The organism is Ercella succinigenes (assembly GCF_900002895.1).
The window spans coordinates 1-57,671 of record NZ_CDHP01000059.1 but is presented as its reverse complement, the minus strand read 5'-3'; the positions used below and the strand labels follow the sequence as shown (position 1 = coordinate 57,671).

The 57,671-nt window shown below is 37.7% G+C and carries 51 protein-coding genes (1 of these 51 running past the window's edge); 16 read left to right on the top strand and 35 right to left on the bottom strand.

What is annotated here, in order from left to right:
• Positions 1 to 337: the beginning of a glycoside hydrolase family 2 protein gene (locus AC0KSB_RS12600; RefSeq protein WP_472309811.1), read on the bottom strand. Its footprint begins 2,111 nt before the window's first position; 337 of the gene's 2,448 nt are visible here — the first part of the coding sequence; the start codon lies at positions 335 to 337; its stop codon lies off the left edge, out of view.
• 191 nt (positions 338 to 528) lie between these two features.
• Here AC0KSB_RS12600 and trkA point away from each other — a divergent pair, with 191 nt between their 5' ends.
• Together trkA and AC0KSB_RS12590 are read left to right on the top strand one after the other, a co-directional pair.
• Positions 529 to 1,887 (top strand): Trk system potassium transporter TrkA, encoded by a 1,359-nt coding sequence (gene trkA, locus AC0KSB_RS12595; protein WP_472309809.1) that lies wholly within the window; start codon positions 529 to 531, stop codon positions 1,885 to 1,887.
• A gap of 16 nt (positions 1,888 to 1,903) precedes the next feature.
• Entirely contained in the window at positions 1,904 to 3,352 is a 1,449-nt protein-coding gene (locus AC0KSB_RS12590) for a TrkH family potassium uptake protein (protein ID WP_472309807.1), read from the top strand.
• A gap of 35 nt (positions 3,353 to 3,387) precedes the next feature.
• On the opposite strand, the gene AC0KSB_RS12585 is transcribed toward AC0KSB_RS12590, so the two are convergent.
• Both AC0KSB_RS12585 and mnmA read right to left on the bottom strand, forming a co-directional pair.
• Positions 3,388 to 4,305, bottom strand: coding sequence for a tocopherol cyclase family protein (locus AC0KSB_RS12585; protein WP_472309805.1), 918 nt, complete (start codon positions 4,303 to 4,305; stop codon positions 3,388 to 3,390).
• A 73-nt stretch (positions 4,306 to 4,378) separates the two neighbouring features.
• On the bottom strand, positions 4,379 to 5,491 hold the full coding sequence (mnmA, locus tag AC0KSB_RS12580) for a tRNA 2-thiouridine(34) synthase MnmA (protein WP_472309803.1): 1,113 nt from the start codon (positions 5,489 to 5,491) through the stop codon (positions 4,379 to 4,381).
• A 946-nt stretch (positions 5,492 to 6,437) separates the two neighbouring features.
• On the opposite strand from mnmA, the gene AC0KSB_RS12575 reads away from it, so the two are divergent.
• Positions 6,438 to 6,746: a hypothetical protein gene (locus AC0KSB_RS12575; protein WP_472309801.1), complete on the top strand. Its 309-nt coding sequence runs from the start codon at positions 6,438 to 6,440 to the stop codon at positions 6,744 to 6,746.
• On the opposite strand, the gene AC0KSB_RS12570 is transcribed toward AC0KSB_RS12575, so the two are convergent.
• Positions 6,729 to 8,102, bottom strand: a complete 1,374-nt coding sequence (locus AC0KSB_RS12570; protein WP_472309799.1) for an urease accessory protein UreH domain-containing protein — start codon at positions 8,100 to 8,102, stop codon at positions 6,729 to 6,731. The genes AC0KSB_RS12575 and AC0KSB_RS12570 overlap by 18 nt on opposite strands.
• Before the next feature lie 196 nt (positions 8,103 to 8,298).
• On the opposite strand from AC0KSB_RS12570, the gene AC0KSB_RS12565 reads away from it, so the two are divergent.
• Positions 8,299 to 9,312, top strand: coding sequence for a DUF4003 family protein (locus AC0KSB_RS12565; protein ID WP_472309797.1), 1,014 nt, complete (start codon positions 8,299 to 8,301; stop codon positions 9,310 to 9,312).
• Here AC0KSB_RS12565 and AC0KSB_RS12560 read toward each other — a convergent pair.
• From AC0KSB_RS12560 to AC0KSB_RS12535, 6 genes are all read right to left on the bottom strand, one after another.
• Complete coding sequence (locus tag AC0KSB_RS12560; protein WP_472309795.1) at positions 9,309 to 11,099, bottom strand: hypothetical protein; 1,791 nt, start codon at positions 11,097 to 11,099, stop codon at positions 9,309 to 9,311. The genes AC0KSB_RS12565 and AC0KSB_RS12560 overlap by 4 nt on opposite strands.
• A 62-nt stretch (positions 11,100 to 11,161) precedes the next feature.
• On the bottom strand, positions 11,162 to 12,703 hold the full coding sequence (locus AC0KSB_RS12555) for a VirD4-like conjugal transfer protein, CD1115 family (protein WP_472309793.1): 1,542 nt from the start codon (positions 12,701 to 12,703) through the stop codon (positions 11,162 to 11,164).
• Positions 12,700 to 13,575: a hypothetical protein gene (locus tag AC0KSB_RS12550; RefSeq protein WP_472309791.1), complete on the bottom strand. Its 876-nt coding sequence runs from the start codon at positions 13,573 to 13,575 to the stop codon at positions 12,700 to 12,702. Before AC0KSB_RS12550 ends, AC0KSB_RS12555 begins: the two co-directional genes overlap by 4 nt.
• Before the next feature lie 60 nt (positions 13,576 to 13,635).
• Positions 13,636 to 14,199 (bottom strand): hypothetical protein, encoded by a 564-nt coding sequence (locus AC0KSB_RS12545; RefSeq protein WP_472309789.1) that lies wholly within the window; start codon positions 14,197 to 14,199, stop codon positions 13,636 to 13,638.
• On the bottom strand, positions 14,192 to 14,563 hold the full coding sequence (locus AC0KSB_RS12540) for a hypothetical protein (RefSeq protein ID WP_472309787.1): 372 nt from the start codon (positions 14,561 to 14,563) through the stop codon (positions 14,192 to 14,194). Before AC0KSB_RS12540 ends, AC0KSB_RS12545 begins: the two co-directional genes overlap by 8 nt.
• A 23-nt stretch (positions 14,564 to 14,586) precedes the next feature.
• Entirely contained in the window at positions 14,587 to 17,631 is a 3,045-nt protein-coding gene (locus tag AC0KSB_RS12535) for a DUF4062 domain-containing protein (protein WP_472309785.1), read from the bottom strand.
• A 149-nt stretch (positions 17,632 to 17,780) separates the two neighbouring features.
• Between AC0KSB_RS12535 and AC0KSB_RS12530 the strand changes: the two genes are divergently transcribed.
• Positions 17,781 to 19,754, top strand: coding sequence for a sensor histidine kinase (locus AC0KSB_RS12530; protein WP_472309783.1), 1,974 nt, complete (start codon positions 17,781 to 17,783; stop codon positions 19,752 to 19,754).
• A gap of 11 nt (positions 19,755 to 19,765) precedes the next feature.
• Here AC0KSB_RS12530 and AC0KSB_RS12525 read toward each other — a convergent pair whose 3' ends face one another.
• Entirely contained in the window at positions 19,766 to 20,455 is a 690-nt protein-coding gene (locus tag AC0KSB_RS12525) for a response regulator transcription factor (protein ID WP_472309781.1), read from the bottom strand.
• A 221-nt stretch (positions 20,456 to 20,676) separates the two neighbouring features.
• Between AC0KSB_RS12525 and AC0KSB_RS12520 the strand changes: the two genes are divergently transcribed.
• The 5 genes from AC0KSB_RS12520 to AC0KSB_RS12500 all read left to right on the top strand — a co-directional run bounded on the left by AC0KSB_RS12520 (position 20,677) and on the right by AC0KSB_RS12500 (position 24,034).
• The gene (locus AC0KSB_RS12520; RefSeq protein ID WP_472309779.1) at positions 20,677 to 20,916 is read left to right on the top strand and encodes a hypothetical protein; all 240 of its coding nucleotides are present in this window, start codon (positions 20,677 to 20,679) and stop codon (positions 20,914 to 20,916) included.
• A 93-nt stretch (positions 20,917 to 21,009) separates the two neighbouring features.
• A complete protein-coding gene (locus AC0KSB_RS12515) occupies positions 21,010 to 21,645 on the top strand; it encodes a hypothetical protein (protein ID WP_472309777.1) in 636 nt (211 codons plus the stop codon).
• A 50-nt stretch (positions 21,646 to 21,695) separates the two neighbouring features.
• On the top strand, positions 21,696 to 22,760 hold the full coding sequence (locus AC0KSB_RS12510; protein ID WP_472309775.1) for a hypothetical protein: 1,065 nt from the start codon (positions 21,696 to 21,698) through the stop codon (positions 22,758 to 22,760).
• A 60-nt stretch (positions 22,761 to 22,820) separates the two neighbouring features.
• Entirely contained in the window at positions 22,821 to 23,237 is a 417-nt protein-coding gene (locus AC0KSB_RS12505) for a hypothetical protein (RefSeq protein WP_472309773.1), read from the top strand.
• A 44-nt stretch (positions 23,238 to 23,281) separates the two neighbouring features.
• Positions 23,282 to 24,034 carry a hypothetical protein gene (locus AC0KSB_RS12500; RefSeq protein ID WP_472309771.1) on the top strand — a complete coding sequence of 251 codons (753 nt, stop codon included), beginning with the start codon at positions 23,282 to 23,284 and terminating at the stop codon, positions 24,032 to 24,034.
• Between the two features lies 1 nt (position 24,035).
• Here the strand turns inward: AC0KSB_RS12500 and AC0KSB_RS12495 are convergent, their stop codons facing one another.
• Positions 24,036 to 25,244 carry a hypothetical protein gene (locus tag AC0KSB_RS12495; RefSeq protein ID WP_472309769.1) on the bottom strand — a complete coding sequence of 403 codons (1,209 nt, stop codon included), beginning with the start codon at positions 25,242 to 25,244 and terminating at the stop codon, positions 24,036 to 24,038.
• Positions 25,245 to 25,409: 165 nt separating this feature from the next.
• Between AC0KSB_RS12495 and AC0KSB_RS12490 the strand changes: the two genes are divergently transcribed.
• The 3 genes from AC0KSB_RS12490 (at position 25,410) to AC0KSB_RS12480 (ending at position 27,140) form a co-directional block, all read left to right on the top strand.
• Complete coding sequence (locus AC0KSB_RS12490; protein ID WP_472309767.1) at positions 25,410 to 25,976, top strand: TetR/AcrR family transcriptional regulator; 567 nt, start codon at positions 25,410 to 25,412, stop codon at positions 25,974 to 25,976.
• A 112-nt stretch (positions 25,977 to 26,088) separates the two neighbouring features.
• Positions 26,089 to 26,586 (top strand): RNA polymerase sigma factor, encoded by a 498-nt coding sequence (locus AC0KSB_RS12485; protein ID WP_472309765.1) that lies wholly within the window; start codon positions 26,089 to 26,091, stop codon positions 26,584 to 26,586.
• Positions 26,583 to 27,140, top strand: a complete 558-nt coding sequence (locus AC0KSB_RS12480) for a zf-HC2 domain-containing protein (RefSeq protein WP_472309763.1) — start codon at positions 26,583 to 26,585, stop codon at positions 27,138 to 27,140. Before AC0KSB_RS12485 ends, AC0KSB_RS12480 begins: the two co-directional genes overlap by 4 nt.
• Positions 27,141 to 27,206: 66 nt before the next feature.
• Here the strand turns inward: AC0KSB_RS12480 and AC0KSB_RS12475 are convergent, their stop codons facing one another.
• The 12 genes from AC0KSB_RS12475 to AC0KSB_RS12420 all read right to left on the bottom strand — a co-directional run bounded on the left by AC0KSB_RS12475 (position 27,207) and on the right by AC0KSB_RS12420 (position 41,374).
• On the bottom strand, positions 27,207 to 28,049 hold the full coding sequence (locus AC0KSB_RS12475) for a nitroreductase family protein (protein ID WP_472309761.1): 843 nt from the start codon (positions 28,047 to 28,049) through the stop codon (positions 27,207 to 27,209).
• A gap of 293 nt (positions 28,050 to 28,342) precedes the next feature.
• Positions 28,343 to 29,377, bottom strand: a complete 1,035-nt coding sequence (locus AC0KSB_RS12470; protein WP_472309759.1) for a uroporphyrinogen decarboxylase family protein — start codon at positions 29,375 to 29,377, stop codon at positions 28,343 to 28,345.
• 69 nt (positions 29,378 to 29,446) lie between these two features.
• The gene (locus tag AC0KSB_RS12465; RefSeq protein WP_472309757.1) at positions 29,447 to 30,853 is read right to left on the bottom strand and encodes an L-fucose/L-arabinose isomerase family protein; all 1,407 of its coding nucleotides are present in this window, start codon (positions 30,851 to 30,853) and stop codon (positions 29,447 to 29,449) included.
• A 14-nt stretch (positions 30,854 to 30,867) separates the two neighbouring features.
• Entirely contained in the window at positions 30,868 to 31,851 is a 984-nt protein-coding gene (locus AC0KSB_RS12460; RefSeq protein ID WP_472309755.1) for a sugar kinase, read from the bottom strand.
• Between the two features lie 77 nt (positions 31,852 to 31,928).
• Complete coding sequence (locus AC0KSB_RS12455; protein WP_472309753.1) at positions 31,929 to 32,975, bottom strand: mannitol dehydrogenase family protein; 1,047 nt, start codon at positions 32,973 to 32,975, stop codon at positions 31,929 to 31,931.
• An 18-nt stretch (positions 32,976 to 32,993) separates the two neighbouring features.
• Positions 32,994 to 34,493 carry an FGGY-family carbohydrate kinase gene (locus tag AC0KSB_RS12450; protein ID WP_472309751.1) on the bottom strand — a complete coding sequence of 500 codons (1,500 nt, stop codon included), beginning with the start codon at positions 34,491 to 34,493 and terminating at the stop codon, positions 32,994 to 32,996.
• A 60-nt stretch (positions 34,494 to 34,553) separates the two neighbouring features.
• Positions 34,554 to 35,564, bottom strand: a complete 1,011-nt coding sequence (locus tag AC0KSB_RS12445; protein WP_472309749.1) for a class II fructose-bisphosphate aldolase — start codon at positions 35,562 to 35,564, stop codon at positions 34,554 to 34,556.
• A 154-nt stretch (positions 35,565 to 35,718) separates the two neighbouring features.
• Entirely contained in the window at positions 35,719 to 36,399 is a 681-nt protein-coding gene (locus AC0KSB_RS12440) for a D-lyxose/D-mannose family sugar isomerase (RefSeq protein WP_472309747.1), read from the bottom strand.
• 70 nt (positions 36,400 to 36,469) lie between these two features.
• Positions 36,470 to 37,444, bottom strand: a complete 975-nt coding sequence (locus AC0KSB_RS12435) for an ABC transporter permease (protein WP_472309745.1) — start codon at positions 37,442 to 37,444, stop codon at positions 36,470 to 36,472.
• A 2-nt stretch (positions 37,445 to 37,446) separates the two neighbouring features.
• Positions 37,447 to 38,940, bottom strand: a complete 1,494-nt coding sequence (locus AC0KSB_RS12430) for a sugar ABC transporter ATP-binding protein (protein WP_472309743.1) — start codon at positions 38,938 to 38,940, stop codon at positions 37,447 to 37,449.
• A 117-nt stretch (positions 38,941 to 39,057) separates the two neighbouring features.
• Positions 39,058 to 40,107: a sugar ABC transporter substrate-binding protein gene (locus AC0KSB_RS12425; RefSeq protein ID WP_472309741.1), complete on the bottom strand. Its 1,050-nt coding sequence runs from the start codon at positions 40,105 to 40,107 to the stop codon at positions 39,058 to 39,060.
• 253 nt (positions 40,108 to 40,360) lie between these two features.
• The gene (locus AC0KSB_RS12420; protein WP_472309739.1) at positions 40,361 to 41,374 is read right to left on the bottom strand and encodes a LacI family DNA-binding transcriptional regulator; all 1,014 of its coding nucleotides are present in this window, start codon (positions 41,372 to 41,374) and stop codon (positions 40,361 to 40,363) included.
• A 336-nt stretch (positions 41,375 to 41,710) separates the two neighbouring features.
• Between AC0KSB_RS12420 and AC0KSB_RS12415 the strand changes: the two genes are divergently transcribed.
• Entirely contained in the window at positions 41,711 to 42,508 is a 798-nt protein-coding gene (locus AC0KSB_RS12415; protein WP_472309737.1) for a helix-turn-helix transcriptional regulator, read from the top strand.
• A 309-nt stretch (positions 42,509 to 42,817) separates the two neighbouring features.
• On the opposite strand, the gene AC0KSB_RS12410 is transcribed toward AC0KSB_RS12415, so the two are convergent.
• Entirely contained in the window at positions 42,818 to 43,033 is a 216-nt protein-coding gene (locus AC0KSB_RS12410) for a hypothetical protein (protein WP_472309957.1), read from the bottom strand.
• Here AC0KSB_RS12410 and AC0KSB_RS12405 point away from each other — a divergent pair.
• Entirely contained in the window at positions 42,948 to 44,180 is a 1,233-nt protein-coding gene (locus AC0KSB_RS12405; RefSeq protein ID WP_472309735.1) for a uracil-DNA glycosylase family protein, read from the top strand. The genes AC0KSB_RS12410 and AC0KSB_RS12405 overlap by 86 nt on opposite strands.
• A gap of 170 nt (positions 44,181 to 44,350) precedes the next feature.
• On the opposite strand, the gene AC0KSB_RS12400 is transcribed toward AC0KSB_RS12405, so the two are convergent.
• The 3 genes from AC0KSB_RS12400 to AC0KSB_RS12390 all read right to left on the bottom strand — a co-directional run bounded on the left by AC0KSB_RS12400 (position 44,351) and on the right by AC0KSB_RS12390 (position 49,286).
• Positions 44,351 to 44,803 carry a hypothetical protein gene (locus tag AC0KSB_RS12400; RefSeq protein WP_472309733.1) on the bottom strand — a complete coding sequence of 151 codons (453 nt, stop codon included), beginning with the start codon at positions 44,801 to 44,803 and terminating at the stop codon, positions 44,351 to 44,353.
• Between the two features lie 270 nt (positions 44,804 to 45,073).
• Positions 45,074 to 48,937 carry a beta strand repeat-containing protein gene (locus AC0KSB_RS12395; protein WP_472309731.1) on the bottom strand — a complete coding sequence of 1,288 codons (3,864 nt, stop codon included), beginning with the start codon at positions 48,935 to 48,937 and terminating at the stop codon, positions 45,074 to 45,076.
• A 25-nt stretch (positions 48,938 to 48,962) separates the two neighbouring features.
• Entirely contained in the window at positions 48,963 to 49,286 is a 324-nt protein-coding gene (locus tag AC0KSB_RS12390; RefSeq protein WP_472309729.1) for a hypothetical protein, read from the bottom strand.
• Between the two features lie 293 nt (positions 49,287 to 49,579).
• Between AC0KSB_RS12390 and AC0KSB_RS12385 the strand changes: the two genes are divergently transcribed.
• Positions 49,580 to 50,302, top strand: coding sequence for a LytR/AlgR family response regulator transcription factor (locus tag AC0KSB_RS12385; protein ID WP_472309727.1), 723 nt, complete (start codon positions 49,580 to 49,582; stop codon positions 50,300 to 50,302).
• A gap of 204 nt (positions 50,303 to 50,506) precedes the next feature.
• On the opposite strand, the gene AC0KSB_RS12380 is transcribed toward AC0KSB_RS12385, so the two are convergent.
• The 7 genes from AC0KSB_RS12380 to AC0KSB_RS12350 form a co-directional block, all read right to left on the bottom strand.
• Positions 50,507 to 51,883: a DUF3360 family protein gene (locus AC0KSB_RS12380; RefSeq protein ID WP_472309725.1), complete on the bottom strand. Its 1,377-nt coding sequence runs from the start codon at positions 51,881 to 51,883 to the stop codon at positions 50,507 to 50,509.
• A gap of 28 nt (positions 51,884 to 51,911) precedes the next feature.
• Complete coding sequence (gene ppcA, locus AC0KSB_RS12375; RefSeq protein ID WP_472309723.1) at positions 51,912 to 53,546, bottom strand: phosphoenolpyruvate carboxylase; 1,635 nt, start codon at positions 53,544 to 53,546, stop codon at positions 51,912 to 51,914.
• 419 nt (positions 53,547 to 53,965) lie between these two features.
• Positions 53,966 to 54,910 (bottom strand): L-lactate dehydrogenase, encoded by a 945-nt coding sequence (locus tag AC0KSB_RS12370; RefSeq protein ID WP_472309721.1) that lies wholly within the window; start codon positions 54,908 to 54,910, stop codon positions 53,966 to 53,968.
• A gap of 567 nt (positions 54,911 to 55,477) precedes the next feature.
• The gene (locus AC0KSB_RS12365) at positions 55,478 to 56,227 is read right to left on the bottom strand and encodes an alpha/beta fold hydrolase (RefSeq protein WP_472309719.1); all 750 of its coding nucleotides are present in this window, start codon (positions 56,225 to 56,227) and stop codon (positions 55,478 to 55,480) included.
• 1 nt (position 56,228) lies between these two features.
• On the bottom strand, positions 56,229 to 56,402 hold the full coding sequence (locus tag AC0KSB_RS12360; RefSeq protein ID WP_472309717.1) for a hypothetical protein: 174 nt from the start codon (positions 56,400 to 56,402) through the stop codon (positions 56,229 to 56,231).
• A gap of 11 nt (positions 56,403 to 56,413) precedes the next feature.
• Entirely contained in the window at positions 56,414 to 57,028 is a 615-nt protein-coding gene (locus AC0KSB_RS12355) for a TetR/AcrR family transcriptional regulator (protein ID WP_472309715.1), read from the bottom strand.
• 280 nt (positions 57,029 to 57,308) lie between these two features.
• A partial coding sequence (locus tag AC0KSB_RS12350; RefSeq protein ID WP_472309713.1) for a transposase occupies positions 57,309 to 57,671 on the bottom strand: 363 nt, incomplete at its 5' end.

The window sequence follows — 57,671 nt, the reverse complement described above, 5'->3', positions numbered from 1 at the left end:
GGTCTGTAATTTCTACTCTAAAAGAAGTATATCCACCTCTATGGACAAAAATTTCAATCCCGTTAATATATACCGTTGCTTCATGACCTGCAGCTTCAAAATAAAGAAAAATCCTTTTATAATCAGGTTTATCAATCCAAGTTAAATCAAGGTTTTTTTTGTAGGCACAAGTCATCTGGTATATTTCTTCATCAATATAATTGTAATTTATCAATTGACAGCTATGCGGCAGGCGCACCTGTTCAAAATCATCGGAGCAATAATCTGCTTGTTTCATATCATCGGAAAAAGATTTACAGAAAAGCCATCTATCATTCAATGGATATCTTTCTAACATAGTTACCAATCTCCTTTGGGAATTTATATGCTTTTTTGTATTATGTCATCAAATCTGGATTATGTCATTAAACCACAAATATTGTAGGCTTTCAGATTGCTCTATATATGATATTATATCTTTCATAGGTTTGTCTTTTAGCCAATTATATATTCTGGCAAGGATAAAACAATTGTTTTGAGGTATAAGCAGTGAACATTGTTATCATGGGAGCAGGCAAGGTTGGCGAGGAACTTACAAGATCCTTAGCCAAAGAAGGACATGATGTCGTTCTTATAGAAAAAGATGGCAGACGTTTAAATCAGCTGATAAGTCTGGCAGATATAACCGGCATTCATGGAAACGGCGCCATCTACAAAACGCAGCTTGAAGCAGGCGTTGATTCATGTGACGTTTTTATTGCGGTTTCTCAAAGTGATGAAACAAATATTATAGCAGCTATTACAGCTCGTAAAGCAGGTGCTGGTAAGACAATAGCCCGTGTACGCGATCCTGAATTTTCTTTACAAATGGGTTTTGTTAAAGAGAGTCTTGGCATAAGTCTTATGATTAATCCTGAACTGGAAGCAGCAACAGACATTGCCAGAATTATTCAGTTTCCTTTTGTTCTGGGCGTTGAACAATTCATGAATGGTCGAGTAAATATAATAGAGGTCAGGCTTGATAAAAACAGCAGTCTGATTGGTCAAACCTTAAGAAATTTGCGAAATAAAGATAAACACATTCTAATTTGCATTGTTCAGCGTGGAGATGAAGTAATTATCCCTACGGGAGATACTATTTTACAAGCTGGTGATTTCATTCATGTGACTGGTCAAAATGAAGATTTGACCAGACTTTTTGCAGTTGATAAACAGTCCAGACAGAAGCTGTATTCAGCACTCATTATAGGTGGTGGCAGGATTACTCATTATTTACTGCCACAGCTTCTCAGGATGAGGATGCGCGTCAAAGTTATCGAAGTAGATACGAAATCAGCTGATATTCTAGCTGCTGACTTCCCAGAGGTTGAGGTTGTCTGCGGTGATGGTACAAATCAAAGTTTCCTCCGCGAAGAACGAATGTCAAGCTATGATACGGTCATCTCACTGACAGGAATAGATGAAGAAAATCTTTTGCTTTCTTTATTTGCCGGTCAGCAAGGGGTGCATAAAGTAATAACCAAGGTTAACAGAACTGATTTACTAAAAGTAATAGATTGTTCGAATCTTGGAGCCGTTATTACTCCGCGCAGACTTGTTGCAGATAATATTATAAGATTTGTCAGAGCGCTCGAGAATTCTCAGGCATCTGATGTAGAAGCACTTTATCGCATGGCTGATAGCAGAGTAGAAACACTGCTTTTTCATGTTACTTATGACAGCAAAGCTGTTCGCATACCGTTGATTGATATGAATCTTAAACCCGGACTACTTATTGCTTTTATTATGAGAAAAGGCAAATTAATTTTCCCAGGCGGGAGAGATTTAATTATGCCTGATGACCGGGTTGCTATTGTCACAACACAGTCAAACATATCTAATATAGACGATATTCTGGCTGGAAACTGATGAGGGTTGCAACTTTATGAACTATTCAATTGTCAGATTTATCCTTGGCAGAACCCTGCTGATAGAAGGGGCGCTTATGCTTGCTCCTCTAGTTGTAGCACTCATATATAAAGAAGGAACAGTTACTATACTGCCCTTTCTGGCAACCATTATCATTGTTTTACTTACAGGAATTCTGATGAGCTTTCGCAGACCGGAAAGATCTGAATTCTATGCCCGTGAAGGTTTCATGGTTGTAACTCTTACCTGGTTTTTGCTTTCACTATTCGGATCTCTTCCCTTTATTCTAAGCGGATCAATATCCAGTCCGATAAATGCTTTTTTTGAAACAGTCAGTGGATTTACCACTACCGGAGCCAGCATTCTTAACGATATTGAATCACTGCCGAGGTCTATACTGTTCTGGCGCAGCCTGACTCATCTGATCGGCGGTATGGGAGTGCTTGTATTTGCACTGGCGATCCTGCCTAAAGTAGAGTCAGATGCGGTTCATATAATGAGAGCAGAAGTGCCAGGGCCTACATTTGGTAAATTAATGGCCAGAGTTAGTCACACCGCTCGTATTCTCTACAAAATATATCTCACTTTAACAGGATTTCTTATTCTTATTCTTATTATATTTGGCATGCCTGTATATGACGCCTTCATTCATGCCTTTGGGGCTGCTGGCACAGGTGGTTTTAGCATGTACAATTCCTCCATAGCACATTATAATAGTCCTTCGATAGAAATCATTCTGGGAATGGGAATGCTGATTTTCGGAGTGAATTTTTATCTTTATTATCTTATTCTTTTTAAGCAGGTAAAAACAGCATTAAAAAGCGAGGAATTGCGTTGGTATATTTCTATCGTTGTTTTAGCAATTGTATCTATAAGCATTATGCTTTTTTCAACTTATGATAGTCAGACAACGATGCTGAAAGATGTTTTCTTTACAGTTTCCTCCATTATCAGTACTACAGGATATGCGACTGTAAATTTTGATAATTGGCCGATGGCAGCACATATTATTCTTATGTTTTTAATGTTTTGTGGTGGTATGGCAGGATCTACAGGTGGTGGTATAAAAGTTTCTCGCGTAGCAATTTTTATGAAAACAGTATCACAGGATATTCGCCGGGCAATTAGTCCAAACAGACGCATAGTAGTGAATTTTGAGCACAAGCCTATAAGTAGCGGCCTTCAACAAAGTGTTTCAGTATATTTTATGACCTATATGCTGTTCTTTGCCGGCTGTCTTTTTATAATAAGCTTCGACTCCCCTAATTTCGTTACTGCTTTTAGTGCAGTTGCAGCAACTCTGAATAATATTGGCCCCGGTCTTGACACCGTAGGACCGGTGTCAAATTATTATGAATTTTCAAACTGGACTAAGCTGGTATTATCTTTTGCCATGGTTGCAGGCAGATTGGAAATATACCCTGTTCTTGTTTTATTAGCGCCCCAAACCTGGCGCAAACTCTGATATGCTTGAGTATTCTGACCACAATTCAATTAAACTCAAAAGTGAACATCAATCGAGGCTCTCTTACTGGAAATATTAATTATTTCTTTACCGGAAATTTCAAATCTGATATTTATTATTCCGTCTATAGATTCTTTAATTTTAGTCCTCATTTCTCCTTTATCTGGAGATGCTAGAGCTACCGGATTAGATTGTTTTGCCGTCACAAAAAATTTGTTTTTGCCTTTTTTTATAACAGCACGAAAGCTGTCATCGTCAGCTTTAAATTCCAGCATTTTAGAACCCTCTATGGAAGTAAATCTGTATTCCTTGCCCTCATGTATCAAAACCAGAAAAAAACCTTTTTTATACTTTCCTAGCATCGGTACAGAAGCATAGCTGAAAGCAAATGATCTGTCTTGCCAGTCATTTGCCTGAACCCATACATATTGCTTTGGAAAACCAGTTCCCCAATCTTTTTCCATATATGAATCGGCACTATCAATTGCCCAGCTTTGAGCATTAATCTTCAGATTACCTTCAGCTGTATGTTTCATGCTGGTTATTGAATGATTGCACTCATTGGGAAAAAAACTAAGCCAGCCCATAATATCAGGCTTTAGCAATGAACTCTTTATTTTCAAAAAACTATCGAAACGCAAATTTGCCTGAACATATATATTTTCAGTCTTAAAAACCAGCACCATTCCGAACTGGGATAATTGATTATTGCCAATTTTAAGAACAAAAGGATTATCATTCCATGACATATCCGAAATCGGATATCTTACATATGTCGTTTTATGCTCAAGAGAATCCTGAAACTGTATAAATGCATGACTGGAATTTTCATGAGTTGAATATCCCCAGATAACAGATATCATAATATTGTTTTTTTTATCATCAATTTTGCAAAACCAGCCTTCAAATGAATCTTTTTTATCAAGACCAACCATTATTCCAAATTTTTTCATCCACAGCAATCCCCTGTTATCTGCTAAATTTGATATATCAAATTTATAATCGCCAACAAACACATTAGTCTAATTATAAATCAGCAATCGTCCCACCGCCTACGACATATTCCCCATCGTAGAAAACAGCTGCCTGTCCTGGTGCAACAGCCCGTACAGGTTCAAGCAAATCTACTTCTATAATATCATAATCTGTCTGTCTAATAATTGCCGGACTTTCTTTTTGTGTATGACGTGTTTTTACAGTAACTCTTAGTGAACCACTTATTCGATCGCAGCTGATCAGATTTATGTCATTAACCTTGAAGTTTTTTGAAAATAAATCTGCTGCGGTTCCAACGACCAACAGATTATTGGTAATATCCTTGCTTATAACATAAAGAGGCTCTGTCTGTCCTTTGATTGTACCAAGGCCTTTGCGTTGTCCTATTGTATAATTAATCAAGCCTTTATGGGTTCCTAAACAATTACCTTTCTGATCAATGATAAATCCTGATTTGCTGACTAAGCCCTTAACTTTTTCCAAAAAAGCTGCATAATCACCGTCCGGCACAAAACAAATATCCTGACTATCCGGTTTATTCGCATTTTTCAAGCCATAGTCATTAGCAATTTCTCTAACTTGCTGTTTGGTCAGATCACCAAGCGGGAAAAGGGTGGCAGCTAGATCCGATTGGCTTAAATTATATAAAACATATGTCTGGTCTTTTGAAGTATCAACAGCTTTTCTTAACAAATAACGATCTTTTTCCTTATTAAATTCTATTCTTGCATAATGACCGGTAGCTATTTGGGCGATATCGATCATTGCAGCACGCTCGATCATTTTGCCGAATTTTACAAATCGATTGCAATCAATACAAGGATTTGGAGTTAACCCACGTTCGTAGCTATCTGCAAATTTTGTAATTATCTTTTCTTCAAAAAGATCTCCAAAATTAAAAACATAATGACGAAATCCTAATGTTGTAGCTACAGAACGTGCATCAATAACATCTTCAAGAGAACAGCAGGTTCTGCTTGCTTCAACGCCAATATTTTCATTTGCATATAATTTGAGAGTGGCGCCACATACCTCATAGCCTTGTTTTTGCAAAATAAGGGCAGCTACTGAACTATCAATTCCTCCGCTCATTGCCACCATTACTTTTTTTTCTTTATCTGTAGATTTTTTCTGATTTGTCATTTTAAAACTCCTGTATGGTATAAATATTAAAACTCCCTATATAGAGCAATATTATTGCTTTATATACGGAAAATCAATTGTTTTCACAAAAAACATTACTTATTTTAAGAATTAAATTAGATAGACTCAACCTTCTTATAATAATTTTTTTAAGTATTTAACATTCAACATCTAATTCAGATACTATTTTAGGGTAAACATATTCCTTCTCATTATCATTGTGTAAATGCTGCCATACCTGAGAAAATTAAGGATAGAAATAAGGATCACGCTCAGATCTTTCGTAATTGTGCCAGCTGTCTCTTTCACATACAGGACACCAATGTCCACATTCCAAAATCAAACGAGAACTAGCCATAAACTCGTGTTCAAATGCACATTAAAAATGCAACTTTTGTTTCCAGTTACCAGCAATCATTTTGTCTGATAAACATTTTCCGCCTCTAAACTCTGCAGCCATTTTTACCTCCCTAAGATTTAGCTGTTCCGCTGACTTTTCTTCATCATATCCTTGATCAATATTAGTGACACATAGGGGGGGACACTCTATCTCAAATCAAAAAAGCCTTAAAACACCTGGCAATAGATCTTTACAGCCGTGTTTGTCTATAAGATTGTCTGGCACTTGGTGCCAGACAACGTTATCGCTTTAAATCGTCAAATGTGCTGATATAAAGACACTTCAAAGGATTATTCTGATATCCTTGTCTGGTACTAAGTACCAGACAAGAATTATAGTAAAAAGCCTGTATAAGCCTGCAAATAATGCGTTTACAGACTTGAATTAAATTATATAGAGTGTCCCGCTTAATTGACCCTGCTCTTTTTTGAGTTCTGTATTTTTGCTACGACATCTATTATGTGGATGGGTTATAGTAAATTAGACAGAAAACAATCGGTCGGATAAAAAGAAAAGAAGCGTTAGCAGAACGAGCGGCACACCTGCATGTTGTCACCTGATTCATGCAGATACTGGAAGGCAATTTACACCAACTTTTTGAACTTGACTAAAGACTATTCAAAAATAATGAAAATACTGTATAGAGCAATAGAATCAAAAGTATCAAAAGATTTTGATAAAAAAAGGGATTACAATAATCCAGATTTTCGTATGTTGATGAATTCTGCTGCAGATGCTTCTCTTTCAGCTATGAAAATTAGTGGAGGAATGAAAAATTATTTGCTTGAAGGAATTCTAGAAATTGCAAATGGTCATATCTTAAAAGGTATCAAATTTCTATTCAGCAAGCTCTGATGAAAGCACAGTAATATTGCTTGATATCATATTCATCCAGCATGTATAACGGTATGTCCCTTCTTCTTCCGGCAGGAATTCTATAACGGTTTCTCCATAGTCAAGATCCTGTGATATTCCGAATTCATCTATCAGAATACTATAGTTGCAGCCATTAAGATCACCCTCTTGTGCGGTAATAACCCAACGTACAGGTATTCCTGCCTGTACAACAATCGGCTGATACCTGCCATATAAAAATCTTGTCTCGACAAGCTGATAACCATCTTCTATGGTGGCAACGGCACCATCTGCGGCCTCGATCTGCCTGTTTGCTTGCCTGGCCTGGATCAGCATCGGAATATCTATTGCCCTGCCAATCATCTGAATGCCAAGAAGAATTACAAGCAAAGAACTTACCAGTTTGATCACATTTGTTTTCTTACCGCTAAGCAGGCCGGCAAAATAGCTTATACCAAACATAAGAGGTGTAGTACCTAAAGCAAAAATCATCATTGACAATGCTCCGAGCAGAACATTTCCTGTACCGAGAGCATATAACTGCATCATTTGAAGAGGCCCGCATGGCATAAGACCGTTAAACAAGCCGATCCAGAAAGGAGAATTGCCAGACATTTTTGCTTGAACAGCAATAATTTTCTTTGGAAGAGGTATTTTTATTTTTCGCAGCCAAGGTGTCAATTCAAGTATATTAAGTCCCATAAGCAACATAAAAAGACCTGCTATCAGAATTACAATGTTTCGGCCTGTATTATTTATAGAAATGACTTGACCTAATAAACCTGCAGCAGCACCGGTTATCGTATATGAAAGGATACGGCCACCATTATAGAGAACTGCACGCCTGGCAGCGCTTGATCTCACTATAGGCCTTGTATCAGTATTCGCATCTTTGTTAAAATCTGCATTTACTTTTTCTCTTGCCCTTGCAGCACCTGTCGCCAAACTGATTCCACCACACATAGCTACACAATGCACACTAGTCATTACACCCACAAGAAAAATCATCAGCAAACTAGAACCGGTTTGAATCTCTGGAATAAAGGTAAACACACCTAATCTAGATAAAAGCTGATATAGCATAATCATAACAGCCAAAACTAAAACTGATTTTAACAAAACAATTTTTTTCGACTCAGGAGAACTCAATACAGTATATCCACTCTGCTCAATTATCCCTATTAATCTTTTTCGATCTATTTGGTCAGGAAAATATTTAACTTCTACCTTATTATTCCTGTAATCAGCTTTTACTTTCAATACACCTTTTGAAGACAGCATGTTTTTTTGAATAATCTGTTCACAGCCGTAACAAGTCATACCCTTTACTACAAATACAATTTGCTCCGCTTTCATATTTACCCCACTGTTATTTGTTCCAAACACAACTTCACCTATAATTCATATAGAATTGGTATGATTTTAACACGTAAATGTGTAATTTTTGTGTACAATAATGCCTCTTTACTTTTACTTGGAAAATAATAATAGGTTATAATAAACATGCTATGAAAAAAAAAGTTCATTTTTAACAATAATTGGGGGAATAATTATGAATGCCAGCCTTAATAATATGTGTAATCTATTCATCGAAAATCGCGACCGTTTGAAAAATGCTTTCGGCTGGCAGAGCAGCTATATATATCCGGTCTGTGCTGCTATCTTTACCGACAAAAAACAGCTTGTTGATATTGATAGAATTCGATCATGTGACACTATTCTAAAAAACCATACCGGGTTGTTCTCAAATTTCCGTGGAACAGCTAAGCTGGCAATGATTTCTTTACTAGCAGTATCACCTGACCCTGAGAAAAAAATGCACAGAACTTTACAAGCTTATGATATGTTGAAACGCAATTTTTTTGCTTCAGAATATCTGCCAATTGCAGCGGTTATTCTATCAGATATGGTTAAATCTGAAAATTTGATGCAAATTGCGCAACGCACCAGACATATCTATGAGCTAATGAAAAACAATCACTTTTTCCTTACATCTTCTGAAGACAGCATCTTTGCTGCCATGCTGGCAATGTCTTCTCTAAATGATGAGCAAATTGTGCACGAAACCGAGAGCTGCTATCAAATGTTAAAAAGTCAATTTTTTTCCAAAAATGCCGTGCAGTCCTTAAGTCATGTGTTGGCTCTATGTGAAGGCACACCTAGTGAAAAATACCAGAAAACAATGAACATTTATCATGGACTTAAAAACAAAGGATGTCGATATGGCGGCAGCTATGAGTTAGCCAATCTTGGCATTTTGGCAATGTTGCCCCATAATGATGTAATTAATGATATTGTTGCCGTCGATAATTTTCTCTCAAAGCAAAAAGGTTATGGTCTTTTAGGTATAGGCAGCAAACAACGTCTCATGCATGCCGGCATGCTGGTATCAAGCTTTCATATTGCCCAGAATTCACATGAAAACAAGAGTATAATGTTGAATGAAAATATAGCCGCACAAACAACCGCCATCAGTAGCACTGTCTCACTAATAGTCGCTCAGCAGGCAGCGGTCTGCGCAGCAATTGCCGCATCAAGTGCAGCCGCCGCCAGTGCGAGTACTTAATCCTCAGTTTTATTACTGGCAAGCCACTTAACAGAACGAACATCCTGCTCCTTAAAGTCTATACTTTTGTAAGGCTGCACAAGTGCTGTCAGCTGGTCAAGTTCATCGAAATCTATAAGACAAGAATGCTTGAGTGCCATTACATTTTTATGATTATTAATAGATTTTAAATAACATTCAGCTTCTGTCATACTGGCTGTAACATAGCCTTCAGAGCGCATATATGCATTCCAGCGTTCATGTTCGGCTCTGACCTGCTTTTCCAGATTATCCGCATCTTCAATATAGTTGGCATATTGCTCACACGTTTCAACACCGGCACTTTTTAATTTGTACTGCATATGAACAACGGCAGCTATTGACGCCTTGCGATTATATTCCATATCATCAAAATCAACTTCGCCATAACCTAACCATTTATGCATTTCATAAGCTCTTTTTTCCCATATACTGTAAAAAAGAATATCTGTTTTGTAGATAGTTTCTTTATTCCCAAACGGTAAAAAATCATAGCTTTGCTTTTGTCCATTAATTAAACTTTTTATCAGATTAGCTTTTTCCGGACTTCTCATGAGCGGGAAAATCAATGGCATTTTATTGCCGAAATTCTTTCTTTCATAATATGCACGTACATTAATCGCTGTTTGTGAGCAGTTATCATCATTTTGCCTTGCTATTATTACATAAGACGCTTGAAGATTTTCATCGAGCAAATTCCATAATTCAGTACTATCAATATTTATTTGCCTCAATTCAATATTGCAGGTTTGCAAAAGCTCCGAACAGCTTAATTTAAATCTATCAAAGGCTGCGGCGTCATTATCTGCACAAGTAATTTTAAAGCTATATCCATCCATCTGGCAGCACCAGGCAGCAGTCCGAACACATGCCAGACCAATATCACTTGCGCCAATCACAAGCAAATTGATAGTTTTATCATTGCAATTCTGATATAAAGGGTATTGCGTGAAAAGGTTAAACACAATGGACAGTTTTTCATTTATTCTTCTTACCTTGAGCTTTTCCTTGATCATTGAATCCAGAAGCATCTCTGCCTCAGGTTGCTCAGAAAAAACAAATATGCATCCTTTATGTGTTGATTTATAGAGTTCATTGACAGCTATAGCCTGTTGCAAATTTAAGGTCTGATCATCTGAAATCAGAACCCAGTTAATCTGCTTATTCACAAGTTTTTTTAACCAATGCAACTCTACTATACTATTCTTTTGAAAAATAGCACCGCTTTTTTTTGCTCTTTCTACAAGATCATACAGCTCGCCTTCAATTATTTCTGGTTTACTGGCAAAAATACTACAGTTTCTTCCGCCTTTTTTTTGCAAATCCTCCACCAGAAGGGCGCTTTTTTCATTAATCTCTGAGAATATATATATTTCTCTGGCTATAATTCGCAATATAATCAATTTGGCGCGAGAGGACAACTCAATTATATATGCAACAACCGACCCAATAAGTAATACCGGTGCAATTACATATAATGATGAGATGTACAAATGTAATCTGCTGTCAGTAATCCTCTCAAGTACAAAAGTCAAATCCTCATTAAATAAGAATACTCTGAAGGTATTAAATAAGGAGGCAGATAAAATAGATGAGGTTATATGTCCTGCAGCTAATCTATACGAAACAAAGACAAAAAAGACAGCAGCAGCAGTACCAAACAAAAATGGATTTAGTGAATGACGTCTGTATAAAGCCCAAAACATGCCTGATAAAAAACAAATAAACGAAATAAGCATAGACAAATCAGAAAGGCTCTCAATTATCATAATACCTCCAGGAAGCTACTACTTCTCCTCAAACACGGTAAAACCTAGCCATTATTTTACCATTAACACAGATCTGAAAAAGGAATTGGTCTGCGGCCGTTTTGGATTTCCTCATATAATTCCTGAGGGCCTGTATGAGAAACATCATCTTTACAGATATTATCAATAACGGCCGGCGGTAAAGAATTAAAATCATATTCAGAGATATCCGGTAAATTGGTAACAAAAGGATAATGCCGAGCATAGAACAATAGTGCTTCACCCTTCTCCTTTTTAAGCTTTTGCAGTTCGGAAACTGTTATAAGAGGACGTTTGATTTCATAAGGCTCATAAGAGCGTGTATCGCCACACATTTTGCTTAATTCTTCAAGCAGATTAAGTTCCTTGCTTGCTAGAAAAACCCAGTTTTCACAATTTCCTTTTATAGTTTCTGCATCATTACCATAACGTTTTACAAGCTGATACATACTCTGCACAACAAGATAAAAACGAATATTACGACTTCTTGCAGCAGTTATCATTGCAGGCATGTCAGAAATAGCAGGTGTATTTGAAAACTCATCAAGTACAAAATTCACACGTACCGGTAAAGATTTATTTAGTTCTTTTTGAGCTTCGGTTATTAAAAGCTCGTAGCACTGTTTAACGAAAGAAGTAACAATAAAATGATAGGTACTTCTTTCATCCGGCACTACTATGTAGAGAGCGGTTTTCCTTCGGCCTATATTTCTAATATCAAATGTGGTTTGCGATAAATTCCTGATTAGTTTACTTTGCAGTAAAAAAGGTTTTACAAATGCAAACAAAGAAGATTGCATATCAGCTCGTGTTTTTTCATGAGACCGCCCAATAGCAAAATAGTTTAAGGCTGCAATGCTTGATTGCGGAATTATTTTCATAATTTCATCAAGATAATTTTTTTCCCATTCTGATTCAGGTATCTCTAACATCTTATTTGTAACAGCATCTTCTACTTTACCAAACTCTACACACATTCTAGAAAAAGTTTTGACATTGATTTCTTCAAAACTACAGCTCTCCATCATTACAAGCAAAACAGCAAGTGAAAGCATTCTGGCAGTATTTACCCAAAAAATATCCTTTGCAGTCATTGCAGATTCCATAGATATTGCCTCAACAAAGTCATTAAGCATCGCAGTAGCTTCATCAATGTAACCTTTTTTGTAAAGCAGAGCAGGTTCTTTAAGAGGATTCCACATATCTCCTTGTTCAAGATCTCTGAAATTAAGTAAAACGACATCATAACCTTTCTGTCTTGCCATTCCGGAAGTCTCATTATAAATTTCACCTTTTGGATCTGTAACTATAAATGACTCACCCGCATGTATCATAGTATGTACCATGGGCATACAAAAAAGGCGTGTTTTCTTTGAACCGGTCGATCCAATAATAAGGCTATGAGTGTCAGAATTATCAAGATAAATTCGTCTTGAATTAGCAATCAGAGGCAGTCCGCAACCGGAATAATTTTCCTCTGATAAAGATACTCTTGTTGAACTACTCTTGATTTCATCCTGAGCCGCCCAGCGAGTTTCCTGAAAACCACTGTTATATTGTGATATTTTATAAAAATCATGATTCATCTGGTACCTCCTGGATCCGTAACAAAACCAATTTTTCTCTTGTACATCATTTCCTCAAGTCTTGTAATGAATCCCCCTGTTCTACTATAGGGGTAAAGATCCTGAGCATTCAAAACCCTGTTATTCTTAAAATCATCTGCCGCGCATATTTCAAAAACTATGTCTTCACACATCAGATTCAGAGTTTTAAACCCATCGAAACTATCATTTGATCTAAGAAACTCTATAGAATCTTTAAGCAGTTCAGCCGCATCTTTCTCTATTGTAAAATCATAATTAGCCAACCAGTTAACAACATAGGAAAGGAAATCTTCAACAGGTGGATATTCAGAGATAATTTTTTCTATTCTGACATATTGAGCCAAAACACGTTCAAGCTCAATACAAACTTCAGCCTCTGCATTTTCCAGAACAAATAATATGCAAATTTTGTTATCCATGCCGGACAAATAAGTCATAAGTCTCTTGAAATGCTGTGAATTAAAATGTTCTGTCCACTGATCCAGTTCAATGGACAAAACACCTTTAAATACACCACGATAGCCGGTAGCAGCATCAAGCTCGCGAATCAATCTTCTGAGCTCTGAAAAATCACTTTCGTCAGGACAATAGTCAAGAGCAAACTCCAGGCTTTTAACATTGCCGTAAAAAGACATTAATTTGGTAGCACTAAGATATTCAGCCAACAGCCGGACAAAATGGCTTTTGCCTATTCCTGGCTTGGTGACCCAAAGTAAATTCGGCAGTATAATTGGCATATCACTAACATATTTCAAATTACGGGATACATTACTCCATTTTTGCAATACCTGCTTCATTTCTGTGAGCCCGTATAACTGCATTATCTGATCATAATAATATTGACACTCCACAACAAACCTCCTGAAATATATTTATATTATCTTCAATTTATTCAGGCCTAACCAATGCATTTATGAAAAGCGGTCAAAACCGTAAATAAAAGCAATATCTTCAACTTTATCATCATATTCGGCTGCTTTTTCCGGCTCCTCAATACCCTCATAAGAGCGAGAAATAATATCATATATCTTCATTAGCAAGCGACGATGATTACGTGTAATCTGACAATCTTCTAATTCTTCAATTTCTTCTGCAGTAGATTTTGCCATAGCCAGAACAGCATAGTGCAAATTTTGTTCAGCCATTTCTACCAAGGTATTATAATCATTTTGCCATTTAAGAAGTCCTACATGTTCAACCGGTTCCACTCCCGTTTCTGCCAAAAATTCACTGCGAATAGACTCAGCTTTAATAAAGGTTGCATCTGCTGCTTCAAGTTTGTTTTTCTCCTGCTGAATTTTACCAATTTCACACAGAACAAAAAACCGGAATTTATGAATCTCTATATCTGCTTTTTGCAAACTTGAAAGCTCGAGCAAATGCAAAGTTTTTAGAAAAACACACCAAGCAGCATCAAGTCTGCCCTCTTTGTGCAAATTAACACCACGATCATACTGTGCCTTAATATTATTCATCTTTTTTATCCTCTAACAACTTATCGCCGATTTCATCCATGCCCTCAATTATAATTAATTTAGCTTCATACTCGGCAGCAACAGGCTCTTGGTCAACCGACTCAACAATTAAAATAACTTTGTTTTTCACGATTACTTCATGAACCTCAGGATTAAGAAAATCGCACATTACAATTGTTCTATGGTTTTTAAGCAAAAAAGCGTGATTGCCGCCTGAATAATAAAGAATAGCATTATCGGGTTCGCCAGGCACTTTAAAAGGAACTACAATTAATACTTCATCATCTTCATTGACAAGCACATCATAGTTACTCAATACTTTTGTTTTTTCTTTGATATCTTTATAGTTCATTTCTTTAAACATTTTCTTTCACCCTTTCCTTTAACTTATTCCATCATGCTCTCAGCCCGTCTGCGATATGCCCAGGCCTGTTCTTCTTCTCCAGTTTTTATATGTACCACATACAAATTTTTTAAGCAGTTTATCAATCGTTCCGTACTGTTTGCTTGCGGATGTAACTTGCCCAAAATTTCAAAAACCTCAAGTTGCTTAAAAAACAGTTTTTTAGATTTATCAAAATCGTCTATCTTGGCATAATTCTCAGCTAGGCAGCCTATACTTAGAGCATAAGAAAAGCTGATCTTAGCATCATCATTTCTGGTCTTTTCCCATACCATTGCAAACAATTCGACTGCTCTGCCTGCAAATGTAATGGCAGGCTCCATCTCGTTAAATTCATTTAATAGAACACTAAGCTGTCTGTTAATCTCTGCTATCTGATTTATCGTATAGGCGTCAAGTTCACTGGCAATGCGAAGATAATGTTGCGCATGACGAACTGAAGCCAGAAACTGATCATAAGCCTCTTGCCAACGTTTATTTACATAATAGCAAACAGCAAAGTTATATTTTAGAAGATAGATACGTTTTAGATCAGCAGAATCATTTAGTTTTTCTAACAAATATTCACCCAAATTTATCATTTCAATAGCAAGGTGCTCGTAAAAATTTTTGCCAGGTTTCAACTCAAGCAATTTGTTCATATAATCAAGAGATGTACGTAAATTATCAATCTGATTTGTTCTGCGATATAACTCACGGAAGTTCTCTACAACTTCGCTGTATATTTTTGCGATCTCATCGATCGGATTATCACAAGCCTTGGCTATGTCAGCGGCTTTAATCAACATATCAACCGAGCGTTGATTATCTACAGAGTCAAGCAAAGTAGCGAACCTGATATAAATACCAACCCAAATTGTTTGACCAAGCCAATTAACCAAATCTTGTGGGTCAGCGAATTTACTTTCTCCTATTTCAACCAGAGTAGAAAATATCTGTATACCCATGTGCAAATCAGTATCTGTTTTGTCTATAAGCGGATAGAAATTCTCACACAAGAATGATGCCAGCAAACTATAGTTTTCTTTTGAATCCACAAGCTTAATTGCCTCGCACATTGTATCTATGCCGTATTTTCGCAGCAGCTGTATTAGCAGCCTTGATAATTTCTCCAATATTTTTGGATTATCCGCTTTTCGGGTAAACTCATCTGCTAAAAAAGATGGTTTATCGAGAAGAAAAGCAAGTTCCAATCCGCTTTCCTGTCTCAAAGCGTCAGTAAAACTAAGATTTCTGATATACTCAAACAAGTACGAATAATATAGTTTTTTATCTATCCCGCTTGCAGACAAAAAACCATTAGCAATAACTTGATTGCTCAAACATACAAATCCGGAATCCTTATGATTAATGAATGAGCTAAGATAGAGCATCAGTCTAGTAAAATCAACTGTAGACCATGTCAGATTATGTGTCCGGAAAATCTGCTCAAGGTCATGTTCACGCAACCCCTTTGGTGCGATTGAAAGCAATGCAAAAACATTTTGTGCTATTGCAGGGGCAATTTTCTCACCTACCACCATAAGATAATTCCAAGCAGCCTGACCGGTATCACTAGGGAACTGTTCCACTATCCTAATCATCTGAGCGGTCAATTCCCCGGCGTTATTGGCACTTCTTAGATCACTGCTGTCCATCATAAGCAACCGATTAATCAACAAACTTATATACAAAGGATTATAACAATCACCGCGATCAATAATCGCATCAATAACCTCAACATCTAATTCTTTGTGATATCGATCCAACAAATTATAAATCATCAGCCTAGCCTGCACAGGATACGCCAAACCATAAATAAAAAGCTCATCAGAGCGACTCTGGTATCCCGGCACCGCGTAAAAATCAAAATCATCAGGAGAAGTCACAAAAAATCTGATTTTTTCACTAGATTGATCCGGCAGAAAAAACATCGTTGAAAAGCCATCGTTAACTAATTTATGGATATCATCTATTAAAAATATTAGAGTGGTTTGAAAGTTTGATTCATATGTGACTGTTAATTGCGAAAAATATTTCTGAAGAAATTGCACTGAGCTAAGCTGTGCATCATAGTACTCATCAAAACCAAGTGCTATTTCCAGATTTCTAATCATATAGGAGAGCAGATCATGCAGACTGCTGTTATCAGGATTAGAAGCACAAAAGAAGGGATAAATTCGGCAATTTCGCTCAGCAAGCATAAAACCGGACTGGCAAAGCAAGGTTGTTTTACCACTGCCAGGGGTTCCCTTAAGATAAAGCAAAAGTTTATTTTCTTCAAATAGTCTATGCGCAATTATATCTATAAAGGCATCATTGCCTGCAGAAATTTCTGTCTGCAATTTAAGTCTGTGATTAGCAGCTCTTGATATCTTTTCTATAGTTGATATTTCTTCGCGCTTCGACCACTCAGGCATAAATATACTGAGAAATCTTTTTATTATTTGTTCCCTAAGATCATCTAAACCGGTAAGTTTTTGTGTCAAATGATCCCAAACAGCATCATAGTAGATAATTTGGTCGGGAAATTGCTCTTTCAGTTTAAGCTTTAGTTTTTCAAGATGTGTTTTATGAACTTCATCTTCGCAAGCATAATCACTTTTACTTTGTTCATCCATCTGGCTGTTATCTAAAGGATTTCTGATACAGATAATACAACGCTCGGCATTCTCTACATGTGCAAGCAAACCATATTCTATTTCCAAAGCGGTAACGCTTCTATCAGAATCATCAAGGCAAAAATCTTTGCAACCCGCAATTTTTTCTATGTATTTACGATCAGGAATCCAACCATATCTGTCGCCGATAAAAATGAGCATATATGGCTGGCTCTTATCTATTTCGTCAAGACAGACGTTTAAGACCTTGTGGGCACTCTCATCTGAATCAAGTTCTCTTGTATTAACACCCCAGCGTAAATCAATAAAATGCAAATAATCCTGGTATTTCTCTGCATAGGAGTTCAATGCCGGAATAATATCAATATGCAGCAAATCTCTCTCCGACTGCATATCACGAAAAGTACTTGAAACAAATATGGAACGCATTTGCACCTCCAGGATGACACGTCATAACAAATACTAATATTTGCAATATATTAATATTACCACTACATGACTAATTGTGAATAATTTTTTGTTGTAAAATTTATTATAGAGGTATAATTATAATAATTCGACTACGGAGGTATCTCATAATGAATATGGTCAGAAACAATAATATCGTAATAGTTTTGTTTTCGGCACTAATAACAGTCGTTTTACTTATGATCATAGTAAGACTACCGCTATTTTCTCAAAATACTGAAAACACAATTATTATTGAAGAATCAGACGGTATATATGATCTGACCAATATCCCTGACTCTCCTGCTTTGTATAAACTACTGCCCGGTGCGGTCTTCTATCCAGAACAATTATTGGAACCTGATAATATTGAAGCAGCTGAAGCAATTTCGCTAAATGAGTATGATGATAAGAGGGGTGCTAATTATCTGACTCAAAGATTTATGATCAATCTTCCAGATAACAACAATGTTTACCGATTATATATAAAAGTATCAGGTCGTCATGCAATACGTATATATGCAAACGGATCTCTGATTGGAAATTACGGACAAGTCGGAACCTCAAAAGAAAATTCAGAAGTTTGGGAAAACAATGCAATTTGTTTTGCTTCTCCCCAAAACGGGAGCATTGACCTTATTATACAGTTATCACAGTTTTATCATTTTCGCAGTGGAGCAAGAATTGCTACTGTTAGTCTTAGTTCTTCGGCTGACAACAACAGTACCGTTACCAGAGAAGAAATTAAAGGGCTGCTTTTTGTCGGAGCCTTTGCAGGCCAAGCCGTAGTACTGCTGTTTATGTTCTTTTTATTAGCTAGAACTCCGGCAACTTTGTTTTTTGCATTAGGGAGTCTGTCTGTTGCGCTACGCGAAATTATTCAAAGTAAAGCATGGGCATTTTTCCCGATATCCGGCAGCCAGTCATTCGCACTAGAATACTTGAGTGTAGTCTTAATAACTATATTTGTATCTTTATACCTAGGTCAATATGTTCGGAACAAAATTCTTCGGGCAATTCAACTTACCGCCATATTCGGGTCGATTATTTTTGGAATTATTATTCTTTTTGGAGGATCTGTTTTATACACATCACTGATTTCTTATTATCAGATTTTTTTAGTTATATTGATAATTCCAGGTATTGGAGGGCTTTTTGTATCAATGCTACATCCTGATCTTGAACAAGGAGTAGCTCTGTACGGAATTGCTGTATTTTTTCTGGCAGCAGTCAGCGATATAGCGATGTATAATAATATTTTTCGTTCCCAAAATCCCAAAACACCTATAACCGAGATATCAATGATAGTATTTGTTTTAGCACAAGCGGTATCTCTTTTCATCATGAACAATCGCAAACTAACTGAAGCTAAGCAAACTGAGCAGCAATTAACAATAGAAAAAACCACACTGGAGAAATTAAACCAATTGAAAACTGAGTTTTTGGGCAATGTTTCACATGAGCTTAAAACTCCGCTCACAGTAATGTCAGGTTACGCACAAAGTGCAAGTATGATGACAGAAGATCAAGATGCTATTTACAAAGCTGAAATAGACCGCAAAATGAGACTGATTTCCTCTGAAGCAGAACGCCTATCCCTAATGGTTGGACAAATTCTGGATGTCACACGCATGGAAGAAGGGAAAATGCCAATAGAGCGGAAAAGCTGCTATATTGATGAAATTATACACACAACCGTTGCAACACATTATCCGATATTAAATAAAAACAATAATCAGTTAAAAACCTGCATTGAACCTTCATTGCCGCTGATTAATGCAGATCCAGCAAGAATTTCTCAAGTAATTGTTAATTTGATTTCAAATGCAGTCAGATTCACATATGACGGTTTGATTATAATTGACGCTAGAAAAGAAGATTCCCATATCAAAATTTGTGTGAGTGATACAGGTTCAGGTATATCCAAGGATAAATTACCTCATGTTTTTGATCGTTACAATTCAAACATTGGTAAACAAGGAAGCACAGGAACAGGTCTGGGGTTGTTTATTTGCAGACATATAATTGAACAGCACGAAGGCACGATATCAATTCACAGCACACCAGACAAGGGGACTATTGTCTGTTTTACTCTTCCTATTTAAGTAGCAGCAACTCAGCAATAGCGCACCTTACAAAAAATATATTCTCCTTTACCTGAATTGCTCAACTCAAACCAACCTCCATCATCTATGTGTAATTTTTTACGCAAATTTGCCACATGTACGGCAACCGTATGTGCTGCTCCCGGAGAACTTCCTCCCCAGGCTCTTTTGAAGATCTCGTCGCAGCTCAATCTTCTGCCTGAAAACACCATGAAACAACCTAAAAGCTGCATTTCCTTCTGAGTAAGAGATATTTTCTCTCCATCCAGCCAGACCTCACCAATCAGGAAGTCTATCGTAAGTGGAGCCAGCTCAATTCGGCCAGCCGATGATATTCCGGATCTGCGCAACTGTGCCGTAACTCGCGCACTCAAAACCGATAAATCATATGGTTTGGTAACATAATCATCTCCACCTTGCAACAACCCTTTGACCACACTGTCATTCTCATCTCTGCAAGTAAGAAAAATAACCGGGGCATTTGTAGATTTACGAACTTCACCACAAAAATCAAAACCTGATCCGTCAGGCATCATAACATCCAGCAGTATTAGATCAGGATTATACTCTTCAATCATAAATCTTGCTCTGCCAATTGTTGAAGCACAGTAGACATCATATCCCTGATTTTCAAAATATTCGCGATTAATATCCATTACATCCACTTCATCTTCCACTAATAATAATTTCACATTACCCATATTATTCTCCAAACTACAGAATCTTTATTATATTAGCAGCATTATCATACTTTCTTTTTATTATAACCTTAATAAAATTTAGTTTCAGCCTGATATTGTAAAAATAATTATCAAGAATTCTTGATAATAAATCTTCACCTGTTTTTACTCTGTTAAATTAAAAATGTAATTGAAATAAAACTTGTATAACAACAAGCTTCTGGAAAGATTAGGAGATAGATATGTTGAAAATAGTTCGTGTTGATGTGGTAGACGATCAAACGTTGGATATCGAGCTAAGTAATGGTCATCTGATTTTATTTGACATGCGCAGTCTCATAAGCTCTGACCCCAATTATGGTTTTCTAGCAAAAGGCGATGTCCTGATAAAACCACAAACAGACGGTAAGACTGTCTTTTGGACAGAAGGATCTCCTCTAAGCCTTGAAAGAATAATAAATCTACTCGGAGGGAATAACTAATGAAAGTACTATAAATGAACTTCAGCAGCCAAGCTCTGCAAGGTAATTGAATAATCATAGAACATAAAAACATAAATTTACGGAGGAAAAAATATGAAAATCAAAGCAAAAAGAAATGCGGTAGAAGCTAACAAAGTTGGAGTCAAGCTACTGCTCATAATTATGTGTCTACTTATGGCAATCGGCACTTTAAGTGCTTGCGGCAAAATGAAAATGGAAGGTTCCTGGTATACAAATGTTGATGAAGATGTAGTATTCAACTTTTTAGAAGATGGTACAGTTGTGGCTTATGATACTTATCTTGAAGAAATCGCAGTTGGTGAGTGGGAAATAGATGGGAAAGAATGCACCCTTACCGGATTAGGTGAAGAAAATATAGCATTTCAAATAGAAAGCGACGACAGGCTTTACAATTCAGAGTACAGCATCACGCTTACCCGTGGTGAAAACGCGAAAATCCCTTATACCACTGAAGATGAATTAACACAGGTCTACTGGTATACAAGTGATGATAGATACGAGCTTGAATTTTATTATTCCTATGATGGTATTGGTGAATGGGATTTGTTTGATTATTCAATTAGCGAATATATTTATGAAGGAACATATGAAATTGATTATGATAGCCTAACTTTAAAAACAGAAGATGGCGAAAAATTTGACGCTAAACTATCAAAAAACAGACAAACAATAAGTGGCGTTGACGATTTAGTATTTGAGAGTAAATAGATCTGATAATGCTCAGGTTATAAATAAAGTGAAAGGAATCTGTAACAAATATGAAAAAGCGAATAAAAACAAAAACTATCAAGCTTATGGCATTAATACTAATTCTGTTGCAGCTAACTTTATTGACCGCTGCTTGCAATCAAGATAAAAATGTTGATCTCACAGAGAGCAATCATACGGAATCGATTGATAATTCCAGCCAAGAGGATATCACTGTGGAAACTAATGATTTGGTAAGCAATAATGATTCTGATGCTGGTGATGATGAAGTCAATGATGATGGTCTCTACTACTGGAGCGGAATGAATTTTGGTCCAAATTTGGAATATGCAGAGGAATACTTGACATACGGAGATGCAGGAGAGTATCTAAATGCTGCCGAAGCAGCACAACTTGTTTTTTATTATCTCCGGGACAACGACAATATTCCTGATTACAGTGATGATATCTTTTATAAAATTATACTTATAGAGCTAAGTGAAATAGACGGAGAAGAATGCTATGTTTACCGTCTCGAAATTGATGAAAATAATGATCAAGACGGAACAATGGGTGCAAGTTATGCCTTTGCATATGGAAGTGGAAATATATATATAGAGGGATCTGGTTCACAGTTTATATCAATAGGCCAATTGCCTTTCAGTACAGTTGTTGTGTATGCTGATTTTTCGGCAGGCAGTGCTGAAGGAAACGGACTGGTTGAGGAATATGTTTATCAGCAAATAGCTGAAGTTGATGTTTTTGATATTTCAGCCGCTTTAAGCGAGTTGAGCGGCTTTGATTTTGATATTTACAGTCATTCATATGACGGTGTAAATATGCATATCAACTGGTCACAAAACTCAACTCTGTTGTCAGGACTTGATAACAGAGTACAAAAAGAAGGTTTTCATTTTTATGATACCGCAAGCCTTAACTGGTTTATTATGGATAGTCTTGCACGATCCATTAAGGCCAACATAAATGTTGAGCATATTTTTTATTCACAGAAAGATGGCAGCCCACTGGAATTTGCCGATGGACAGGGTATTGAAATGTATGAATTGCCAACAGATCAGTCTTATGAGGGCAGCCTATTCTTCATATCTCGTGTAGGTGCAATCGGAGATAATTAATCAATGCCACCACAATACTAAGTTTTTACTGGCTCGATTTATATTAGGAGGAAAATAATAATGAAACGCATTATTGCTATGATTTCTATCATCTTGTTGATAGCGGTTTCTTTGATCGGCTGCAGAGGGGATGTTGTTAATGTAACGGTTGTGATAAAAAACGACACAGACTATGAACTGAAAAGAGTAATCTTCGACATACCACAGTCCTCCGGATCATATAGTCCCTTGCATGATGTTATCACAGTTGAAAAACCTCTGAAACCAGGTGAAACTCAGGAAATTGTTATATCTCTTGTCGATACTGACTTTGGCAACTCAGGAGGATCCCTGATTGACCTTACTGACGGAAATGATTCCAGCACTTTGCAGCCAGCCAAAGGAGAGGTTGTCTTAGAACGCGGAAGCAATAATTTCAAGATAACTCATAAAGACGAAACCTTCTTTATCACAGCAGGGGACTCTACAAGCGATTGAAAATTTACTAAGCAGATGTAAAAAGAAAGGAATGAGTAAGAAATATGAAAAATTTAATTAGCAAATTCAGCAAACAAACAGCAGCAAAAATTATCAGCTTTATTCTTATAATATCATTATCTTTATCTATGGCAGCTTGCAAAAATGATAAAGATTCAACCACCAAGGAAAGTACGCAAGAAATAACAACTAAAGTCGAAAAAGATCAGATAAAAACAACTACTACTGAAAATGATGATGATTACTATGACGATGATTACTATGACGATGATTACTATGATGACGACTATTATGATGATGACGACTATTATGATGATGACGACTATTATGGAGATGACTATTATACCGATGATTATTATGATGATGATGACTATTATGGGCCAATCTATGTAGATGATAGTGATTTAATGTTGGCTTTTGATGCAGGAGGACTCGAAGAATTAATCGAAGGATCCCTATATATGTTTGAAGGCATGATTCTTTACTCTATAGATAAACTTGAGCCAGCAGCCAGCGACGAGAGATCAATTGTTGCGGCAATTCAAGAATTCGAAGCAGCTGCAATCAGCATTATTAGTGCATCAGAATCAGAAGAACATTCAAGAATTTTATCTTATCCATGCTGGATTGTTTCCTATATAATGAATGAAAACGAAGATTCAATCACTTGTGTAGATGTTTATGTCCAAACAAACACAGCTGATTATAAACTTCAGGCAGCTGTTAATAGCGACTTTGTTCAGCATTACCACGATGAAATAGGTCAACGTTTAAGCACTGTATATTGGGCTGAATAATTCATTCAGCCCCTATCTTTGCCAATACTTCTAATGCAATAACACGTCCTTCTTCACGAAATGTAGCAGTTATCGTCAATTTATTTCCTATCGTCACACAACTAAAAAAATTGGAATAACCTTTCTCAATAGCAATAGGAAACTCCACTCTATCAATGTGATTTTCAACAATAGCAGGTAATTTAATAATCCCTAAATTTGAGATGCCTGTGGTCGACTTTCCGGCTTCTTTTCTAGCTATTATTTTCATAGCTAAGTCTTTTATAGCTCGAGGCACAAATCTAGCACCTTGATACATTTTTTGATATTCATATAACTGTTCCTGCACACTTTCCTTTGTAATCTCGTAAAATTGATTTTTCACTTCATTTACCATTTGAGAAAAATCTTTTTCCTCTGGCATTTTTACGGTCGCAGATGTAACAAAGCTTCTCAAAGTTTTACTTGGAAAAAAGCTGCGACAATCTATCTGAACATTGCCGGTTATTGATCCGGACTCATCATCATTATCTCGCTTTTGGGCAATAACACAAAAAATATGCGCTAAAATATATTGGCTAATCGTTACATCATATTCTTTTGCTGCTTTTTTGATTTTATCCATTTCAAAAACCTTAGTTATAAATTTCTGTGAAGCATCTCTTCCTGCTTTGATACGATATACTTTCGCCGACCAAGTATTTTTGTTGCTATTTGTATTAGATGGTGGGTAAGTGAACATTTTTGAGGCATCTTCAGCCTCTTCCGGATTAAATTTTTCGTTACAATCTATGATTCCGTCTTTATCAAAATCCAAACCAAGCAATTCAAAATAGCGCACAATAAGGGCACACAGAAATTTAGACAACCCTCGTCCATCGCAAATGCTATGCGTTGTTTTAACGGTAAAATGTTTTTGTCCGTATACAATCTTTATCATGTGACGACGTCCTTTATTATAATAGTCACAAATCAAAGGCTCTTTACCGTCAGGCTCTATTTGGGCAAGCTCATTTATAGGTTCGTATTCATAATGAAAAAAACCGTATTTAAGCCTGCCATTTAGAAATGGCAGGCGGCGCATCAAATCATTTGCCGCCTTTTGCAATATTTGAAGTTTAACAGCTTCTTTCAATTGCACTGTGAGTGCAAAAACTCCTGGATATTTATGATTATTGATTGAAGTGTAGTATTGTCCAATCACATCAATCTCCATAGTCTTATTACACATTTTTTCCCTCACTTCAAACACACAATTTAATAGACATCCGTTAACGTATATTTACTATTGTATTATAATAGATAATAGTAACCTTTTTTCAATATTCAATTTATGTCATAGTGTCGAAAATACAACATTTAACATATAAAGTGTCGCTTTAGGAGGCAAAAAATTGTGAACAAGAGTACAGATGACAGACGTGTCAGAAAAACAAAAAAAGCTCTGCGAGAAGGATTAGCAGAATTGATGATGCAAAAAGATTTGCGAAGCATTACTGTCCGAGAACTAGTTGACAAGGTCGATATACATAGAGCTACCTTTTATTCTCATTACAGAGATATTTATGATCTATATGAGCAAATGGAAGAGGCTGTTTTGAAAGAAATCGCTGCAATTCTTGATAATTCTTGCCTATCGTATGAGAAATTCTTCGACATTCTTATTACCTATATATCTGAAAATTCAAGACTCTGCCGTATGCTGATGAATAAAAATGGAAACCACAATTTTTTGAGTCGTGCAAGTGAATTTCTGGAACAAAAATATTTAGAGGTGTGTGTACATGAAACTGGTACAAATATAACAACTGAAGAGTTGAAATTCTTAGCAAGTTATCATATAAATGGTTGTCTTGGAATCATCAGCCGCTGGGCTGAAACAAACTTTAACTATCCAAAAGAAAAAATCATCAGTGTAATTGTTAAAGTAGACTCTAATCTAGATGAATTAATGATGAATTAAAAAAGCAATATTTACTCTGCTCTTGCAGGAGAAAATTTAATTTGCTTAATTTTAAATTCTTTTGTGATATTCTGATACCTGCGTAGTCATAAAAATAGAGGCAGGTGATGGAATGAATAGCTTTGAAGAAATATACAAACAATATTTTGCATATGTATATAAATATCTTCGAGGATTATCTGCAGATGAACATTTGGCGGAAGATCTGACATCCGAAGTTTTTTTACGTGCAATGAAATCAATAAGCAAGTTCAGAGGTGATTGTGAACTAGGAGTATGGTTATGCCAAATTGGTAAAAACTGTTATTTGTCATATCTAAAACAGCAAAGTAGATTTACAAATAATGAAATCAGCGAAGAAATTATCTCACCCGAATCCAACATCGAGAAATTATTAGCGGACAAAGACGAGGCTTTTGCTGTGCATAGAGCTCTGCATATGTTAAGAGAACCTTACAAAGAAATTTTTTCGCTAAGAGTGTTCGGAGAATTGTCATTCAAAGAAATAGGTGCATTGTTCAAAAAAACTGATCACTGGGCATGTGTCTCTTTTCACAGAGCAAAAGAAATGCTTCAGAAAAATCTAAACAGACGAGGTGAACAATTATGAAAATAAATTGTGATGTAATTAATGATTTATTACCGTTATATATAGAAAACATGCTAAGCAAAAGCAGCAGAGAGCTTGTTGATGAGCATATCTCCGAGTGCTCATACTGTCAGCAAAAACTGAAACAGTTGAGCGAGTCAAATTTTGATATTGAGCATAATATGGAAGAAGCCAAAAGCTTCAAAAAAATGTTTAGAAAACACACAGCTTCAATTGCTGCTACATCAGCTTTTGTCACTGTAGCACTTATAATATGGTTATGGGGCATTTTCTTCCTGCAGTCTGGTGATGAAATGGGCTATAGCCTACTGAATTTCTATTTGTTCCTGCCTCTGACCGCGCTTATTTGCTCAATCATAATCGGCAAAAGGCAGACTCGCGCCAAATGGCTAATCCCATTACTATTTGGGGTCATCGGTGGTTTGCTGCCATTTGCAGTCTTCCATTCATTTGACATGATTTTTCTGCTCTTTGCCTTTATACCATCGGTTATCGGGCTTTTGACGGGCATTTTGATTCAAAAAATCAAAAAGAGAAAAGGCGGTGGTGGTTGATTCGCTAAAGCATACTATGACTATTTCAAATTATTCAGTTGAAAATATCTTTTTCCCCCGAAGCGGTCAATCTTTTATCCAGCTGAATACATATTCAATATTATCAGGGCATGCCAGATCAGGTTTGCATTTTGCATCAAAATGTCCCGCGATGCTTTTCTCCTGTAAAGCAAAATCAAAATGGCAGGCGGCTATGCCCATATCAATTCGCTGAATATCATAAGAGAAGCGATCACTATATCCCGGCTCTTTGTACTCATAGAAGTGACAGGCTGTATCTGTCATAACAATCCTCCAAGGCTGTTTATTAGAGGCAGATGGACCAAGTCGCACCATCTCTAATGCGAACTCCAGATCAGCAGCTTTTTCCGGTTTCAGAGAAGTTTGAAAATTATTTTCGTAAAACAGATCTTGCCAATTCTTACGCTTATCCGCTTTTACCAGTTTACGCATCATCACTTCTTTTACATGCTTCTTGGCAGCCGGGTAACCATATGGAGTTACTATCGGAAACAATTCACCATCACCAATTTTCATAGCATTAGCAAAACCTTCACGGTTAAAAGTTCCGCCAAGCCAACAGGTTCCAATCCCATGATGAGCCAGATAGAGTATCACAGCTTCCATTTCATATCCGAGTGCTTCAAGTGACAGCGGCTCATGTCTAATAGTCGTACCGATATATTGTTTGGCACCTTTAATAACACCATATGTGCCAAGCTTCTCTTGTCCCTTGATATCATCCTGATTAAGATAATGGAAATTAACACGTACCCCAAAAGGATTGCTAAGTGCACTAATAAAATCTTCGATCGCTTGTCGTTTTTCTGCCTCTATTTGCTGATTACTATAATTGCGAACACTATATCTTGCAACAACAGCTTCTTTTACCGGAAATTGTATATTCATATGTTTCACCTCGTATTTTATTAGGTACAATTATACACTATCCATGGTTTAATCGGCATTAGACCACACGAAACGATGAGATTAGTGAATATTCTTCCTCTTAATTGAACATATAATAATTCGTTCAACAGCAGGAGTAACTAGAATATAATAAATACACAGAAATTGGATCAACGAGTTAAAACTTATGCTTGGTCAGAAACCCCGTATTCAATGATTCAGTTTCTATTGTTTCAAGTTAGAGTTTGTAAGATATAATTGCAGAAAAAAGTTGGGATAAATGTTTATGATTCCTAAAGATATCTGTTTTGATTTTGGAATACATCTTGCATTGCCATAATTTGTTCATAGCTGACATCGTGCCCAACAGCATGTGTTGGGGCAGCAATATATCCACCATTTCTAGACATAGTTCTCATAATACTTATTGTCTCAGCTCTAATTTGTTCTGGGGTTGATTTGGGTAAAATTTGTTGAGTTGATATACCGCCCCAGATCGCTAAATCTTGGCCATATTCACGTTTGAACCAGTCCAAATCATAAATCTCTGATTGGAAAGTCTGATAGCAATCAAGTCCTATTTCGATCAGGTCAGGGAATACTTCGGATATATCGCCACAGGAGTGTTGTATAACATAGCGACCCTTACTTTTTACTGCTTCATACATTTTTGACAGACGTGGTTTGATAAATTTACGCCAATTATATGGACCCATCATTGTCCCCTTCTGCTGCCCCCAATCATCACCGAAGTAAACCGCATCGAGGGGATATTCATTGAGAATAGCAATTAGCATCAAATTATATTCGCAAATTCGATCAAACAGCTCATGCATGAAAGCTTCCTCGGCTACCATATTGCATAGCGTTTCTTCGATAGTTAAATAGCTCCAGGCTCTTTCAAATAGCGAGAACCCAATTCCATAAAACTTGAACTGATCACTGCTGTTATTTATAACTTGTTCGACATTTCGGCGGAATTTATTCTCATCAAATTGAGGTTCACGATACAGAGATATGTCAGGCTCTGAAATTATTGGGGTTTCAACAACCCCGATATCTTTATCAACGCCTGATCTGTTCCAAGTAACTCCATACTCATCAGTGAACATCTCTGGTTTTGATTTATCTTTTTCGGTTGGCCATCCCCAGTACTGCAGATAGAGCAAGTGGTTGTTTAGCTCAACATTCTCAAAATTTTCATTTGAAAAATGTGGTTTTATTTTTTTACGAGCTTCAAGTGTAAACTCACAAAAATGCGGAATAATATCGCTTTCCTTATGATTTAGGGCAGCCAGTACACGCTCTCTTCTGCTCATGGTTTTCATAATTAATCGCTCCATTTCTGTTTGATTCTCTCTTTACTCAAGAATGAAATATGGGCAATCTAAGCCGTCTTAATCCAAGTCAATCAAATCGTAGCCTAAATAGTACTTTGATGCTTCTTCAAGAATCATTTTCATTTTACCTACACCGACTGCTGTATGATGACGAAAACCATTTCTACCAAGCTTGAGAAGTTTATCTTGTAGGTTTTCAATTTTTGCAACACCGCCACAACCGAAGAAGCCATCCTGAATCTTATCTTCTGTAAATTCGCCTTCACTAAAATAAAATGTTAATTTTCCATCTTCTGTTTTACAGTTAGAGAAGGTCATAGGAAATGACTTAATTCTTCCCTCATTACTGCCCCAGCCTTGATCAGGTTCGTTTTTCGAAAACATTTTATGGTCAGTCACATGCCCAGGTGCCACCATCAGAGTCTCTGCGATCGGTCCACAGTGGAATAGTATAACTTTATCTTCGTCTTCACCGTAGTTGTTATTCCAATCAACACAGGCAGTTGGCATATCTGATGCCAACTGCATTGCCTGCATGCTTATTGCTGAACACAAATCAACTTCACAAGAAGCGACGAAACGACGATCATTCATTTCACTTAGCAGAACACAGGGTGCTATACCATAGAATGATTGTAATTCTTCCCAGCATCTGAGTGTTATAGCATCAAGATGATACTTCTCGATATAATCGTCCATAATTACTGCCAATTTAGCCAGGCACACAGTCTTTTGGCTTGGGACCTTAGAGAAATCAGTATACGACTTCAAATTCTTAATCTTTTCTTGTACTGCTGGGTCATCGTCTTCTTTACGCTCCATGGCATATACTATCGATGATAAGTCGAATGATTCCACAGTTATACCGTATTTCTGCAAGGTAATCTCATCGAAACGAACTGTTTTGAAAGCTGTAGTTCTTGCTCCGAAGCAGCCTATGGTAAGACGCTTCATACCCTTAACAACCCTACATACGGCGGCAAAATCAGAAAGGTTCTGTTTAAAAACATCAGTGAGAGGGTGAACAACATGTGGTTTGAACACAGTAAATGGAATACCATACTGGTGAAAGACATCTTCAATGCTAAATTTGCCACAATACGCATCACGTCTGTATTCAAATCCCATTTTATCAAGTTCGTCAGGATAAGCTTGAATTAGTATTGGAACTCCGGCATCTTGAAGTGCTGTTACAGCGCCATTCTCATCACTGAAATTAGGCATACATAGAATAACACCATCATATTTTCCTTCATGGCTCTTGAGCCAATTAGCATATAAGCGGCCATCATCTCGTGTTTCTATTCCACCATACGGAGTCACATCTTCATCCATTATCAGGTAATCATATCCACATTCTTCCATAACCTGAGCCATATCAGATCTTGCACCTGCAATTAATATTTCAGGCATAAAACTACGATTCCCGAAATAGAGGGCAAATGTCATCTTCTTCCTGTTCACTCTGTGTTCCTCCTTTAAATTTGAATGATTTCTATGGGTTGTTTTTCCAGTTTCGATTCTATCGCTATTCTGGTAGAATTACCTTCCATAGGACCTTTTACAGTAACACCTAACGCACCAGCTACATTGGCATATTTTGCAGCATCTCTAATGGATATCCCTTGCTCTAAACATGCGACAAATGCACCATCAAAGCAGTCTCCAGCACCAGTTGGATCTACTTCTTCAACAGACATAGAAGGGAAATAAAACACATCGTCATCCGTATATACATGAGTGCCTCTAGCTCCATCTTTTATAACAACGATGCGATTTTGTTTTTCTAACAATAATTGCTTAACAGCATTATTAGTGTCATTATCATCAATTTCGATCGATTCTCGAGGAAAAAGCTGCTCAAATTCAGACTTCCCAGCAAGGATAACATCCGACTCTTTTAGCAGTAATTCGTATGCCTCTTTTATGCGCAGATCCCCAAACAATTCTGGTCTAATATTTGGATCAAAAGTAATCTTTGCACCTTGATTCTTTGCTAATTTAAGACAATATAGTACTGATTCACGAATTGCTGATGAGGCGGCAAGCGAGCAACCCATCACATGGAAGTATTTACAATCAGCAAATGCCATCACATCAATTTGTGTTAAATCGATATAGCCACATGCGGCTTCACTAAAATGATATATGAATTGGCGTGATCCATCCTTAAAGTAAGTAACAAAGGCAGTTCCGGTGGTGTATTTAGGTGATACTTGAACATAAGAAATATCTACGCCATCATTTTCTAGTCTTTTGAGATTTAACTTGCCGAAGTCATCATTTCCAACTTGTGATATTATGCCGCATTTAGATCCCATTAGTGCTGCTTGCGAAATAAAAATGGCCGGTGCTCCACTCGGATAAGGACCAATCAAAGGTCCGGGTTGTAAAAAAGTCTGATCTTTATTTACAGTCATCACTTCTACTAATATCTCACCGCATATCATTATACTTGGCATATTGGCTCCTCCTGCAAATTTATATCGCTTCTCTTTTCTTAGGTGATAGGTCTTAACTATTGCTATAATTTCACTTGTTAGAATTTAAGAGCCGCACCTATACCTTTTAAGATATAGAAAGGCTTAACGTCATATTCTATACAAAGTGAAAATGCACCAATCAAACGGTCATTCGGAGATAGCTTACGTTTAACATCTTTGCCTACACGCTCTACCGTATCACCTAAAGCCTTGTTCTCAAATCTTACTAATAAATCCTGACAGAAAGCATTGATCTCTACCAAAGGTACGAGGTGCTTTCGAGCTAGAGCTTTTGCTGCTTCAGCCATTGCTCCGGTTACGGCCTCCCGAATTGAATCATCATTTATAGCCTGCCAGATAAATTCATAATTTTTCTGCTTCCCCAAATATGCTGTAACAGCATGGCTCATATTATGAATGAATAGTTTGCGTTGTATGTAATATTCAAATGTCTGAACAGGCTGAAGATGAACAATTGGGGGAATCTCTCCTCGGAATGCCGTACTATCAACTGGAAGTTCGCAATAAGGTTCAGCAACAATCCTCAGAATATCCTTCGTTCCATTACGAACTGCTACAGGAACCATTCGCCCAATAGATGTTTCAATGAAACCAACATTTGTTAGTATTTCTTGCTCTATCAATTGAGGATTAAGTCTGTTTAGTTCATCTCTAACTAAATCATGCAAATAGCGGTCTGCTGCCATTAGATTTTCACACACAATTATATCAAGAGTGCGAAATTTGTACTTACTACCAGGGGGACTCTTTTCCTTTCTTAGTTGTAGACCTCTTGCTATCACAGGAGCAATTCTGGGAAGAATAGCAGCTCCAACTGCAGTAGCCATTATGTCTGCATCAGCAATTTCAGACGCTGAGGCTTCAGCATCTAGGCCGTTTACAGCTCTAACATTTTCCACAATTATAGTTTCTTGATCATTGTTTGTAACAAGATCAATACTATATGCTTTTCTCTCGTTAAGCTGATCAATAATTTCTTTATCAACATCTATAAAAACTACTTCATAACCAGATTGAGATAACAGTTGTCCAATAAATCCTCTGCCTATATTACCAGCTCCATACATTACCGCTTTTTTCATGATATAATTTACCCTCTTTTATACTATAGGTCTTACTGCTGGATAAACTTGCTTGTATCTAGCAAATTTCTCTTTATACTTGTTGTGTTTAGCTTTATTTGGGATAAAAGTATCTGTAGTAACAACAAGTGCTTTAATTGCTTCTTCAATTGATGAATAAATACCAATTGCAACACTGGAAATTAATGCAACACCTAGAGTTCCAGCTTCATGCGTTTGAACTCTGGTAATAGGAATACCCATCATATCTGCCTTAAGCTGAAGAAATATATCTGACTTGGATAATCCACCAACTACTCTTAATTCATTTACACTTATTCCAGCTAACTGTAAACGCTCTAAGTTAATCATCATTTCAAAATTTATGCCTTCGAGTATTGCTTTGATCATTTCTTCCTTGTCAGTATCAAGTGTTATACCAATTAGAGCACCTCTGGATCCATTGTCCATGTATGGAGTCGCTGTACCTGCCAAATGTGGTAAGAATAACATCTCTGTTTCCCTATCAATTGAACGCTCAATCATATAATCATATATATTCAGATTTGCTTTTTCTGCCACATCATACCATTCTGCTACATAGTTGTTTCTGAACCATTTGAGAGCACTCCCACTGGTCATAGTATATGCGTATGTGACATAAGTATCTGCAAAAATAAACGGTACACAGGCAAAGCAAGATTCATTCATGGCTGCTAAATTTGTAGGTGTACTAAATACAGGCGTTATACACTCAGTTGTTCCGAGTCCATCTACCGCTATTCCTTGTCCGATAACACCTGCTCCCAAAGCAGCAAACACCTGATCATGTCCACCTACCACCAATTTGGGTTTACTCTTTATACCAAGTTCATCGGCTATTGTTTTTGAGATTTCCCCAGCTATACTGCCAGATGGTAATACATCTGCAAACAAATTCTTGTCAATCTGGCATTTTGCAAGTATCTCTTCTGCCCAACTCATATTGAATACATCAAAAGCCATTGTTCTTGCTGCCAAAGATGGCGAACAATGGACAACCGCACCTAATCTATACAGTATAAAGTCAGAAAAGAGAAGTATCTTCCAGGTTTTCTCGTAGACTTCCGGTTGATTCTTGCGAACCCACATTATCTTTGCCAACGAATATGTAGAGTTTGGTGAAACACCAGTAGTGTGATAGAAATCTTCGATGTTAAGATTCTGATACATCCACTCTACTTGCTCTTCACCCCGAGTATCGAAGTAAAATATGCTATCAGCAAGACTATTACCCTTTTCATCAATAAAGATGACTGATTCGCCAAAAGAGGTAACGCCAATTGAGTCAATTTCAAAGATGCCAGTTTGTGTAATAACCTGACGAATGACCTGTTGAACAAAACTCCAAATAAGTTCAGGATCTATTTGTTCACCGTGTACCTCCCGTGCTTTCTTGTTATCATACTCTAGGTAGGCTGAATCTATAATTCTGCCTTCCTTATTTAACAAGCTTGCTTTACATCCTGAGGTACCAACATCTATTCCCAGTAACGCCATTTCATTCCTCCATATATATCTTGAAAAGCAACATATTTTGCTGCTGTTTAAAAACAAAAATTACTTGTACCAGATTTCAAGATATTTGGTAACTATTTCTTGCATTTTTTGATAAATAATTGTCTGCCTATAAACACTAGTATAAAAACCAATATCAGGTTTGTTTTTACAGCTTATTGAGTCACCAAGAAGGCCTTGCTGTTGGAGATTTATTATCATGTCATGGGGTATGATCTTATCAATATTCCGGATTAGCTGCTCCACAAGAACAGGTGTGGTATCACGTTCAAGTGTCGTCCATATATTGACCTTGCAAATGCCGTCGTGAAACAAATCGGCAATTTCTTCTGTGCTAACTGACGAAGCTCCATGAAGTACAGTCTTCTGACCAGTGACATTCTTAATCTCTTGTGCTAAATCACCTCGATAATGAAGTGTAGAAGCTGTTGCACGATGTTCTGTTCCTAAATTAGCCACAAACATATCTGCGCCGGTTGTCTCCAGATACTCTTTTGCTCTTGAAGCTGTAGTCAAGTCATCACCATTAGCTGTATAATCACTTGCTTCCTTTATTTCATCACAGGCTCCCTCAATTACAATTTCCTCACCATGCAGCTCAACAAACTTTCGAGTAAGACGCATATTCTCCTCGAATGGAACAGTTGAAGCGTCATACATAATTGATGAAAATTGCTTCATGTCCCAATTCAGCAATTCAATATCAGTATCATGTTGTATATGATCCAGATGAATTATCACTCTAATATTGGCAAAAGGCGAGAATTCGGACATGAGTGTATGTATATCGTTAAGGAACAACTTAATACCCATCTCCCAATTTTGTGTATGGGTATAATTAACCGATTGCTGACGACCCTTATATAAATTGGTTATTGCTATACTAACAGGAATATCTACCCTACCAATTTTTTCACCATGCTTTTTCACTGCAGTCAATATCGCTTCGGTTGTAGTCAGATTTTCAGTACAAAAACAGGGGATAACCCATTTATTTTTAGCAGCTTCAGCATAAACTGCTAAAACATTCTTTTTCCCAATTATTACTGGCATAATTCTTTCTCCTATTTTTTATTATTGGTCGATTTTTATAAAAAATCGCTCAAGCAAGTACTTAAGAATTAGGCCGACACAATATCGTGCATACTAATTATGATTATACCTGCCCAAGCGATTACATTTTGTTATTACTTTTTTTGAGCACACTTCACTTCTTAGGCATATTAGGGTACTCGCTAAACAGTGGATACAATATCGGCTCATCTTCCTCGATCTCAGGAAATCTACCAGTGATCTCATGAAATCTATTATCAACGTTATCATCATTCATAACTGACACTTCTCCAATCAGACACTTCCCTCCTTCAGCCCAGAACGAGTGATATTGGCCGGTAGGTAAGGTAATGCTTTCCCCTGGATGAATTTCAATTCGCTCTCCTGCAGGAACTTCAAACGTTCTTCCATCCATATAAATTGTAACTGGTGTATCTAATATCTCTTCATTTTCGCCAGAATTGTAGCATTTAACAACAAGTGTACCGCCACCTCTATTGATGATATCTTCCATCTTTTTCCAGTGGAAGTGGTATGGCGTTATCTGACCCTCTTCACTAATAAGCAACTTTTCTGCATATGGTTTTTTATACTTGGGATCATGAAAATTTCCGTTACGTAGTGTGATCATAAGTAGACCAGTCTTATTAAAATCTCCACTTCCAAAATCTGTAATATCCCAACCCAGCATATTGTCTTTGATTTCATCATACTCACTATTTTTAGTCTTCCAATCTTCATATGTCCAAGTAACAAATGGCGGCAGTTTGAAGTTGTGTTCGTTAATGAATTCTATTGCTTCGCGCATAATTTGATTTATTTCTGATCTTTTCATTTAGCACCTCTTTTATTGAAATTGGAAACATAATAATCTTTTTCTATTTGCATAAGGTTGTAATATCTATTCAGACAGTTTTCTTAATTGCTTTTTGGTTCTTTATCATGCTATCCAGTGCAACTGCAGCAATAAGAACAAGGCCTTTTACAAACTGCTGAATATACTCATTGATTGAAAGCATAGTCATTCCATTCGTCAGAATTCCCATAATCATAACGCCAACTATGACCATTGCAATTTTTCCCTGTCCACCCGACATGCTAACACCGCCAAGAACAACACCAGTAATAACGTCCATCTCGTACCCATTACCTGCATTAGGTTGGCCTGAATTAACACGAGCCAATAGAACAATACCTGCTAGAGCACTCATAAAACCAGCAGCTCCATAAACAAAAAACTTAACTTTTTTTACTTGAATGCCAGATAATCTTGATGCTTCTTCATTGCCACCAACACCGTAAATATGTCGTCCTATTCTGGTTTTAGATAATAAGATATAACCTAGAATGAAAGCACCCGCCATGAAGAGAACAGGCACAGGAATTACACCAACATATCCTTGCCCTAGTCTTGTAAATGAGCGATTAAAGCCGAAAACTGGCAGTCCACCTGTGATAATGTAGGCAATTCCTCTAATAGAAGTCATCATACCAAGTGTTGCAATAAATGGTGGAACCTTAAGCTGTGAAATAAAGAAACCATTAGCAAGACCAAGAATAATACCTACTACCAACATGATGACTGATGCTAATACAGGATTCATTGCACCATCAGTCATCATAAGAGCAGCACCTACACCGGACAATCCCACAATAGAACCACAAGATAAGTCAATTCCTCCAGTCAACATAACCAGGGTCATACCTACAGAAATAATACCTACTATAGAAACCTGCCTCAAGATATTAAATATATTATCTCTCATCAAAAATCTATCCGAAAGTGTTGAGAATACTATAACCAAAATTAATAGCACAAAAATTATTCCATAGTTTGTTAGAATTTCTTTGATCTTTTTTGTATCAACTTTTATACTCATGATCAACCTCCATATATTCCAGATGCATATTCAAGAATTAGTTCTTGTGAGAAATCTTTCCGTTCAATTTCACCGACTACTTTCCCAAGCCTCATTATTAAAATTCTATCGCTCATACCAATCAATTCTGGCATTTCAGATGAAACCATAATGATGCTTTTCTTTTCAACATCGGCCAGATGTCTCATTAGATTGTATATTTCCTGTTTGGCACCAACATCAATGCCTCGTGTAGGCTCATCAAAGATAATTACATCGCACTGAGTTGCCAAGACTTTTGCCAGGACTACCTTCTGCTGATTACCACCTGAGAGATTTTTCACAAGCTGGTTGATACTAGGAGTTTTAATTCTCAATTTATTACAATACTCGTCAGATACTTTTAAATCCTTCTTCTTATCAATAAATGGACCTCTACTCATTTCCTTGAGCGAACTGAAAGAAATATTGTTACGAACGGAAAGTCCAAGATGTACACCTTGTCGCTTTCTATCTTCTGGTATTAACCCAATTCCTTTATCAAGTGCGATCCCAGGATTTTTGATTTTAACCTTATTTCCATTTAGCCTAATTTCGCCACTATTTATTGTGTCTGCACCAAATATCGCTTGCATAACTTCTGTTCTGCCGGCACCGACAAGACCACCAAATCCAAGTATCTCACCTTTTCTCAACGCAAAAGAAACATCTTTGATCTTCGCAGTGCAAATTTTATGAACTTCGAGAACCGTATCACCAATTGGTTCAGTTCTCAACGGATAATCTTCCCCTAATTCACGGCCTACCATATATGATATAAGTTCTTTTCTATTTATGTTCTTAGTGCTTTGAGTAGTGACAAACTTGCCATCTCTCATTACTGTGACACGATCACAAACTTCGAAAATCTCTTCCATTCTGTGTGAAATATAGATTATCGTTACATTTGCTTTTTTAAGTTTTTCGATTAAGCGCATTAAAACTTTTGTTTCTCTGTTTGTCAGAGGTGCTGTTGGCTCATCCATAATCAATATTTTAGAGTTTGCGGATACCGCCTTAACTATTTCCACTATTTGTTGATATGCTACACCCAGTTCAGCCACAACACTTGAAGGATTTAGTTCAATTTCCATATCCTTTAATGATTTCCTAGCAGCATCATTCATAGCCTTTTTATTTACAAATATGCCTTTTGTAAATTCTTTACCGAAGTAAATATTCTCGGCAACAGTCAAGTATGGTACCAGATTAAATTCCTGATATATTGCAGCAACACCATTGTTAAAAGCCCAGACAGGATCTATCTTGTCATATTTTTCACCGAAAAGCTCAATTTCTCCTGCTGTTGGGGTTTCTGCACCCGTGATTAGCTTGATCAGGGTCGACTTGCCAGCACCATTCTCGCCTGCTAAAGCATGAACCTCTCCTTCAAGAAATGATACAGAAACATCATCCAAGGCTTTTACACCAGCGTAATATTTACTTAGATGTTTTACTTCAAGTACAGTCCCCTGCATCTATTACCTCCAGTTCAAATCATTTGATTGATTTGCTATTATTTCAGCTGACATGTGCTCCCTCCAAGAGGGAGCACAACCAGTTGCCTGTTTATAGTTAGTACCTGTGATCTGGAATCAACCTTTAGGTGTCCAACCAGCAAGAACATCTTCCTGCCACACTGGATCCATTGGGAAGTATGATACAGGGGCTTCGTCGGGTATACCATTTGTAATCATATCGAGAACTGAATCAACAGTATTCATGCCTGTAACATATGGAGCAAGATCAACAGTTGCACGATAGATACTATTTGGTTCTTTCATTTTTTCAATTGCTTCAGGTGTTGCATCACCACCGCCAATGTAGAAGTCCTCAGTTGCTTTACCCATACCAATAACAGCTTCATAAGCACCAAGAGGGCCTGCATCGTTATTACCAGTGATAACCTTGACATCTGGATACTGTTGCATGATATTCTCTGTAATTTCCATACCTTTTTCTGGATTATCGCCAGCTTGTCTTGCCACTATTTCAGCATCTGGACAAAGCTTTTCGATTGTATCCTGAATGCCGTTACCTCTTTGGACAACAGCTTCAACATTATCCTGTGAAATAATCAAAACCTGAGCTTTTCCGTCTAGCTTCTCGTTGATCCATTTTGCAGCGTTTTCACCTATTGCTACACCATACGTATATTCGTCTAATGTGTGAATGGCGTTTGCATTATCAATTATCTGCGCAAATGAAACAACCATGATGCCTTTTTCTTGCAACTGATCAACTACCTGAACAAGTGCATTTGAATCAATTGGGCATGCTATAACAGCATCAACACCTTGATTGCCAAAATTCTCGAAGTCAGATACTTGCTTAGCTACATCGTAACCAGCATCTACAACAGTAAGTTCCCAACCAAGTTCATCACAACGTGCCTGGACGCCATTCATTACTGATACGAAGTAAGGATTTGCTAACTGTGGAATTGACATTCCAATAGTTACTTTGCCATCACCATTTGTGTCTTCAAGAGCTGTAGTTTCATCTCCGGGAGCCTCAGTTTCATTACTATCACCAGTTGGCGCAGCTGTAGTTGTTGTTTCACCGCCAGGTGTGTCTGAACATCCAACAATAGCCAGTGACAGTATCATAGCGAGAGCGACAATAAGAACAAGTGTCTTTTTCATTTGATTTCCTCCTCTTTTTTGTATCGTTTTTAGCAACTGAATTTTTATTTCCATGCCGAACAGACATAAAAATCTTTTTTATCCCAATTACAGGGGTACACTTAATAAGACTTTTGACACTAAGTCAAATAGTCGGAAAATAAACCATCACACATACGACAGTTAAATGTAAAAATTAAATTTGAATGAATTTCAATTAATCAGTAGCAACCCTCACAAATTAGTAGTTTCAGAACTAATAAAATTAATGGTATTAAATCGTCGTTTCCCTAATTACCAGTTGTGGCTCGACCAAGTATACTTTGCCTTGTTTATCTTCATTTAAGCCGCCATTCTTCATTTGTTCTTCAAGTAAATCCATTGACATCTTACATATTTTATCGAGAGGATGCCTTACAGTAGTTAAAGGCTTCTGAACTAACTCAGAAAACATCATGTCATCAAATCCTGCCAAAGAGACATCACCTGGGATTTTTATCCCTTTCTCATAAAGTCGCTTTAGTATTGCAATAGTCATAATATCATTAATGCATACAATAGCCTCCGGCAAGTTTTGAATAATCTTATCCGTTATTTGATATGCTTCTGGATATCTTGGATGATCAAGCAAGAATACTCTATCCTGATCAACAGTCAACCCGGCCTCTTTGATTGCTGCTACAAACCCTTGGTATCTTAACTTCGCAAACTTAACATTCATGTTAGTACTTACGAAACTAAACACTTTTAATCCTTTTGCAATTAAATATTTTGTAATATCATATTGACCTTTAACAAAATCACACATTACTGTCGCTTCTTTACATTCGCCATAGTTTTCTGTACAGAAAACAAGTGGTACCCCAGCATTTCTAATCATATCTATATGCCGGATATCAGGATCATTCGCAATCATAGGGACAATTATTATTCCTTTAACTCTCTTTGACAGAAACATTTCAATATAAGCCTTCTCCTGATGACTACTGTTGTTCGATATTGCCAGTAGCATCTGGTAACCACGCTCCTCTGCAAGCTGAGTCATGTAATCAACAATTGCACTGTAGAAAGGATTTTGTATTTCTGGAATAATCAATCCCAAGCTGTTACTATCTCGTGTAACAAGGCTTCTAGCAGAATAATCAGGGTAATAATTTAGCTCCTTTGCAACATTAACAACCTTGTCCCGTGTTTCCTTCTTAATTCCAGGACGGTTGTTAAGCGCCATTGAAGCTGTTGCTACAGAAACCTGCGCTGCTCTTGCTACATCTTTTATAGTAACTTTCATATTTATTCTCCTGTTATTGTTAATCTAATATTCTAAGTATGCAACTGATCTATCAATTTACTCTTTAATAAATAATAGCGCAGAGCGTAAAACATAACAAGCAGAATCACTTAAACGTTTCAAAAATATAGCAAAAAAATTTACTTTTCAAAGTTCATCTCTTTATTTTGCTTAGCACATCATGCTATAATTATCTAAACCTATTTGAAACGTTTCAAATATTTTGTTAAGCTAATAAAGAGTTGGCTTTAGTTTAACAGAGCATTCTTAACCATAATAGTACAAAAAAGTGTAAATGTAGCACAATTCTACTTAAGTTCATTTAGGAGGAAGATCATGGTAAGCGGTAGTTTAAAAATCGATACGTTAGCTATAGTCAAGTGTATCAGTAATCTTCAGGTGTTATCAGGTCTTAAAATTCAGATATACTATCTAGACGGAAGCAGTCATGGAGGTGCATTTATCGATCCTGACTTCAAGGGCTATCTAAATGCAGAAACAATAACCTTTACATATGAGATTGCAAATACAGAAAATGCTCAAGTTCAAATTCATTTTAGGTACGATCTTAGTGTATCAATAGAAGTTATTTTATTTGATAGTGATATGTTTGTTCCAGTTGCAGTAATTTATATAGCAAAAGTTGATGACTTGCAGATTGATATTTCAATGCGCGATACAAAAAACATCACTTCCAAATTAAATAAAGACAAAGTTTTTGAAGCTATTAAAGGAACGAAAAAACTGATTGCTTTGTCAGAACTGGTACTTACAATTGCTGATCATATAATTGCAAAAGGCATGATAACAAAAAGAGAGGACACCGTCGGACGTATAGTAGAATATATTAGGATTAACATAAATAATGAGATTAATGCAGATATATTAGCACGCGCGCTGTTCTTAAGTAAAAACAGTATATACAGTGCAATAAAAAATGAATTTGGTATGACATTAGGCCAATATATTCAAGTCGCGCGCTTAGATAAAGCAAGCCAACTGCTTCTAAATACTGACAAAAGTATTATGGAAATATCTGAACATTGTGGCATAGATGATTTTAACTACTTTTCTAGACTGTTTCGTAAAAATTTTGGTTTATCGCCAACAACTTATCGCAAAAATTTCGCATAAAACCAGTTAAGAACCTATGGCAAGTAAGGCTGGTTAATTTCCGATTGAGCTAGGTCTTTCCAATATTCGTACTCTATAAATGATGCGTCTTACTTCATAAATCTGTTTCCTGTATTTGAATATATAAGTGCAAATATGGCAACGCAAAAAATAATACTATTCCTATCCACTGGAGAATCGCGCTATTAATAAGATCGCTGATTGCTGTAATTAATAAGCCTACAACAAATGAAAACATTAAGGCAATAGCGATAAAGAATCATCCACATAAACTCAACCTCTTTATTTGTTTTTGATGCTATTTTTCTACTAATTGGTGATTATATCAATCCTGTTTGTCCAAATATATCCGTTGTAGTTTTTTGGAATTTGACTAAGACTTTCTTTCGTATCAAATCCTTCAGACAACCTTCCTTCTCCTGCAACAACTACAACTCGAGTGTTAACAAACTCCATACGTTCAATAAATTTATTAGGCCACCCCCAAAGAAATTGCGCATATTTTAATGGAAGATGTAATTCCATATTATGTAGCTCCTTCTATTTTCCGTTGATATCAGTGAGGTTTGTTCGGAATCTTCTTTATTCACTTTTTGGGAAAAGAGGATTAACTGAAGATGATTTTCAAAAATTATTCGACAGAGATGGTATTTATTGGACAAGTTTTCACAAATGCTATGATAAAAATATGTTGCGAAAAAAAGATGGCAAATATGCAATGGATAAATTTACGCACACAAGATGTGGAGAAAAATTCCTTCAGAAAGAAATTGACGCATTAAACCCTGAATTACTTATCGTTATGGGCAAAGCAACATGTAATGCTATACATAAAATGGTAAATGAGAGAAAACTTAGGCTTCCTCCCAATTATTTCTTTACGGATTATTTTTACAAGGAACAAGATCAAAATAAAATCGAAAAAATAAGGGAATCCCTAGCTAAAGTTTTGAATTTAAATATTTACATAGAACCATTCGACACAACTATTATGAAAACCACAAAAACAAATGCTGAAGTGCATTACCAGTTTCAGCTATGTGCGGCTCAAGCATTAAGGCTTGCACAAGGAGGTAGTTCAGATTCGCTCCCTTCACCACAATATGAAAATGAAGTTGAGCGACTTTGGATTGAGCAAGTTACAATACCAATCATTAGACGATATCATATACTGCTAAATTACTGGAGTTCTATAGAAAGCTCACTACTTAGCTTTATCTGCAAGGCAAATGAAAGACAGACAGAAATCAATACACTTCAACCTGCAGAAAGTAATATTACCGGTAAAAACGAAATATTACTAGAGAAAATGAGCATATTGAGTGATCATTTGATTGAAAAAGCAGATGCACATTTTTATAGCTTAAAAGGCCGCCGCAACCAGCTATTTCTCGAATGGCGAAAACTCAAATCACGACTTAAAGTTATTAGGACGGTTCGAAATGCAATTATTCATTCATCAGGGTTTATTCCATACAGGACTGTTTTCCATAAGTTCAAAGTAAAGAATTACAAATTAAATTTCGATATCAATACAGAACTGTTATCAAATTGCTTTTCTGGAATAATGGTTATTCCTAACATTGTGTATGTAAAAGACCAAGGAGTGGATGAAATGGATGCTCTTTATCAGCAGTTAACAAATTTTCTAATTAAAGCAGATATTAACTGAGCTATGAGTTTCAGTTAAAACAACCCTCTTAATTTAATATGTTATTACTATTCATAAATTAGCTTAATACTCTCAACACAAGTTGTGTCTCAACACCGCCTAAACGTATTAGTTATACAATGTACTTATTAAATAACCTAACTCAATTCAAATAATCATTATTACAATATTTATTCGGCTGCAATATCTTCTGTTATGCTACAAAAAAATTCTTCTTTCCAAATATCTAAGGCAGCAGTGTTCTTAATGAAAGGAACCACATCTTGTTTGGCTTGTGTATAATCGATTTTCCCGAAACGTTCGTTTAGCATATTTTTAACATCTGATATATCAATTTCTTCGGTGGCTATAAAGCCAGATTGGATAAGTCTTGCTTTTAGATGCTTCAGGTTAACTCTGGTACCTTTTGTCCTATAGAAAACATAATCGCTGTGCCAATTTTTTCTGTTTTGTACTGGAGAAATAATATAGAGTTCGTCGCACAAAGCTTTTTCCGGGGAAGCGATCATAAACCCATACCCTGACTCTGAATGGTAATTTACACCTGCTGGAAATACATTACTCGGAACATCCCTATACACAAAAAGACCAAACCCTGTTTCATATTTTTTCATTTTTTTCAAAAGTTGCCGATGTGAAACTATATACTCCTTCTGGAATAAGTGAATGATAAGCCAAAGCAAATTCAAACGATAAATACGATGATCCGTGAATAGCTGGGGCAAGATAATATCCAGGAATATTTGCTGTTAATCAAGAAAATACAATGCACACCCTTTGGCAGGCTTTCAACGATCTCAAAAAAAGTGGTGTGCATCATCATTTTGTTTCCTCAGTTCAAATAGAAGCAGGTGGGGCGGCGAACCGCCTCCACCCGTTCTGTCATTATCTCTTTAATGTATAAGAGCTTTTTTTCTTTTACCCAGAATGCTTACCACAACAATTCTTGCTGCACAGACACAGGCCAGTAAGCACCAGATCCATGGAAAGCTAACCTCACCAGTCTTAGGGATATGGCTCAGTCCATCCTGCAGGGTTCCTTTCACCAACATAAAGGGTGAAAGACCATAAAGAGGTCCAAACTTAACATTGCCGTCCGCGCCTGCAGTGGCATAGAAAAATTCTAAGGTACCATCCTCCTTTTTATGTACTAGCGTAAACGCCTGCCCGGCGTATTTTTCCTCTAGGGCACATGTCAGGTACATAGCGTTGTCAAGGGATTTCGTGCCGTTTTTCAAAGAAATATCGTATACCCATAATACATCATTCCCGTCTGCCAGCTTGAGCATGTCATTATAAACGCTACCGCTGTTAAGGGCTTGTGTTATCAACAAATCATCGTCCATAAAGCCACTTCCTGTCAACCAAATGGTGGCATCAGATTTGTTCAGATTATTATACACTGTATCAGTAGGCAAGGGAGTAGGCAGGGTGATAGGCGAGGGGGTGGGCATTGGTGACGGTGCAGGTACGGAAATATCTTCTACCACACCTTCCACTGTTACAGTTTGTATTTGCGTGATGTTGGAAATGGTATACACACCGCCGCCATTTGCCGTAAGCAGTTTACCATTTGCCTTGACCGCGAAGTCATCACCTTTATGATATCCGTTAGTAATGACTATGCTAAAGCTAAAGCTGCCGCCGTGGTTCACGGGAGAGGAAACACCATCTTGCATTCTAACAGTATAGCCAATGCCTGATTGGTAGGTCACGGTGTAGGTGTTGGGTGCGTTCTGCATCCACACAGGGTACAAGGTGATGCCTTCATTTCCGGTATAGCTGCCATCAAGGTCAAAGGCTTTTGCTCCGCCGTCAGTGGTGGACCAGCCGGTTTGCGTATAGCCCTCACGGGTAAATATAGCACCTCTTAGTGTCAACGGAACACCGTGTGTCTTGCTTTCTGCTGCCTGACTGCCTGTGCCATTTGTGCCGGGCTGATAGGTCACAGAGTAAGTGTTGACATTCCACACAGGGTACAGAGTGATGTCTTCATTGCCGGTATAGCTGCCATCAAGGGCAAAGGCTTTTGCTCCGCCGTCAGTGGTGGACCAGCCGGTTTGCGTATAGCCCTCACGGGTAAATATAGCGCCTCTTAGTGTCAACGAAACACCGTGTGTCTTGCTTTCTGTTGCCTGACTGCCTGTGCCATTTGTGCCGGGCTGATAGGTCACAGAGTAAGTGTTGACATTCCACACAGGATACAGGGTGATGTCTTCATTGCTGGTATAGCTGCCATCAAGGTCAAAGGCTTTTGCTCCGCCGTCAGTAGTGGCCCAGCCGGTTTGCGTATATCCCTCACGGGTAAAGGTAACGCCTCTTAGTGTCAATGGGATACCCTGTGCCTTGTTATCTATTACCTGACTGCCTGTGCCATTTGTGCCGGGCTGATAGGTCACAGCATAGGCAACACGGATCTCCACATAAGTATGGCTGGAACTCCAAATATACGGTCCTACGGCAAATACTCCGTCACCTGATGAGCGCCACTGATAGCTTGACGAATTTTCCGGCAAAGCAGGGGCATGGCTCATGGCTTGCTTGCCACTCTTAATGACTATCGTATCGACGTGGTCAATCTTTAGTTGATTGCAAGAGATTGCCTCAGCGTGGCTGCTTGCCATGTTCTCCACCGTGCCGCCTTTGAGGGTCAAGATGCCATTACTATTGACGATGGCATGATCTTCACTGCCTTTAACTGTACCACCTTCTACGATTATTTCTCCTGTACCTGTACTCGATATTCCCGTACTGCCTGTTATCAAGCCGTCGAGTATGAGCACCTTGCCTAAGCTCTCGTTTCTGATGGCATAGGATTGGGATGAGCTGCCAACAGTACCCCCGTCAATTTCAAGCACAACGTCGTCAGCCGTACCCGCACCATCAGCAATATAGATGGATTCAACTTTGTCGGCGGATATGGTGGCCTTGCCTTTTACAATGATCTTACCTTTACCGCTGCTTTGAACCACAGCACCATCGTCTGAAAGTGTATCTTCTTTCGTAATTTTGCCGCCTGTGCTACTGTTATCAGTAATGGTCAACACGCCACCGCCGTTGTAGCTTATGGTGCTGCTGTCCATGCTGTTGCTGCCACCGCTTAAAGTTTTGCCGTTTAGGTCTAGAGTGAAGTAATGGTTGATTTCTTCATCGATATAAATCTTCTCTGTGCTGTCCCTCTGAAGCGTAATGGTCTGATTATTCTCAACCGCATCTATCGCCTCTTGCACCGTGGCGTAGCTCGTGCTACCGATTTTCGCAACTATAGGCACAAACTCCAGGTACTTGTAGTTGTTGATATTATCAGGATTATATGTTTCAACACCGTCTGTACCGTTTATATCCGTAGCGGCTGTTTTTACAATGGTATCGGTCAATCCCGGTGCCATGGACATGGCCTTACCAGCACCCTTGATGGTAATAGATGAATCACTTTTAACGGACACACTTCCACTATCCACATATATCGCAGTGCCTGTATTGGTGTTCTCCACTGTGCCTCCGGTGATTTCGAGCGAAGCATTGTTTGTTATATAAATCGTACTCAATTCGCTATAGAGGGATACGGGTCTACCGGTGACAAGAGCAGTACCACCGATAGTGAGTTTACCTTTGCCCATATGGAAAATCGCAATATCATCACCAATATTTTCAACCCGGCCGCCGGTCACGCTAACACTGCCGGAACTAAATTGTGTAGTGAAAATCACACTGCGTCTGCTGCTTAGTATGCCGCCGGTCACGCTTATATTGCTTGATCTTTCGGTGTAAATTGCACCATCTGTGCCGCTTATCTCACCTCCGCTTATGCTTATGTTGCCATAACCAACGGCATAAACACCATAGCCACTATGGCCGGTACCTCTTACTTTGCCTCCGCTTATGCTTGTGTTGCCAGTGCTGCTATTTTCGCAGTAAATCGCATGGAAACCGCTTAATTCACCGCCGCCAATAAGCACACTACCTCTGTTACGAATAGCGTATGCATTAGCATTAGAATCCACAGCTTGCACCGTACCACCAGTTATGTTCACAGTACCCGTATTCTCGTTGAAAATTACTGTTAAATAGTTGCTGATTACCTCGCCATCAGTCACACTCACAGTTCCTTTATTGTAAATCGTAGTGTTGTTTCCACTTATTTCACCGCCGTTAACGCTCACGGTGCCGATACCATCATTATAAATCGCATATCTCTGACCACTCATCATAGATGAATCCGTTCTTTCTACCTTGCCTCCGTTAACGGTTACGTTGCCAGAGGAAATAAAAATTGTATGCTGGTTATTATTAGTACTGGTATTTATGATAGTACCGCCATCAACAACAAGGTTGCCGCCATTAACATTAATTGTGCCACTATTGCTATCAATGGTTTGACGACTGACAGTACCGCTTCCGCCATCGCTACTGTCAGCAATGGTCAGCGTACCGCTATTTATCCTAATGGCGCCGCTTAGCGACGTGCCGCTTAGCGTTCTGCCGTTTAGATCCAGAGTAGTAGCACCTTGCATAAAGGTTACCGTATCGGCTACTACATCAGATAGAAGCTCAATATACGCTATACCCTCCTCTAATCCATTTGCGTAGGTAACAGCATCTTCTAGGGAACCGTTGCCTACCCACGTATCAGGCTTCGTACCATCTGCTGTAACCACGCCCCATTGAGTTTTAGGCGAGTCTGCCATTGTCGAAACCGGCAGTATAGTAAGTGCCATGCACAGGATAAGTAATCCACTTAGTAATCGTTTTTTCATAATTATTCCTCTCCATTTCTGTATATCATTTTGCATCTACATGTTGGATGGCTCGATAGCCTAACAGAAAAGCCGGAAGCCTGTTTACAGGCTTGTATCGGACTGCTTCATAGTTTTTTACCGCTTCGCAGTAGATAGTCCGGCTTACATTCAGGGAATGAGTCGCAGCTCCTTTGTATGGTCCTTCGTATATCTCTGCATATCCATCCTTGTGAATACTGATTTGCCGGATAGAATTTTCCACACTTCGTTTTGCCTGCAACAACTCCCTGTGAGCTGTTACAAACCAGAGAGCCACCAACCCCGCTGTACTTATCCCGGCAATTACCCAGGCAATCCAGACTGGCATGAACATACCCTCCTTCTATTTAGGAAATAAATATTAATAACATATTGCTTCTGTTCCTCCATCAATGCCAGAGGGACATAACCTATTTACGGCTACGTTATTGCCAAAGCAATTTCTCCGCCCAAGTTAATGCCCCACAATATAATAATAGTAGGATTTGTTCAGCAAAACGCTTTTATGTATGAACGGTGGTGTTTTATGACGTAAAAGGTCATGAAGGAGTTATTCACCCAAGCAATTTATGGTAGAATAGGAAATTATGTTTTTACATTTATGAATGGGGGCGATCAAATATGCGTATTGCTGTTTGTGATGATGATATTCATGATCTGAATAAGCTCTCGGATTTTCTGAATGACTATCGAGACAAGACGAAAGCGTGTTTTACTTACATCACTTACTCGGATAGTATTGCGATTCTGGAGGATGCACGCAAATGCAGTTTTGATTTTCTAATTTTGGATATCATGATGCCGCTGGCAAACGGGATGGAGATTGCCCATGAAGTCAGGGAGTTTGACGAAAACATTAAGATCGCTTTTTTGACCTCGTCACCGGAGTTCGCGGTGGAAAGTTATTCAGTAGAAGCATTTGCCTACCTACTGAAGCCTGTCACGGCAGATAATCTTTTTCCAATTCTGGATAGACTGTTTCGCACTGCTCAAAAACCAGATGACGGCTTGTTCGTCAAATTTCAAAATGGCATGGCTAAAATTCCTTTCTTCAGGCTTGCCTATGTGGAAGTCACCAACAGAACACTGTTATTTCATTTGACGGATGGTAGTGTACGAAAACTGGCTGCACCGCTTTCTGAATATGAAAACGCCCTTTTACAAAGATCGGAATTTATTCGCGTACACAGGGCTTTTATCGTCAACCTATGGCAAATACAGGAACTTCGCTCTACAGATATCGTGACTTATACAGGTAACGTGGTACCGGTTTCACGGCGACTTTATGCAAAGGTGCGCAAGGCATATATGGACCAGCTATTTGAGGAAAATGGTTTTACGTGATGACTATAATCCCTTTAGTGCTGCAAACACTTATTTATGTCCTTTTGATGTTTGAAAAAAACAGAAGGTTCTATCTGCTGATTTTCCTTCTCCGGAGGTATTTTACGAAGACAGCTTACATTCCAAACAGCCGTTACTGCTGTTCGGTGGGCTTCTTTGTTTTATTACATAATTGATAAAATTTCTAAATGCTATGCAATACAGTTACAGAGCAATCCAGTAGGCCATGATTGAAACAAGAAATACAACGATTGTCAATATCTTATCCCGGGAGGTTAATATGCGGCCATTGCCGCTTTTCGTGATCAAATTGAAATTTTCGATTAGAACTGCAAAGCTCCAGCCGACGACAGGACTGATCGCAATACCCAGGACAAAGCATATCAGTGCAACGGAAGCAGTTGTTTTGTCCTGAATGGCGCTAAGACCAATTTCCAGCATGGGCAGGAAAACACCAAGCAAAAGCACAAGCCAGACAAGCGCTGGAAATACTGATATATCAATGGGGAATCCCAGCAGCGCGAATCCTATTCCTATGAAACCAAGTAAAAACGCACTACCACCTATGGGTCTTTTTACAGTTGCCAAAGGGATCATAAAACTGCGCCATACAGCCGCAGTCTGAGCACCGCCCAACAGAACACCTACTAGGTTTCTTATTGTCACGACGATGAATGTGGCATTCATGTTAAGCATCGCACGTTCCGTTTTGGGTGGATAATGCATCTCCTGCAATGTTTTGATCGCAAGTGCGTCAAGCGGCCACATAGTCATTACCAGCAGCGCGAAGGGTGCTGCAGCTATGAAATTTGGAAGGCTAAGACCAAAACCGATTCCCCATCTATCATTCCACCAGTAAACGGGATTAATAATCGGCAGTCCAGGACTTGTCTCAAATGAGGGGAATAGTCCGTAAAGCGATGCGATAATCAGAGAAAGTAATGCGCTAGCGGGAATGATCAGCCATTTTGCGTTCAATCTTGTCAGCAAAAGGTAGAGAATCACCCCTAAAAAAATCACAGCAAAAAACAAGCTGTCTTTTCCGCTGCCTGCTGCCCATGTCCGAAGATTTTGCAGTGAGCTGGTTACCCCCATGACACCAAAAAGAAGCAGGATGCCTGCCTTGGTACCGGCTCCGTTAATATTCACTATATCCTGAAAATACCCGTTTCTGGCAAATGTGAAGCCGGCCAGGCTGATCATAATGGCAAAAGGTACTGGGTGAACGCCTGCTGCGATCATGACCGGCACAAGCGGTATTAAAGGTGCCAGTGTTCCAGGCGGGCTGGCAGATGGATTGATAAATCCACTAAAAAACAGAGCGAATATACTGGCTATTATTATTTCCAATCTGACGTTTTCTGTGATGAAAGTATGGTCAGTAATTCCTAACCCCGTTGCCCAGGCCATAGCAAACGCAGCAACAAGTGATATTTTACCGATAGTGCCGGCCAAAGCTGGAATCAGATCTTCCCGCCTTATGGTATAGTCTCTAAACGGCAGATTGATTGCCCACAGCTTCGGATTATATTTGATCAGATCCTGATTCAGTTCATTTTTACGCTGTTTAACATCAGCCAATACTGTCCCTCCTCATCTATTATGCTTGTCAGCCTAGGCTACCTCTGATCTTGCCCATTTTGATAATCCACTCATTAAGTATTTTTTGCTCTTCTCTACTGTCGCTGAAAAGGTCGATCTGTTTTCCAAGAAGGTGCAGCAAAATGGGTCTGACGGATCTGAGCAGGGTGTGATAGAACTCAACTTCGCTACTTTCATTGCTGCCATTATCCTCGTAATCTAGCTGACAGATATTTAGAATCTCACAGACCATATTACAGTCCTCCTGGTATTCACTCCGAGCACTTTCGTCGATAATTCCTCTTGATATTCTTGTATTAACAAACTTTGACGCAAAAGTAAGATCACTTGTGAGCTGGGGGTAAAAGCTTAAAAGCTTGCTGATCCCTTCACCACCATACTTTTCTTTAATTTCATTTAGTGCTCGTCCAATACCAATAAACTCCGGCGGCAGTCCCAATGTATAGAGAGACGCAGTAAATGAGATGGCACGCGGCACAGCACTTTCAATGTCGGTATTGATCGCCAGTAATTCTTCCTTGAGTTTCGCATCGCTGACCAAATCTGCAATCTCCTGCATACAAGCGATTTCTCTGATATATTCCAGACCAGTCTTTGTACTGGAAAGGCGGTCACGATTTTTTGGCATGTACTGCGCAACCTTGTTGACTTTATCGATTAATTTGATGAACGTACGAACATAGTGTTTTACAGAAATACCAATGAAATGTTTCATCAGTTCAATATCATCAGGTGTTAAAAATTTGGGGCTGAGCCCGGCAATTTTTGTTTTGAGATTTTGAACAACACGTGTAGTTTCGCTCTCGCCATGATCATATCTAATGCCTGACTGGATTGTATAAGTTCTAATCCCTGCGTAATTATTGATCAATGTATCAAGGTTTTCTTCTGTCATATGTCCTCTGAAGGGCAGGGCACCACAACCTAAAATGGGTGCGATTTCAATATTATTCCGATTTCCCCAAGCACAGGTCTTGTTAATTGCAATTAAAACCGATAATACTGATGCAAGCATGCTATAGGACATGGCAGAGTCAGAACGGGCAAACATGATACGTATGTTTTTTGTTTTCAGCCCTTTACTTGAAGTGTTTTTGAAATACTCGTCCAGAATTTTATCTGCATTTACAAGTGTTGGTACACTTTCCAGCAGAGGTATAATGCTGATGCTGTCCGGTGAAAACTTTACATCATAGTTTTTGTTTCCCAGTTCAATAACAGAGCTGATACGGTCATAAAGTTGTGAAAGTTCATGTCCGGATTCAATCATGGGCACAACTGACTCGCGAATCGCTTGAACTTGTGTCTGCTTATAAGCCAGCGCATTTGTCTCGACCAGCGCCATGATACTCATCAGCTGCCTGAATATCGGTTCTTTTTTTGCGTTGGGTATTCTTGGTGTGATGAAAACGTCTTTTCCAGGAACCAGACCATTTTTTATCAGGCCGACAGCCACCTGCATCGGCTGATGATAAGGTGTCAGTTTTCCTTCAAAGTCTATCATTATTTCTTCTATTCCAAGACCACCATCTTCTTGTGATGTCAGAGCGTGAATCGTCTCTTCAGGCTCATTTTGAATTGCTATATATTTATCGGCATTATCTGGATGCTGCGTTGCCATAGAACTTGGATATTTATTCATTACATTCAACCTCCTTGCATATTTGACATCTTTTGTAAAACTTAATTGGTTTTTTATGCATCATGGGTCAGATTTGAAGATCAACTCATGATATTTAGACTGATATATTTTTGTTCAAAAAAACCAATACTCAGATCCCATGAGGAATTTGAATACTGGTTCACTGTGCGGCTAGTGCATGACTATCCGGCTTAGTCACCCAACATCAATCAGGTTTTAATTGTGTTTTTGTGTATCGTATTTATCAAATGTATATTTAGCTTCTGTATATTGACTCATTGACTATGCTCTTCCGGTCAACTCAATACCGGCCTAGACAATCCATGAGTCTATCTTTCTAGTGTGTTCAATTATTGAATCCTCGCCTTATTTCTGCTTAGGCACTTGCTATCCAGTACCTAAGCTCTTCTATATTGAAATTAAATATTAAGACTATTTATCACACCTTTTAAGGCATCTGCACTTTTATGCAACTTAACTTGCTCTTGTTCTGTAAGAGGTGTAAGAATTCTACCAGAAACACCGCCCTTACCGATAGTGGACAATGTACTTAAGCAAACATCTTCAATGCCATATTCACCTTTCATCATTGTGGATACTGTAAGTGATGTCTCAATGCTGTTGAAAAGACATTTACATATATGGCAGACAGAAACTGAAACAGCATAATAAGTTGCACCTTTGCGGTCTATAATTTTGGCACCTGATTTACGCATGTATTCTTCAACTTCTTCATAATTAAGCTTTGGAATCATTCTGTCAGATTCAAGGCATTCATGGTATTTATCAATATCAATACTTGATATGTTTGCCAGTGACCAAGGCACAAAAGATGTATCTCCATGCTCACCAAAAACATAAGCATGTACATTTTTCTGACTTATTTTGTAGTACTCAGACAATCTTGCCCTTAACCTTGCAGTATCAAGAATTGTTCCGGATCCTATAATCTGTCCTTCGGGTAATCCTGAAACTTTATGGAATACATAGGTTAGAATATCAACAGGATTGCTGACAACTACATATACGGCATCAGGTGCATACCTGGTAATTTCAGGAATAATGCTTTTTGTAATATCAACATTTGTTTGTGCAAGGTCTAAGCGGGACTGACCAGGCTTTCTTGGCAAACCAGATGTAAGTACAACTATATCTGATTCAGCAGCATCACTGAAGCTACCGGCATAGATTGTAGCAGGTGGGCAAAAAGGAATGCCCTGACGTATATCCAAAGCCTCGCCTAGTGCTTTCTCTTTATTAACATCAATAATGACAATTTCAGATGCAATTCCATTTACTGCCATTGTATATGCTATTGTTGAACCAACATTACCTGTACCAATAATTGTTACTTTCTTACTCATATAATGTTCCTCACTTTTCACTTCCACTCAAATTTACGCAAACGTTTGCAGAATTCTATTTTCCTTAACTGTTTCACTAAATACTATAAATCAGAATACTGTTTAATGGTTATATAAATGAAGCATATCGATATTCTGTTATCGATATATAGTTATCGATAATGAAATATTGATATGCTCTTCTGACAATTCGATTTGTGCAATGTGTATATATTGCTAGAAAATTATGCTTTCAAACAACCTTTCTTTTAGCTTGCGCGCAAGCTAATCCCGGAAAGCAACCATGTTTTCATTTTCCACCGATACAGATACCGCTATAATTCCTACATACATACTTAAACGTTTACATAAATTGGAAAATTTTGAGTAAACATCAGATAAATAACGAATTTACATAGGAACGAAGAGATGCATTAATTAACAAACAAAAAAAGTTTATCACAACTTGTCGTGAAAGTGCGATCATATAAAAGTGCTGTACTTTGGCCGGAGCACTGGCTTTTCCTCTTTTTTTGCACTTCTGCAATAATATAAGACATCTAAAAACATTGATTTCTTAAACTCAAACTATAGTAAACCTGAGCCTTCTAATTTAAAAAAATCAAGAAGAGTTTTCCTAAAGCCTTCCCTTGCTTTAACAGGATGATCGTGACCCATTTTTTCAATTTCTAAAACCCTACAATCTGATTTTAAGTCACTAATAGATTTGATTGATTTTTTTATTACTTTCAACTCTTTTTCACCACTCATAAGTAATATTGGTGTTTTAACCATGCCAAAATGGGCAAAATCTTCAATATCCAAACCATCTGAAAAATAAGCCACCCAAGTTTTAAGTGTAACTTTTGACCAATAGTCTAAAAAAATACGTTCTTTTTCTTCGCTCAAATTTAAAAAATTAACAAATATCCTGCCCATTGTTTTTGATCTTAGCAGTGGGTACATGACACGAATATAAGTCGTCATTAATGGTAAAGTAATTTTTGACACACTTAACATTGGACTACTGATAATGGCTTTCTTAATCAAATCTTCTCTTTGAGCAAGCAAACTGAAGGCCAATATACCACCTAGAGAATGGCCAACAACATACACATTGTCCTTTCCCAAACTTTCAATGATTTCAATAATCCCATCCACCGACGCATTTAAATTGTAGAGCCGTTCCACTTCATTGCCCGTGCCCAATATGTGTGGTACAACCAAATGATATTTTTGACTTAAATCATACATAAATTCAAACATGTCCAAGACACCAGCACAGTGTAATAAGACAATAGTTTCGTTCTTCCTATCCCCATATTCGTTGTAAAACATCCTAAGCACTCCCTATCAGTTCCAGGACTTCCTGAACATACAAATCACCAGACTTCATAGCAAAATCGATTTTCGAAGTATTTTTTACTAAGAGCTCTATGACAATGATACCACCTAAAGATGCACCGATTGCTAAGAGCAGTTTTCCTTCTAAATGCACTCTCACATAAGTCATTATCTCTTCTTCTAAAGATATTCTTCTAAATAAACCGCTTTCTTAAAAAATTCAATCAAATCGAGTCCTTCTGCCACCATCTCTTCATAAGATTTTGCAAGTGCCAAACCCTCCTGACGTAACCCATCTCCGCACCAATTGATGCGCTTGATCAAGTTGATGATATCTGTTCCTTCCTTAAATTTGTACCTATCCATGTTTTTAAGCAATCGTGCCATCATATCTGCTTCTGATTTTTTGTTTTTTTCAATGATTGCATTGGCAAGCCATTCATCTTCTTCATCGTTTGCTTGAATGACAAAATTGTACAAATAAGGGTATTCTCGAAGCAACTTTAACTTTAGCATCATGCTTTTCTCAATGATCTTAAAAAAATCGTTCTCTTCGAAATCAAATTGATCATCCACTTTTTTCTTAAGTTGTTCTATGGCGTATTCATATAAATAGAGATAAAAGATGCGCTTATTTTTAAAATACTGAAACAAAGACCCCTTGGCAATGCCTGCCTTGTTGGCAACGTCTTCTGTCAAAGCATCCTTAAATGCATGCTTTGAAAAAATGTCCAAGCCTGCGTTAATGATGCGCAATTGTTTTTCAATGGCTAGTCTCTTAAATAGTGTGTTCATTTGCCTTTCCTTTCATTGTCAAACAAAGATGACTGACTCAGTTATCAGTCTAATTAAATGACTGAGAAAAACAAGGGGTAAAAATAGGAATGAGTTTTGGTTTTTAGGGGTGTGGAGGTTTAAATTAAACCCAATGTCATGGTTGCAGTGATAAGCTAAAATTCAGACTGTCCGAACAATCAAAGCAATTACAGTATAGCTATGATAAAGAAGAACGCATTCATACATTGGCGTATGATGGACCTATGTCAATAGTTTGGACAGAAAAAGTTGAACGATTTCAGGCCGCTTTTGCAAATTCCTCCTCCTTCTCCTGCGGCGTCATGTAGTTAAGAGCTTCGTGGATTCTTTTGCGGTTATACCAGGATTCAATATATTCAAAGAGAGCTTTTTGTGCCTCTTCAAAATCGGCATAAACGGTGGCGTAGACTTCTTCCTTTTTTAAGACTGCATGGAAGGATTCTATACAAGCATTGTCGTAGGGGTTTCCTTTTCGACTAAACGAATGCAGCATTTTTTTGTCTGTCACATAGTCTTCAAATATCTGGCTTGTGTACTGGCTGCCTAAGTCGCTGTGAATAACAATGCCGGTTGTGTCCTTCACATTCAGTGTGGCATTTTTCAAGGCCTGTGTAGCCATCTC

What these genes read in the sequence shown, in the direction of transcription:
- AC0KSB_RS12590 (WP_472309807.1), top strand. Translation starts at nt 1,904, where the DNA reads ATGAACTATTCAATTGTCAGATTTATCCTTGGCAGAACCCTGCTGATA.
- AC0KSB_RS12585 (WP_472309805.1), bottom strand. Translation starts at nt 4,305, where the DNA reads ATGAAAAAATTTGGAATAATGGTTGGTCTTGATAAAAAAGATTCATTT.
- mnmA (WP_472309803.1), bottom strand. Translation starts at nt 5,491, where the DNA reads ATGACAAATCAGAAAAAATCTACAGATAAAGAAAAAAAAGTAATGGTG.
- AC0KSB_RS12575 (WP_472309801.1), top strand. Translation starts at nt 6,438, where the DNA reads ATGTTGTCACCTGATTCATGCAGATACTGGAAGGCAATTTACACCAAC.
- AC0KSB_RS12570 (WP_472309799.1), bottom strand. Translation starts at nt 8,102, where the DNA reads ATGAAAGCGGAGCAAATTGTATTTGTAGTAAAGGGTATGACTTGTTAC.
- AC0KSB_RS12565 (WP_472309797.1), top strand. Translation starts at nt 8,299, where the DNA reads ATGAATGCCAGCCTTAATAATATGTGTAATCTATTCATCGAAAATCGC.
- AC0KSB_RS12560 (WP_472309795.1), bottom strand. Translation starts at nt 11,099, where the DNA reads ATGATAATTGAGAGCCTTTCTGATTTGTCTATGCTTATTTCGTTTATT.
- AC0KSB_RS12555 (WP_472309793.1), bottom strand. Translation starts at nt 12,703, where the DNA reads ATGAATCATGATTTTTATAAAATATCACAATATAACAGTGGTTTTCAG.
- AC0KSB_RS12545 (WP_472309789.1), bottom strand. Translation starts at nt 14,199, where the DNA reads ATGAATAATATTAAGGCACAGTATGATCGTGGTGTTAATTTGCACAAA.
- AC0KSB_RS12540 (WP_472309787.1), bottom strand. Translation starts at nt 14,563, where the DNA reads ATGTTTAAAGAAATGAACTATAAAGATATCAAAGAAAAAACAAAAGTA.
- AC0KSB_RS12535 (WP_472309785.1), bottom strand. Translation starts at nt 17,631, where the DNA reads ATGCGTTCCATATTTGTTTCAAGTACTTTTCGTGATATGCAGTCGGAG.
- AC0KSB_RS12530 (WP_472309783.1), top strand. Translation starts at nt 17,781, where the DNA reads ATGAATATGGTCAGAAACAATAATATCGTAATAGTTTTGTTTTCGGCA.
- AC0KSB_RS12525 (WP_472309781.1), bottom strand. Translation starts at nt 20,455, where the DNA reads ATGGGTAATGTGAAATTATTATTAGTGGAAGATGAAGTGGATGTAATG.
- AC0KSB_RS12520 (WP_472309779.1), top strand. Translation starts at nt 20,677, where the DNA reads ATGTTGAAAATAGTTCGTGTTGATGTGGTAGACGATCAAACGTTGGAT.
- AC0KSB_RS12515 (WP_472309777.1), top strand. Translation starts at nt 21,010, where the DNA reads ATGAAAATCAAAGCAAAAAGAAATGCGGTAGAAGCTAACAAAGTTGGA.
- AC0KSB_RS12510 (WP_472309775.1), top strand. Translation starts at nt 21,696, where the DNA reads ATGAAAAAGCGAATAAAAACAAAAACTATCAAGCTTATGGCATTAATA.
- AC0KSB_RS12505 (WP_472309773.1), top strand. Translation starts at nt 22,821, where the DNA reads ATGAAACGCATTATTGCTATGATTTCTATCATCTTGTTGATAGCGGTT.
- AC0KSB_RS12500 (WP_472309771.1), top strand. Translation starts at nt 23,282, where the DNA reads ATGAAAAATTTAATTAGCAAATTCAGCAAACAAACAGCAGCAAAAATT.
- AC0KSB_RS12495 (WP_472309769.1), bottom strand. Translation starts at nt 25,244, where the DNA reads ATGTGTAATAAGACTATGGAGATTGATGTGATTGGACAATACTACACT.
- AC0KSB_RS12485 (WP_472309765.1), top strand. Translation starts at nt 26,089, where the DNA reads ATGAATAGCTTTGAAGAAATATACAAACAATATTTTGCATATGTATAT.
- AC0KSB_RS12480 (WP_472309763.1), top strand. Translation starts at nt 26,583, where the DNA reads ATGAAAATAAATTGTGATGTAATTAATGATTTATTACCGTTATATATA.
- AC0KSB_RS12475 (WP_472309761.1), bottom strand. Translation starts at nt 28,049, where the DNA reads ATGAATATACAATTTCCGGTAAAAGAAGCTGTTGTTGCAAGATATAGT.
- AC0KSB_RS12470 (WP_472309759.1), bottom strand. Translation starts at nt 29,377, where the DNA reads ATGAAAACCATGAGCAGAAGAGAGCGTGTACTGGCTGCCCTAAATCAT.
- AC0KSB_RS12460 (WP_472309755.1), bottom strand. Translation starts at nt 31,851, where the DNA reads ATGCCAAGTATAATGATATGCGGTGAGATATTAGTAGAAGTGATGACT.
- AC0KSB_RS12455 (WP_472309753.1), bottom strand. Translation starts at nt 32,975, where the DNA reads ATGAAAAAAGCGGTAATGTATGGAGCTGGTAATATAGGCAGAGGATTT.
- AC0KSB_RS12450 (WP_472309751.1), bottom strand. Translation starts at nt 34,493, where the DNA reads ATGGCGTTACTGGGAATAGATGTTGGTACCTCAGGATGTAAAGCAAGC.
- AC0KSB_RS12445 (WP_472309749.1), bottom strand. Translation starts at nt 35,564, where the DNA reads ATGCCAGTAATAATTGGGAAAAAGAATGTTTTAGCAGTTTATGCTGAA.
- AC0KSB_RS12440 (WP_472309747.1), bottom strand. Translation starts at nt 36,399, where the DNA reads ATGAAAAGATCAGAAATAAATCAAATTATGCGCGAAGCAATAGAATTC.
- AC0KSB_RS12435 (WP_472309745.1), bottom strand. Translation starts at nt 37,444, where the DNA reads ATGAGTATAAAAGTTGATACAAAAAAGATCAAAGAAATTCTAACAAAC.
- AC0KSB_RS12430 (WP_472309743.1), bottom strand. Translation starts at nt 38,940, where the DNA reads ATGCAGGGGACTGTACTTGAAGTAAAACATCTAAGTAAATATTACGCT.
- AC0KSB_RS12425 (WP_472309741.1), bottom strand. Translation starts at nt 40,107, where the DNA reads ATGAAAAAGACACTTGTTCTTATTGTCGCTCTCGCTATGATACTGTCA.
- AC0KSB_RS12420 (WP_472309739.1), bottom strand. Translation starts at nt 41,374, where the DNA reads ATGAAAGTTACTATAAAAGATGTAGCAAGAGCAGCGCAGGTTTCTGTA.
- AC0KSB_RS12415 (WP_472309737.1), top strand. Translation starts at nt 41,711, where the DNA reads ATGGTAAGCGGTAGTTTAAAAATCGATACGTTAGCTATAGTCAAGTGT.
- AC0KSB_RS12410 (WP_472309957.1), bottom strand. Translation starts at nt 43,033, where the DNA reads ATGGAATTACATCTTCCATTAAAATATGCGCAATTTCTTTGGGGGTGG.
- AC0KSB_RS12395 (WP_472309731.1), bottom strand. Translation starts at nt 48,937, where the DNA reads ATGAAAAAACGATTACTAAGTGGATTACTTATCCTGTGCATGGCACTT.
- AC0KSB_RS12390 (WP_472309729.1), bottom strand. Translation starts at nt 49,286, where the DNA reads ATGCCAGTCTGGATTGCCTGGGTAATTGCCGGGATAAGTACAGCGGGG.
- AC0KSB_RS12385 (WP_472309727.1), top strand. Translation starts at nt 49,580, where the DNA reads ATGCGTATTGCTGTTTGTGATGATGATATTCATGATCTGAATAAGCTC.
- ppcA (WP_472309723.1), bottom strand. Translation starts at nt 53,546, where the DNA reads ATGAATAAATATCCAAGTTCTATGGCAACGCAGCATCCAGATAATGCC.
- AC0KSB_RS12370 (WP_472309721.1), bottom strand. Translation starts at nt 54,910, where the DNA reads ATGAGTAAGAAAGTAACAATTATTGGTACAGGTAATGTTGGTTCAACA.
- AC0KSB_RS12365 (WP_472309719.1), bottom strand. Translation starts at nt 56,227, where the DNA reads ATGTTTTACAACGAATATGGGGATAGGAAGAACGAAACTATTGTCTTA.
- AC0KSB_RS12360 (WP_472309717.1), bottom strand. Translation starts at nt 56,402, where the DNA reads ATGACTTATGTGAGAGTGCATTTAGAAGGAAAACTGCTCTTAGCAATC.
- AC0KSB_RS12355 (WP_472309715.1), bottom strand. Translation starts at nt 57,028, where the DNA reads ATGAACACACTATTTAAGAGACTAGCCATTGAAAAACAATTGCGCATC.